This is a genomic window from Metapseudomonas otitidis (assembly GCF_900111835.1).
Classification (GTDB): domain Bacteria; phylum Pseudomonadota; class Gammaproteobacteria; order Pseudomonadales; family Pseudomonadaceae; genus Metapseudomonas; species Metapseudomonas otitidis.
Map to the genome: position 1 here is coordinate 109,428 of NZ_FOJP01000012.1, position 55,903 is coordinate 165,330.

52 protein-coding genes (2 of these 52 only partly in view) are annotated in these 55,903 nt (G+C 68.3%); 31 read left to right on the forward strand and 21 right to left on the reverse strand.

Annotated elements, in window-relative coordinates:
* On the forward strand, positions 1–1,996 hold the 3' portion of the coding sequence (egtB, locus tag BM198_RS16705; protein ID WP_074971418.1) for an ergothioneine biosynthesis protein EgtB. The gene continues 116 nt to the left of window position 1, outside the view; the window shows 1,996 of its 2,112 coding nt (coding positions 117–2,112); its start codon lies off the left edge, out of view; its stop codon occupies positions 1,994–1,996.
* A gap of 19 nt (positions 1,997–2,015) precedes the next feature.
* Here egtB and BM198_RS16710 read toward each other — a convergent pair whose 3' ends face one another.
* The 5 genes from BM198_RS16710 to BM198_RS16730 form a co-directional block, all read right to left on the reverse strand.
* Positions 2,016–2,711: a hypothetical protein gene (locus BM198_RS16710; RefSeq protein WP_074971419.1), complete on the reverse strand. Its 696-nt coding sequence runs from the start codon at positions 2,709–2,711 to the stop codon at positions 2,016–2,018.
* A 123-nt stretch (positions 2,712–2,834) separates the two neighbouring features.
* Positions 2,835–3,530, reverse strand: a complete 696-nt coding sequence (locus BM198_RS16715) for a hypothetical protein (RefSeq protein WP_074971420.1) — start codon at positions 3,528–3,530, stop codon at positions 2,835–2,837.
* A gap of 129 nt (positions 3,531–3,659) precedes the next feature.
* A complete protein-coding gene (locus tag BM198_RS16720) occupies positions 3,660–4,358 on the reverse strand; it encodes a hypothetical protein (protein WP_074971421.1) in 699 nt (232 codons plus the stop codon).
* Positions 4,359–4,481: 123 nt separating this feature from the next.
* Positions 4,482–5,180, reverse strand: coding sequence for a hypothetical protein (locus tag BM198_RS16725; protein WP_074971422.1), 699 nt, complete (start codon positions 5,178–5,180; stop codon positions 4,482–4,484).
* Between the two features lie 164 nt (positions 5,181–5,344).
* On the reverse strand, positions 5,345–5,647 hold the full coding sequence (locus BM198_RS16730; protein WP_074971423.1) for a hypothetical protein: 303 nt from the start codon (positions 5,645–5,647) through the stop codon (positions 5,345–5,347).
* A gap of 436 nt (positions 5,648–6,083) precedes the next feature.
* Here BM198_RS16730 and BM198_RS16735 point away from each other — a divergent pair, with 436 nt between their 5' ends.
* The 3 genes from BM198_RS16735 to BM198_RS16745 all read left to right on the forward strand — a co-directional run bounded on the left by BM198_RS16735 (position 6,084) and on the right by BM198_RS16745 (position 7,049).
* On the forward strand, positions 6,084–6,428 hold the full coding sequence (locus tag BM198_RS16735; RefSeq protein WP_139233643.1) for a hypothetical protein: 345 nt from the start codon (positions 6,084–6,086) through the stop codon (positions 6,426–6,428).
* A 62-nt stretch (positions 6,429–6,490) separates the two neighbouring features.
* Positions 6,491–6,715, forward strand: a complete 225-nt coding sequence (locus tag BM198_RS16740) for a hypothetical protein (RefSeq protein ID WP_044403109.1) — start codon at positions 6,491–6,493, stop codon at positions 6,713–6,715.
* Positions 6,716–6,830: 115 nt separating this feature from the next.
* Positions 6,831–7,049, forward strand: coding sequence for a DUF2188 domain-containing protein (locus tag BM198_RS16745; protein WP_044403112.1), 219 nt, complete (start codon positions 6,831–6,833; stop codon positions 7,047–7,049).
* Positions 7,050–7,109: 60 nt separating this feature from the next.
* Here the strand turns inward: BM198_RS16745 and BM198_RS16750 are convergent, their stop codons facing one another.
* Positions 7,110–7,337: a hypothetical protein gene (locus BM198_RS16750; protein ID WP_074971425.1), complete on the reverse strand. Its 228-nt coding sequence runs from the start codon at positions 7,335–7,337 to the stop codon at positions 7,110–7,112.
* Positions 7,338–7,482: 145 nt separating this feature from the next.
* On the opposite strand from BM198_RS16750, the gene BM198_RS16755 reads away from it, so the two are divergent.
* Genes BM198_RS16755 through BM198_RS16770 form a run of 4 tightly spaced genes read left to right on the forward strand, consistent with a single transcriptional unit; the run spans position 7,483 to position 11,088 of the window.
* The gene (locus tag BM198_RS16755) at positions 7,483–8,121 is read left to right on the forward strand and encodes a TetR/AcrR family transcriptional regulator (RefSeq protein ID WP_074971426.1); all 639 of its coding nucleotides are present in this window, start codon (positions 7,483–7,485) and stop codon (positions 8,119–8,121) included.
* Positions 8,118–9,068 carry an HlyD family secretion protein gene (locus BM198_RS16760; protein ID WP_074971427.1) on the forward strand — a complete coding sequence of 317 codons (951 nt, stop codon included), beginning with the start codon at positions 8,118–8,120 and terminating at the stop codon, positions 9,066–9,068. The genes BM198_RS16755 and BM198_RS16760 overlap by 4 nt, the downstream gene beginning before the upstream one ends.
* Entirely contained in the window at positions 9,065–10,012 is a 948-nt protein-coding gene (locus BM198_RS16765; RefSeq protein WP_197939518.1) for an ABC transporter ATP-binding protein, read from the forward strand. Before BM198_RS16760 ends, BM198_RS16765 begins: the two co-directional genes overlap by 4 nt.
* On the forward strand, positions 10,009–11,088 hold the full coding sequence (locus BM198_RS16770) for an ABC transporter permease (protein WP_074971428.1): 1,080 nt from the start codon (positions 10,009–10,011) through the stop codon (positions 11,086–11,088). Before BM198_RS16765 ends, BM198_RS16770 begins: the two co-directional genes overlap by 4 nt.
* 211 nt (positions 11,089–11,299) lie before the next feature.
* On the opposite strand, the gene BM198_RS16775 is transcribed toward BM198_RS16770, so the two are convergent.
* The 8 genes from BM198_RS16775 to bamI (BM198_RS16810) all read right to left on the reverse strand — a co-directional run bounded on the left by BM198_RS16775 (position 11,300) and on the right by bamI (BM198_RS16810) (position 20,941).
* Complete coding sequence (locus BM198_RS16775) at positions 11,300–12,430, reverse strand: TIGR03364 family FAD-dependent oxidoreductase (protein WP_074971429.1); 1,131 nt, start codon at positions 12,428–12,430, stop codon at positions 11,300–11,302.
* A 104-nt stretch (positions 12,431–12,534) separates the two neighbouring features.
* Positions 12,535–12,990, reverse strand: coding sequence for a lysozyme inhibitor LprI family protein (locus BM198_RS16780; protein ID WP_083422405.1), 456 nt, complete (start codon positions 12,988–12,990; stop codon positions 12,535–12,537).
* 30 nt (positions 12,991–13,020) lie between these two features.
* On the reverse strand, positions 13,021–14,040 hold the full coding sequence (locus BM198_RS16785; protein WP_074971430.1) for a putative 2-aminoethylphosphonate ABC transporter substrate-binding protein: 1,020 nt from the start codon (positions 14,038–14,040) through the stop codon (positions 13,021–13,023).
* Positions 14,041–14,088: 48 nt separating this feature from the next.
* Positions 14,089–14,916, reverse strand: a complete 828-nt coding sequence (gene phnX, locus BM198_RS16790) for a phosphonoacetaldehyde hydrolase (protein ID WP_074971431.1) — start codon at positions 14,914–14,916, stop codon at positions 14,089–14,091.
* Between the two features lie 15 nt (positions 14,917–14,931).
* On the reverse strand, positions 14,932–16,644 hold the full coding sequence (locus BM198_RS16795) for a putative 2-aminoethylphosphonate ABC transporter permease subunit (protein WP_074971432.1): 1,713 nt from the start codon (positions 16,642–16,644) through the stop codon (positions 14,932–14,934).
* On the reverse strand, positions 16,644–17,693 hold the full coding sequence (locus BM198_RS16800; protein WP_074971433.1) for a putative 2-aminoethylphosphonate ABC transporter ATP-binding protein: 1,050 nt from the start codon (positions 17,691–17,693) through the stop codon (positions 16,644–16,646). The genes BM198_RS16795 and BM198_RS16800 overlap by 1 nt, the downstream gene beginning before the upstream one ends.
* A gap of 693 nt (positions 17,694–18,386) precedes the next feature.
* The gene (mep72, locus tag BM198_RS16805) at positions 18,387–20,243 is read right to left on the reverse strand and encodes a biofilm-associated metzincin protease Mep72 (protein ID WP_244165707.1); all 1,857 of its coding nucleotides are present in this window, start codon (positions 20,241–20,243) and stop codon (positions 18,387–18,389) included.
* A 20-nt stretch (positions 20,244–20,263) separates the two neighbouring features.
* The gene (gene bamI / locus BM198_RS16810) at positions 20,264–20,941 is read right to left on the reverse strand and encodes a biofilm-associated metzincin protease inhibitor BamI (protein ID WP_139233644.1); all 678 of its coding nucleotides are present in this window, start codon (positions 20,939–20,941) and stop codon (positions 20,264–20,266) included.
* Between the two features lie 800 nt (positions 20,942–21,741).
* On the opposite strand from bamI (BM198_RS16810), the gene bamI (BM198_RS16815) reads away from it, so the two are divergent.
* Together bamI (BM198_RS16815) and mep72 (BM198_RS16820) are read left to right on the forward strand one after the other, a co-directional pair.
* Positions 21,742–22,413: a biofilm-associated metzincin protease inhibitor BamI gene (gene bamI, locus BM198_RS16815; protein ID WP_074971436.1), complete on the forward strand. Its 672-nt coding sequence runs from the start codon at positions 21,742–21,744 to the stop codon at positions 22,411–22,413.
* Between the two features lie 20 nt (positions 22,414–22,433).
* Positions 22,434–24,275 carry a biofilm-associated metzincin protease Mep72 gene (gene mep72 / locus BM198_RS16820; RefSeq protein ID WP_074971437.1) on the forward strand — a complete coding sequence of 614 codons (1,842 nt, stop codon included), beginning with the start codon at positions 22,434–22,436 and terminating at the stop codon, positions 24,273–24,275.
* Positions 24,276–24,321: 46 nt separating this feature from the next.
* Here the strand turns inward: mep72 (BM198_RS16820) and BM198_RS16825 are convergent, their stop codons facing one another.
* Positions 24,322–25,191 (reverse strand): LysR substrate-binding domain-containing protein, encoded by an 870-nt coding sequence (locus BM198_RS16825; protein ID WP_074971438.1) that lies wholly within the window; start codon positions 25,189–25,191, stop codon positions 24,322–24,324.
* A 331-nt stretch (positions 25,192–25,522) separates the two neighbouring features.
* Between BM198_RS16825 and BM198_RS16830 the strand changes: the two genes are divergently transcribed.
* Entirely contained in the window at positions 25,523–25,888 is a 366-nt protein-coding gene (locus tag BM198_RS16830; protein WP_044410320.1) for a hypothetical protein, read from the forward strand.
* A 116-nt stretch (positions 25,889–26,004) separates the two neighbouring features.
* Here the strand turns inward: BM198_RS16830 and BM198_RS29685 are convergent, their stop codons facing one another.
* Complete coding sequence (locus tag BM198_RS29685) at positions 26,005–26,226, reverse strand: hypothetical protein (protein WP_139233645.1); 222 nt, start codon at positions 26,224–26,226, stop codon at positions 26,005–26,007.
* A gap of 224 nt (positions 26,227–26,450) precedes the next feature.
* Between BM198_RS29685 and BM198_RS16835 the strand changes: the two genes are divergently transcribed.
* Both BM198_RS16835 and BM198_RS16840 read left to right on the forward strand, forming a co-directional pair.
* Entirely contained in the window at positions 26,451–27,029 is a 579-nt protein-coding gene (locus BM198_RS16835; RefSeq protein ID WP_044410314.1) for a GNAT family N-acetyltransferase, read from the forward strand.
* A 324-nt stretch (positions 27,030–27,353) separates the two neighbouring features.
* The gene (locus tag BM198_RS16840; RefSeq protein WP_074971439.1) at positions 27,354–27,740 is read left to right on the forward strand and encodes a hypothetical protein; all 387 of its coding nucleotides are present in this window, start codon (positions 27,354–27,356) and stop codon (positions 27,738–27,740) included.
* A 75-nt stretch (positions 27,741–27,815) separates the two neighbouring features.
* Here BM198_RS16840 and BM198_RS16845 read toward each other — a convergent pair whose 3' ends face one another.
* Genes BM198_RS16845 through BM198_RS16860 form a run of 4 tightly spaced genes read right to left on the reverse strand, consistent with a single transcriptional unit; the run spans position 27,816 to position 32,548 of the window.
* Positions 27,816–28,943: an acyl-CoA dehydrogenase family protein gene (locus BM198_RS16845; protein WP_044410309.1), complete on the reverse strand. Its 1,128-nt coding sequence runs from the start codon at positions 28,941–28,943 to the stop codon at positions 27,816–27,818.
* A gap of 11 nt (positions 28,944–28,954) precedes the next feature.
* Complete coding sequence (locus BM198_RS16850; protein WP_074971440.1) at positions 28,955–30,142, reverse strand: acetyl-CoA C-acyltransferase; 1,188 nt, start codon at positions 30,140–30,142, stop codon at positions 28,955–28,957.
* A gap of 10 nt (positions 30,143–30,152) precedes the next feature.
* A complete protein-coding gene (locus BM198_RS16855) occupies positions 30,153–30,920 on the reverse strand; it encodes a 3-hydroxyacyl-CoA dehydrogenase (protein WP_074971441.1) in 768 nt (255 codons plus the stop codon).
* 17 nt (positions 30,921–30,937) lie between these two features.
* Positions 30,938–32,548 (reverse strand): acyl-CoA synthetase, encoded by a 1,611-nt coding sequence (locus tag BM198_RS16860; RefSeq protein ID WP_074971442.1) that lies wholly within the window; start codon positions 32,546–32,548, stop codon positions 30,938–30,940.
* 229 nt (positions 32,549–32,777) lie between these two features.
* Here BM198_RS16860 and BM198_RS16865 point away from each other — a divergent pair, with 229 nt between their 5' ends.
* The 18 genes from BM198_RS16865 to BM198_RS16950 all read left to right on the forward strand — a co-directional run bounded on the left by BM198_RS16865 (position 32,778) and on the right by BM198_RS16950 (position 54,758).
* Positions 32,778–34,583: a monovalent cation:proton antiporter-2 (CPA2) family protein gene (locus tag BM198_RS16865; RefSeq protein ID WP_074971443.1), complete on the forward strand. Its 1,806-nt coding sequence runs from the start codon at positions 32,778–32,780 to the stop codon at positions 34,581–34,583.
* 234 nt (positions 34,584–34,817) lie between these two features.
* On the forward strand, positions 34,818–36,362 hold the full coding sequence (gene gbpA / locus BM198_RS16870; RefSeq protein ID WP_074971444.1) for an N-acetylglucosamine-binding protein GbpA: 1,545 nt from the start codon (positions 34,818–34,820) through the stop codon (positions 36,360–36,362).
* A 459-nt stretch (positions 36,363–36,821) separates the two neighbouring features.
* The gene (gene gbpA, locus BM198_RS16875; protein WP_074971445.1) at positions 36,822–38,366 is read left to right on the forward strand and encodes an N-acetylglucosamine-binding protein GbpA; all 1,545 of its coding nucleotides are present in this window, start codon (positions 36,822–36,824) and stop codon (positions 38,364–38,366) included.
* Between the two features lie 71 nt (positions 38,367–38,437).
* A complete protein-coding gene (locus BM198_RS16880; protein ID WP_044411827.1) occupies positions 38,438–38,953 on the forward strand; it encodes a cytochrome b in 516 nt (171 codons plus the stop codon).
* Between the two features lie 3 nt (positions 38,954–38,956).
* A complete protein-coding gene (locus BM198_RS16885; protein WP_074971446.1) occupies positions 38,957–39,517 on the forward strand; it encodes a type II secretion system protein N in 561 nt (186 codons plus the stop codon).
* Positions 39,514–41,412, forward strand: coding sequence for a type II secretion system secretin GspD (gspD, locus tag BM198_RS16890; protein WP_074971447.1), 1,899 nt, complete (start codon positions 39,514–39,516; stop codon positions 41,410–41,412). Before BM198_RS16885 ends, gspD begins: the two co-directional genes overlap by 4 nt.
* Positions 41,409–42,878: a type II secretion system ATPase GspE gene (gene gspE / locus BM198_RS16895; RefSeq protein ID WP_074971448.1), complete on the forward strand. Its 1,470-nt coding sequence runs from the start codon at positions 41,409–41,411 to the stop codon at positions 42,876–42,878. The genes gspD and gspE overlap by 4 nt, the downstream gene beginning before the upstream one ends.
* A gap of 1 nt (position 42,879) precedes the next feature.
* Entirely contained in the window at positions 42,880–44,094 is a 1,215-nt protein-coding gene (gene gspF / locus BM198_RS16900; protein ID WP_044411834.1) for a type II secretion system inner membrane protein GspF, read from the forward strand.
* Positions 44,095–44,108: 14 nt separating this feature from the next.
* Complete coding sequence (gspG, locus tag BM198_RS16905) at positions 44,109–44,543, forward strand: type II secretion system major pseudopilin GspG (RefSeq protein WP_044411837.1); 435 nt, start codon at positions 44,109–44,111, stop codon at positions 44,541–44,543.
* On the forward strand, positions 44,543–45,055 hold the full coding sequence (gene gspH, locus BM198_RS16910) for a type II secretion system minor pseudopilin GspH (RefSeq protein ID WP_074971449.1): 513 nt from the start codon (positions 44,543–44,545) through the stop codon (positions 45,053–45,055). Before gspG ends, gspH begins: the two co-directional genes overlap by 1 nt.
* Positions 45,042–45,410, forward strand: coding sequence for a type II secretion system minor pseudopilin GspI (gene gspI, locus BM198_RS16915; protein WP_074971450.1), 369 nt, complete (start codon positions 45,042–45,044; stop codon positions 45,408–45,410). The genes gspH and gspI overlap by 14 nt, the downstream gene beginning before the upstream one ends.
* Positions 45,407–45,991, forward strand: coding sequence for a type II secretion system minor pseudopilin GspJ (gene gspJ, locus BM198_RS16920; protein WP_044411843.1), 585 nt, complete (start codon positions 45,407–45,409; stop codon positions 45,989–45,991). The genes gspI and gspJ overlap by 4 nt, the downstream gene beginning before the upstream one ends.
* Complete coding sequence (gspK, locus tag BM198_RS16925) at positions 45,984–46,856, forward strand: type II secretion system minor pseudopilin GspK (protein ID WP_074971451.1); 873 nt, start codon at positions 45,984–45,986, stop codon at positions 46,854–46,856. Before gspJ ends, gspK begins: the two co-directional genes overlap by 8 nt.
* Before the next feature lie 5 nt (positions 46,857–46,861).
* Positions 46,862–47,944, forward strand: a complete 1,083-nt coding sequence (gspL, locus tag BM198_RS16930; RefSeq protein ID WP_074971452.1) for a type II secretion system protein GspL — start codon at positions 46,862–46,864, stop codon at positions 47,942–47,944.
* Positions 47,945–47,958: 14 nt separating this feature from the next.
* Positions 47,959–48,432, forward strand: a complete 474-nt coding sequence (gene gspM / locus BM198_RS16935; protein ID WP_044407465.1) for a type II secretion system protein GspM — start codon at positions 47,959–47,961, stop codon at positions 48,430–48,432.
* A gap of 493 nt (positions 48,433–48,925) precedes the next feature.
* Positions 48,926–50,167, forward strand: coding sequence for a multidrug efflux RND transporter periplasmic adaptor subunit MexE (gene mexE / locus BM198_RS16940; RefSeq protein ID WP_074971453.1), 1,242 nt, complete (start codon positions 48,926–48,928; stop codon positions 50,165–50,167).
* Between the two features lie 11 nt (positions 50,168–50,178).
* Entirely contained in the window at positions 50,179–53,367 is a 3,189-nt protein-coding gene (locus tag BM198_RS16945) for an efflux RND transporter permease subunit (protein WP_074971454.1), read from the forward strand.
* On the forward strand, positions 53,364–54,758 hold the full coding sequence (locus BM198_RS16950) for an efflux transporter outer membrane subunit (protein WP_044407474.1): 1,395 nt from the start codon (positions 53,364–53,366) through the stop codon (positions 54,756–54,758). Before BM198_RS16945 ends, BM198_RS16950 begins: the two co-directional genes overlap by 4 nt.
* A gap of 110 nt (positions 54,759–54,868) precedes the next feature.
* On the opposite strand, the gene BM198_RS16955 is transcribed toward BM198_RS16950, so the two are convergent.
* Positions 54,869–55,903, reverse strand: the 3' portion of a protein-coding gene (locus tag BM198_RS16955; RefSeq protein WP_074971455.1) for a DUF1444 domain-containing protein. It continues 189 nt past the right edge of the window; only the last 1,035 of its 1,224 coding nucleotides appear in the window; its start codon lies beyond the right edge, outside the window; the stop codon is at positions 54,869–54,871.

Sequence of the window (55,903 nt, forward strand, 5' to 3'; positions counted from 1 at the left end):
AAGCAAGTGGCACCTGGGCCATACCAGCTGGTTCTTCGAAACCTTTCTGCTACCGCGCCTGACGGGTTACCGGGTGTTCGACCCGGCCTTCGCCTACCTCTTCAACTCCTACTACGAGGCGGTCGGCCCCCGGCAGCCCCGCCCCGAGCGCGGCCTGCTGACCCGGCCGCCCCTGCATGAGGTGCTGGCCTACCGGGCCCACGTGGATGCGCACATGGAGCGGCTCATCCCGGACCTCACCGAGCCCGACCTGGCCCTGCTGGAGCTGGGTCTGGCCCACGAGGAGCAGCACCAGGAACTGCTGCTGATGGACGTGCTGCACCTGTTCAGCCGCTCGCCGCTGTCGCCGGCCTACGATCCGCGCTGGCAGGAGCCGGAGGGCGACCGGCCCGGGCGCTTCGTCTCGCTGCCGGGCGGACTGGTGGAGCTGGGGCACGATGGCGACGGCTTCGCGTTCGACAACGAGGGCCCACGGCACACCACCTACCTGCAGCCCTTCCAGATCTGTGATCGCCTGGTGACCAACGGCGACTGGCAGGCCTTCATCGACGACGGCGGCTACCAGCGCCCCGACCTCTGGCTGGCCGATGGCTGGGCGCGGGTCCAGGCCGAGGGCTGGCGGGCGCCGCTGTACTGGCAGCGCCAGGGCGATGGCTGGCAGGAGCTGGGCCTGGGTGGCCTGCGCCCTCTGGTGCCCGATGCGCCGGTGCGCCACATCAGCTACTACGAGGCCTGCGCCTATGCGCTGTGGGCCGAGGCGCGGCTGCCCAGCGAAGCGGAATGGGAAGTGTCCGCCCGCAGCGGCGTGCTGGGCCAGGTGGAAGACAGCGCCTGGCAATGGACGGCGAGCGCCTATGCACCCTACCCCGGCTTCCGCCCCTCCGCAGGCGCGGTGGGCGAATACAACGGCAAGTTCATGGTCAGCCAGATGGTGCTGCGCGGCGGCGCCAGCATCACCCCGGCCGGTCACGCCCGGGTGAGCTACCGCAACTTCTTCTACCCGCACCAGCGCTGGATGTTCGCCGGCCTGCGCCTGGCCCGCGATCCGGCCGGCGCACAGCGGGAAGCCGGGTCGGACACCTCCTTCGCCGAAGACGTACGCGCCGGGCTGGGCGCCCCGGACAAGAGCCTGCCGCCCAAGTACTTCTACGACGCCACCGGCTCGGAGCTGTTCGAAGCCATCTGCCGCACCCGCGAGTACTACCCGACGCGCATGGAAACGGCGCTGCTGGAAGCAATCGCCGGGGAGCTGTCGAGCGTCATCCCACGGGGTGCAGCCCTGGTGGAGTTCGGCAGCGGTGCCAGCCTGAAGACCCGCCTGCTGCTGGACGCCGCCCCGCAAGTGGGCGTCTACCTGCCCATCGACATCTCGGAATCGGCCCTGCGCAAGGCCACCGCCATGCTGGAGGCGGCCTACCCGAGTCTGCGGATCCTGCCCCAGGTCGGCGACTTCAGCCACCTGCCCCACCTGCCCGCCGCCGTGGCCTCGCGCCCTCGCGTGGCGTTCTTCCCCGGCTCCACCCTGGGCAACTTCAGCCCGCCGGAGGCCCTGCGCTTCCTGCGCTCGGTGCGCCGCTACCTGGGCCGCGACTCACGGCTGATCCTCGGGCTGGACATGCAGAAGGACGTGGCCACCCTGGAGGCGGCCTACGACGACGGGGACGGCATCACCGCCCAGTTCAACAAGAACCTGCTGACCCGCATCAACCGCGAACTGGGCGGCACCTTCGACCTCGACGCCTTCCAGCACCTGGCCCGCTGGAATCCGCAGGCGCAGTGCATGGAGATGTTCCTGGTCAGCCAGCGGGACCAGGTGGTGAACGCCGCCGGGCAGCGCTTCCACTGCGCCGCCGGCGAGCGACTGCACACCGAGTGCTCGCACAAGTACAGCCTGGAGGGCATCGCCGACATGGCCGCCCAATCCGGCTGGCGCCTCGACCGCCACTGGCTGAGCCCGGCGCCGCAGGTGGGGATGTTTGTGTTGGAGAGCGGGTGAAGAAGCGGGACGCCTCTTGCTAAGGCGTATAGAGCGTCGGCTCCGTCCAATAGCCGTAACGCACAACACCCCAGGAAAGAAGATGAAAATGAAGGCTGTTGTACTCGATGGCTGTTACGACACTCGAGAAGTTTTCCTTGTCCAAGTGATAACGACCCAAGCCATCAAAGTTCACGTTCATGTCTGACTCGATGCGCTCAATGGCCAACTCCACGTATCGGTTGGCGTACTGCAGTAACTCGGACGAAGCATTCATGCGAGCAGATAAGCGTTGCGCCACGTCATCCCTTAACAACCCGTTGTGGTTGTTCACGATGATTTTCCCGTCGCTACCTACCGTTATCCCGACCAGCCCATCGCGCATGACCGGCTCCCGTCCGGACAACTCCCGTAGCATCTTGCCGTAGATCTCCTGAAACCCTGCATGGGCCATATTGAGCTCTGCATCGATCTGCTCCAGCGGACGGGCATTCTCCTTGGGTAGGCGCTTCACCTGCTCCGATATCCAGATCTCGAAATCGCTGGCGATGTTCGGGCCTGAAGGCAATTGCCCCAGTCGGTCATAGGTCCGAGCCTCGATAAGACTGTTCAAATCCTCCTGTGGCCGCTCCTGGGGTGTAGCCACCGTGCGCGTCGACTCTGCCGCCTTGGCGACTTCAGCGAGGCGGGTGTCCGAGCGGGTGGTCCAGAGCGGCAGATTGCTTTTTATTTCCATGGCGACCTCTCCTTTTGGGTATTCCTTCAAGGTCGGCAGGAGGGAGAAGAGGCTGAATGCAAAGTAGCCGTCGAACTTCCTATTTCAACGAGGGAAAACAACTACAAGATCGGCGACAAGGCATTATTCCGGCGGGTAAATCTTGCGCTCCGTCCAATTCCCGTAACGCGCCACACCCCATGAAGCTAGATGACACTGAAGACTATTAAATTCCAAAGCCCTAACAACATAGGAAAAATTGTCTTTATCCAGGTGGTAGCGACCGAACCCATCAAGGTCAACATTCATATCCGACTCGACAAGTTCAATAGCGAGTTCTACATAACGATTGGCATACCCTAGTAAGTCTGCGGAAGCATTCATTCGCGCCGACAATTTTTGTGCCACATCGTCACTAAGTAGCTCTCTACTGTTACGCACGATGATCTTGCCGTCGCTACCTACAGAGATACCGACCACTCCGTCGCGCATGACTGGTTCTCGCCCCGATAGCTCACGCAGCATCTTGCCGTAGATCTCCTGAAACCCTGCATGCGCCATGTTGAGTTCCAGTTCGATCTGCTCCAGCGGTCGAGCATCCTCCTTGGGTGGACGCTTCGCCTGCTCCAAGGCCCAGACCTCGTAGCCGCCGATTCCGCTCGGACCCGACGACAACTTCCCTAGCCGGTCATAGGTCCGCGCCTCGATAAAACTGTCCAGATCTTCCTGCGGCCGTTCCAGTGGTGTGGCCACCGTGCGCGTCGACTCTGCCGCCTTGGCGACTTCAGCGAGGCGGGTGTCCGAGCGCGTGGTCCAGAGCGGCAGGCTGCTGATCTCCATGACGTTCTCTCCATTTAAGTACTAAAAGGAGTTCGGCCAGAGCAGGCTAAAACTGAGAGAGTACATCGCCACTTGATTGCTCATTTATAAGTAGGACCCAGCCGACAAGGCTGGGCTTCCGGAAGCCCCTCACTCCGGCCTATAGAGCTTTGGCTCCGTCCAATACCCGTAGCGGATAACACCCCATGAAAGCAGATGACCTTGAAGGCTGTTGAACTCCATAGCCGTTACGACACTCGAGAAATTTTCCTTGTCCAAGTGGTAACGACCCAAGCCATCAAAGTTCACGTTCATGTCTGACTCAACGCGCTCGATGGCCAGCTCCACATATCGATTGGCGTACCGCAGCAACTCCTCAGAAGCATTCATCCGTGCCGACAGGCGTTGCGCCACATCATCTCTAAGCAGTCCATTGTGGTTACGCACAATGATCTTCCCCTGACCATCCACCGATATCCCCACCATCCCGTCAGGCATGACCGGCTCCCGTCCTGACAGCTCCCGCAGCATCTTGCCGTAGAGTTCTTGAAAACCCGCATGGGCCGCATTGAGTTCTGCATTTATCTGCTCCAGCGGACGGGCATTCTCCTTGGGTGGGCGCTTTACTTGCTCTGTTATCAATATCTCGAAATCACTGGCAACGTTCGGGCCTGAAGGCAATTTCCCCAGCCGGTCATATGTCCACGCCTCGATAAAACTTTCCAGGTCCTCCTGCGGCCGTTCCAGTGGTGTGGCCACTGTACGCGTCGACTCTGCGGCCTTGACTACCTCGGCGAGGCGCGCATCGGTGCGGGAGGTCCAGAGCGGCAGGTTGCTTTTTATTTCCATGGCGACATCTCTTGTTGTGTATCCCCTTCAAGGTCAGCCGGAGCGGGTTGAAGCTGAGTGCAAACAGGCCTCGAATAATCTGTTTCAAGGAAGGGAATGGGCTATATGACCGGTGACAAGGCATCACTCTGGTAGATAAACCTTGCGCTCGGTCCAATGCCCATAGCGAACAACCCCAAAGTGAGAGAGGTGACCAAGCAAGCTGTTGAACTCCATGGCCTTGAACGCATCCGCGAAATTACTTTTGTCCAGGTGATAACGCCCAAGCCCGTCAGGCTCCACGTTCATATCTGATTCAACGCGCTCAATTGCCAGTTCCACATAGCGGTTGGCATATCGCAGCAACTCCTCAGAAGCATTCATCCGTAACGACAGGCGTTGCGCCACATCATCCCGCAGCAGACCGTTGTGGTTACGTACGATGATCTTCCCCTCGCCATCCACCGATATTCCCACCATGCCGTCAGGCATGACTGGCTCCCGCCCTGACAACTCCCGCAGCATCTTGCCGTAGATCTCCTGAAACCCTGCATGGGCCATATTGAGTTCTGCGTCGATCTGCTCCAGCGGACGGGCATTCTCCTTGGGTGGACGCTTCACCTGCTCCGATATCCAGATCTCGAAATCGCTGGCGATGTTCGGGCCTGAAGGCAATTGCCCCAGCCGGTCATAGGTCCGCGCCTCGATAAAGCTGTCCAGATCCTCCTGCGGCCGCTCCTGAGGTGTGGCCACCGTGCGCGTCGACTCTGCCGCCTTGGCGACTTCAGCGAGGCGGGTGTCCGAGCGGGTGGTCCAGAGCGGCAGGCTGCTGTTGATTTCCATGGCGACCTCTCCTTTTGGGTATTCCCATCAAGGTCGGCCGGGGCAGGTTGAAGATGAGGGACGATGTTCTGGATGGCGTCCTATTACCGCGTAGGAACGGGACGCCGCCGGCCAGGGCAGTAAGTGCCGGGGCACGAACGGCCCCGGCGGATGCGCAACGACGGTCAGACCGCCTGGCGGATCTCGGCCTGTTGTGCGTTGGCGAGCCGGGTGAGACGGCGGCCGCCGCAGCCGGCCTGCAGCAGCACCATGTCCTCGAACACCTGCTTGCCCAGGCGACGCAGCGCGCGGGAGTCGGGGTAGTCCTGCGGTTTCAGGGCGCTGACCTTGAAGGATTCCTGGGTGGCCGAGTTGTACATGAACAGGCTGAAGGTGCCATCGCCGTCGGCACGGCTTTCAACCCGGCACCCCGGAATGGACTGGGCCAGCCAGTGGTCGATCTGCTTGTGGGACAGGGTCTGGGTCATCGGGCATCTCCTTGTGCTCGGCCTGCCTGGGAGCAGGCATGGGGAATCATTCACGGCATGCGCAGGGCCGGTCCTGGGCGCCGGCCATCGGTGTACGTAACCGGGCGCGCACCCCGTGCGTGGAGCAGGCCATAGCCAGTTCCATGCCAGTCCAGCTTTCCATGGCGTTAATCGATGCGAGCCCGGTGCCAGTAGAAGGCCTGTCCACCTAATCAGTGGCACCTTGATGCCAAATCAATCATCCGGCGCCGCCGAACACGCTCGCGCCCCCTGCAAATTGCACGGGCAATGTGCACGGTCCGGGCATTCTGCATGGCCGCCAGGCATCGCCTCGCTTCGCCAATCCACTTGACGTCCCGACGGCATCCTTCTGATGCCAAAGGATTTTGCCGGCAAAAAAAGCTGAACTCCCGTGCCCCGTCCAGGCTCTCAAGCCATGACTCACACGACTCCCTTCGAGCCCGGTCGCTGGCGGCATGCGCCGGGCTTCTTTCTGGAACAGGCGCCGATGAGCTACCAACCCACGGAAGAAGAACTCCAGCGACGCCTGGATGAACACCTGGACCACCACCTGTGCGTGGTCCGCATCCGCGACGACGACGTGGTGGTCTCGGCCCGGGACCTGCGCACCGGCCAGGTGTCCATCGTCGCCGGGCTGATTCCCCGGCGCTGGGCCGACCGGGCGCAGTTCGAAACCCTGGGCGCGCAGCTCATCGGCGAACTGGAGCGGATGCTGGAAGCCCCGCTGGACGATGGCAGCGGCGGGCCCGAAGAGTTCTGAACACCGGTGGATGCCGCGCCCACCCGCAGCGTGCGCGGCCACGACGAGCAGGAGCACACCCGATGGCGCTCAACCGGACCAACGAGCGGCTGCGCTGCGTCCTGAAGGACGCCTCGCTGAACAACCGAATGGCCTGCATCACCCTGGAAAGCGCCGCCCGGCAGCTGGAGGACCCGCAATTGGCCGAAGTGCTGGTGAAGACTGCCCGCACGCTATCGGCGGATGCACACCACCTGCACCGCCACGCCCGCGAAGTGGAACGCGGACGCATTCGCCGCAAGCGCTGAGTCGCATTGCGCATGGAACCCGGGAACTTCCGGCGACTCTTATGAGCGCCGGTAGTCAATGCCCAAGGAGGGGCGCGTAGTCCGGAAACACTAATACGAGCACCAGGAGAGTTGCATGGGCTGCTACCACATCACCCCAACGGACAAGGGCTGGGAGCTGCGCAAGGAAGGCGCGACCCGCCCGTCGAAGACCGCTGCCGAACGGGAGCGGCTGCTGGAGGCCATCGAGGCCTTCATGGAAAAGCGCGCCGGCACGGTGCTGATCCACAGCGAGGACGGCACCGTCGAGCAGGAACTGAGCTACCCCCCGCCCCGTCGTCCGTCCCGCGCCTGAACCCGCTCCTTGCCCCGGCATGCCGGGGCAAGGGGCGTCCGTGTGGCCCGCCGCCACCTGCTAGCGAGCCGCGATCCCCGTGATGGTCACGCCATAGCGCTTGAGCAGGCGCATCGCCGGCTCCCGGCTCGGCGCCTCGCTGCCGGCGTATTCCCCTGCCGGCAGATGATCCTCCGCCCAATCCAGCACCGCCGCGCACGCCTGCTCCGGCGTCGGCCGCTCGGGCGCCTCCAGCTCAAGCGTCGAGGTGTTGTTGTCCTTGTGGTAGCTGATGATCCAGAGCGTCATGGCCGGTTCTCCCCTCTCGATGGGTCTCCCCAGAGCTGACTGACCCAGCCCGTCCCGAGTTCCCCCTCGAATACGCGCATCAACCGGCTTGCGAATTATTTAAATCAGGATTTAATTAAGCCCATTCGCCCCCGGAGCCTGCCCCATGACCCGCAACCGTACCCCCGGACGCCCCAGCGGAGATGCCCCCGACCTGCGCGAGCGCCTGCTCGACAGCGCCATCCAGTGCTTCGCCCAGGCGGGCGTGCAGGCCACCCGCCTGCGGGACATTGCCGAGCACGCGGGCGTGACCCCGGCGCTGCTCAACTACCACTTCGGCAATCGCGAACGCCTGCTGGACGCGGTGGTGGAGGAACGCCTGCAGCCCCTGCTGATGGGCATGGTGCAACGCCTGGCGACGCCCGGGAACGAACCCCGCGAACTGGTCCGGGCCTTCGTTCGCGGGCTCAGCGCGACCCTCTCGCAGCATCCCTGGCTGCCGCCGTTGTGGGTGCGCGAGGTGCTCTGCGAAGGCGGCGCCCTGCGCGGGGTGGTGCTGACCCGCTTCGCCCCGCTGCTGCCGGTTCAACTGGCCCGGCGCTTCGCCGAAGCCCGCAGCGAAGGCCACCTCAACCCGGACCTGGACCCGCGCCTGCTGGTGGTCTCGCTGCTCGGCCTGGTGATGCTGCCCTACGCCGCCGGCTCGCTCTGGCGCGGCATCTTCGCCAGTGACGACCTCGACGACGAGGCCCTGGTCAACCACGTACTGGCCCTGCTGGAACGGGGCCTGGAGATGCGCCCATGAACACCCGCCCGCTCCTCCTGCTCGGTCTGGCCCTGCTGGCCGCCTGCAAGCCCGCACCGCCGCAGCTGCTCGGCACCCTGGAATGGGACCGCATCGCCGTACCTGCCGAGGCCTCCGAGCCGATCCTGGCCTGGCACGTGGCCGAAGGCGAACAGGTCAGCGCCGGCCAGGTGCTGCTGGAACTCGACCCGCGCCGCACCGATGCCCGCCTGGCCGAAGCGGAGGGCGACCTGGCCGCCGCCCGTGCCCGCCTCGACGAGCTGCGCAACGGCTCCCGGGACGAAACCATCGACGCGGCCCGTGCCAGCCTGGCCCGCTACCAGGCCGAGCTGACCGACGCCGAGCGCAGCTTCACCCGCATCGCCGCCCTCTACGAACGCCGCCAGGTGGCCATCGCCGACCTCGACCGCGCCCGCGCCGCCCGCGACCAGGCCCGCGCCAGTGTGAACAGCGCCAACGCCCAGTTGCGCGAGCTGCTCAACGGCACCCGCCCGGAACAGCTGCACCAGGCCGAAGCCCAGGTGCAGGCGGCGGAGGGCCGCGTCGCCCAGCTGCGCATCACCCGCGAGCGCCTGACCCTGCGCGCCCCGCGCGATGCCCGTGTGGACGCCCTGCCCTACAAGCCCGGCGACCAGCCCCCGGCCGGTGCCGAACTGGCCAGCCTGCTGGTGGGCGAGGCGCCCTACGCGCGGGTCTACGTGCCCGCCTCCCAACGCCCGCGCCTGGCCATCGGCGACCACTTGCAGGTGCAGGTGGAGGGTATCGCCACCCCCTTCGACGCCCAGGTCCGCCGCATCGTCAGCGAAGCCGCCTTCACGCCCTACTACGCCCTCACCGGCGACGACGCCAGCCGCCTCGCCTACCGTGCCGAGCTGCTGCTGCAGGGCGATGACGCCCGCCGCCTGCCGGCCGGCCTGCCCCTGCAGGCCCACTGGAGCGCGCCATGAACGGCAGCGAAGCGGTCATCCACGCCCAGGGCCTGACCAAGCGCTTCGGCGAGCTGACCGCCGTGGACAACCTCGACCTGCAGGTAAACCGCGCCGAAGTGTTCGGCTTCCTCGGCCCCAACGGCTGCGGCAAGTCAACCACCATCCGCATGCTCTGCGGGCTGCTGCTGCCCAGCGCCGGGGAGATCGAGGTACTCGGCTGCCGCATCCCCGAGGACGCCGAGGCCCTCAAGCGGCGCATCGGCTACATGACGCAGAAGTTCTCCCTCTACGAAGACCTGACCGTCGCCGAGAACCTGGACTTCCTCGCCGCCGTCCAGGGGCTGGACCGCGCCCACGCACGCCGGCGCATCGACGAACTGCTGGAGCGCTACTGGCTCGGCGACCGCCGCCGGCAACTGGCCGGCACCCTCAGCGGCGGCCAGAAGCAGCGCCTGGCCCTGGCCGGGGCGGTGCTGCACAAGCCCGACCTGCTGTTGCTGGACGAGCCCACCAGCGCCGTCGACCCGCAATCGCGCCGGGAATTCTGGGATTCGCTGTTCGAACTGGCCGAGGCCGGCACCACCCTGCTGGTGTCGACTCACTACATGGACGAAGCCGAGCGTTGCACCCGCCTGGGCATCCTCGACGCCGGTCGTCTGGTGGCCGACGGCAGCCCCGCCGAGCTGATGGATGCCCTGCCCGGCCGGCCGCTGCTGGTGGAGTGCGCCCAGCCCCGCCAGGCCCAGCGCGCGCTGCAAGGGCAGCCGGAGGTGCTGGCCCTGGCACAGATCGGCGCCAGCCTGCGGGTGCTCAGCGCTGCGGCTGATGCCCGTGACTGCGTCGTCCGGCTGCTGGAAAAGGCCGGCATCGAGGCCGACGTGCGCGACACCGACGCCAACCTGGAGGACGTGTTCGTCACCGTCACCCAGCGTCCCACCACCCATGCCGAGGCCCGCCCATGAACCTGCGCCGGCTCGGGGCCATCGTGCTCAAGGAGCTGCGCCAGCTGCGCCGCGACCGGCTGACCTTCGCCATGATCGTCGGCATCCCCATCCTGCAGCTGGTGTTGTTCGGCTACGCCATCAACATGGACGTGCGCAACCTCCACGCCGCCGTGCTGGACCAGGCCGACAGCGCCCGCTCACGGGAAGTGATCGCCGAGCTGGGCGCCAGCCAGGTGCTGGACTTCCGCTACCACCTGGCCACGGCGCAGCAGCTCGACCAGCTGTTCGCCGAAGGCGTGATCAGCGCGGCCCTGGTGATCCCCCGGGACTTCGAGGCACGCCTGCAACGGCGCGACCGCCCGCCCCTGCAACTGGTGGTGGACGGTTCTGACCAGGTGGTACAGGCCTCCGCCCGCCAACTGGCCGCCTACCCGCTGCCCGGCTGGCCCCGCGCCACCGGTGTGGAGGTGGTGAACCTCTACAACCCCGAACGTCTGGCGCCGCTGAACACGGTGCCGGGGCTGATCGGGGTGATCCTCACCATGACCATGGTGCTGTTCACCGCCATCGCCCTGGTCCGCGAGCGGGAACGGGGCAACATGGAACTGCTGATCACCACCCCGGTTTCACCCTGGGAGCTGACCCTGGGCAAGGTACTGCCCTTCGTCGGCATCGGCCTGCTGCAGGTGACGGTGATCCTGCTGGTGGGGCGCTGGCTGTTCGAGGTGCCGGTGCGCGGCTCGCTGCTGGCGCTCTATGGCGCCTCGCTGGTGTTCGTGTTCGCCAGCCTGAGCCTTGGGGTGTTCATCTCCACCCTCGCCCGCAGCCAGTTCCAGGCCATGCAGATGGCCTTCTTCATCTTCCTGCCGCAGATCCTGCTTTCCGGCTTCATGTTCCCCTTCGCCGGCATGCCGCGCCTCGCCCAGTGGATCGCCGAGCTGATGCCCCTCACCCACTTCCTGCGCCTGGCGCGCGGCATCATGCTGCGCAGCGCCAGCCTGATGGACCTGTGGCCGGAGATCGTCGCACTGCTGGTGTTCAACCTGGTGGTGTTGGGGGTGGCGGTGAAACGGGTGAGCAAGCGCCTGGACTAGGGCAGCTGGCGTGGCCCCGTAAACAAGCATCACCCCGCAGGGTGGGCTTCAGCCCATCGGCACCGCTCCGATGCAGACGTAGCCCGGGCTTCAGCCCGGGAATGAGGTGGGGACCGCTCCCGGGCTTCAGCCCGGGCTACGGGGTTGCCGTAGGGTGGGCTTCAGCCCACCAGCGCAAACGCTTCGCGAGCAAAGCTCGCTCCTACAGGGCTCACCCCAACAACGACGCCACGGTGCGCTCACCCAGCGCCGGACCGATGCTCATGCCCAGGCCGGTATGCATCAGCACCGCCGTGATGCCCGGCTCGGGCTGGATGACGCTGAACGGCGCCGGGCCACGGGCGCCGTACACGCCCTGCCAACGCTCCACCACCTGCAGGCGCTCGCCGAGGGTGTGCTCGGCCAGACCCAGCATGAGGTTGTCCACCGCTTCGGCGTTGAATGGCGAGGCATCGCGGCCGTAGTCGTGGGAGTCGCCGACGATCAGGTCGCCGTGGGGCGTGGGGCTGACCAGCAGGTGGATGCCGTGTTCGATCAGTTCCGGCCGGCGGGCCTGGACCTGTTCGCGCAGGGCGATGGCTTCGGGCAGGTCGGCGAAGGCGCCGTAGTGGGTGCAGCTCAGGCCGGTCAGCACGGCATGGTCGAGGCCGATGGCGCGGGCCGGGCGCACCCGTAGCATCTGCAGGCGACACACCTGGGGCTGCAGGGCGGCCATGGGCTCGGCCAGCAGGGTCAGGTAGTCATGGCCGGAGCAGACGATGATCTGCTCGGCGCGGCAGCTGCCAGCGCTGGTGTGCACACGCTGGGGCTCGACGTCGCGCACCAGGGTGGAGAAGTGGAAGGTCACGCCCATCTGGTCACGCAGGTAGGCCACCAGGGCCGGCAGCGCCTCGCGGGAGTACAGCTGCTGGTCATCGGCACCGTGCAACGCAGCGCGGTGGTGGGCGAAGCGGCCGTCGTACAGCGCTGCCAGGCGTTTGCCGCGCAGCAGCTCGACGGTGTAGCCGTGCTCCCGCGCGCGGCCGGCACAGAAGGCGTCGAGCACCTGTTCTTCGGCTTCGTCGCGGGCGAACAGCAGCGAGCCCTGACGGCGGATGTGGAAGCCGGCCGACTCGGCCAGGTGCGCCCAGATCGGGCGGGCCTCGCGGGCCAGTTCCAGCATCGGGCCTGGCGCCTGGCCGGTGATCAGCGCCTGGCCGAAGTTGCGCACCGAGGCGCCCAGGGGCTGCTCGCTGCGTTCGAAAACCGTCACCCGCAGGCCGCGCCGGGCAGCGGCATAGGCGTGGGACAGGCCGAGGATGCCGGCGCCGACGATGGCGATATCGGTGTCGTGGATGGGCATTGCGGGAATCCTATGGGTCAGGTGTGACCGTCATGTGCCGGCCCCATGAGTGGGACAGGCACATGACGACACGGGATCATCGGGTCCGTTCGGGCATAACCCCGTCAGGAAGACGGCCTCGCCCGCAGCTCCAGGGCCAGCGCTTCCAGTTGCTGCGCGCGCTGGTAGTTCAGTTCGGCAGTACAGGCCAGGCGTCGGGTCTCCAGCGCATGGCCGACGGCACCGCCGCCGACCGACGTGGCCAGGGCACATTGCCGCTCCCGGTACTCGATGAATGATTGGCGGGCGGCACGTGCGCGGCCTTGACCGGTGCGGACCTGTTCAGCGGATTCGTCCCACTGCTCGAACGCCGCGAACAGGGCCGACTCGGCTCGTTCGACGGCATGCTGGCTGTGGCCCAGCTTCTCGCGCAGGCAGGCGTTCAGGTCCGCTTGCGAACCGCTCATGCTGCAGGCTTCGCGCAGCTGGCGCTGGCTGGGCACAGCGCCCTCCTCAGCCGCCCCGCAGGGCAGCGCAAGGACCAGCAGTGAGGTGAAGCCGAACAGCATGACCGGGCGCATCACATGAACCTCCCTGGAGTGGACGGGCGCTTATTGCGGCAGCTTCTCCGACTTGCCGTCGTAGCGCTTGCGCCATTCGGCGAGGATCGAGTCGCGGTTCTTCGAGGCCCACGCGAAGTCGTTCTTGATCAGGCGCTGCTCGTAGTCGGCAGGCAGTTCGGTCTGCGGCTTGGCGATGCCGGGCTGGGCGAGGACGGCGAAGTTCTCCTTGTACAGCTCCATGGCGGCGGGGCTGGCGGAGAAGTCGGCGAGCTTCTTGGCGGCGTCGAGCTTGTCGGTGCCCTTGATCACGCCGGTGGCTTCGATTTCCCAGCCCAGGCCTTCCTTCGGCAGGACGATGTCCAGCGGCGCGCCCTGACGCTTCAGTTGCACGGCCGGGTATTCGAAGGAGATGCCGATGGGGAATTCGCCGGCGGCGGCCAGCTTGCACGGCTTGGAGCCGGAGTGGACGTACTGGCCGATGTTCTGGTGCAGCGCATCCATGTAGGCCCAGCCTTGTTTCTCGCCGAAGGTCTGCAGCCATGCGCTGACGTCGAGGAAGCCGGTGCCGGAGGACGCCGGGTTGGGCATGACGATCTTGCCCTTGTACTCGGGCTTGGTCAGGTCTTCCCAGCTGCCGGGCTTGGTCAGGCCCTGCTTCTCGGCTTCGACGGTGTTGAAGCAGATGGTGGCGGCCCACACGTCCATGCCCACCCAGGCCGGCGGGTTGGCGGCGTCGCGGTAGTTGGCGCCGATGGCATCCAGGTGCTTGGGCGCGTAGTGCTCGAGCATGCCCTGTTGGTCGAGGATGGCCAGGCTGGAGGCCGCCAGGCCCCACACGGCGTCAGCCTGGGGGCGCTCCTTCTCGGCCAGCAGCTTGGCGGTGATGATGCCGGTGGAGTCGCGCACCCACTTGATCTCGATGTCCGGGTTTTCCTTCTCGAAGGCCTTCTTGTAGGCCGCCAGCTGCTCGGCCTCCAGGGCGGTGTAGACGGTCAGCTCGGTGGCGGCCTGGGCCTGCAGGGCGAAGCCTGCGACAACGGCGGCAGCGAAGGCGAGACGCTTGAACATGTGAAGCTCCTTGGTTGGTGTGCTGGGGTCAGGTTTGGCTTGCTGTGGTTATGCGTTGGCAGGGGTTTCGCCGCGCGCCAGGCGGGCGTTGATCAGGTCGATCACCGCCGGCAGGTCGGCGATCGTGTCGATCAGGTAATGCGGGCGGCTTGGCGCGAACAGCGCATCGATACGGGCACGCTCCTCGGCCAGGCGCGCGGCCGGCAGGGCCTGGTAGGCGGCGAAGTCGAGGCCGAGGAAGTTGCCGGAGAAGCGCAGCGCCACGGTCCACATGCCGGCGCTGCGGCCTTCGAGGATGCCGGGCTCGGTGTCGTCCACCTTCACGCAGGCGGCCACGTCGTCGAGGCCGAGGGCGATGACGTTGGCCAGCGCCTGGGCCGGGCTCGGGCGGCCCCTGGGCACCTCGTCGGTGGCGACCACGTGGTCCGGGCGGTAGCCGGCCTGGGCGGCCAGCTCCACCACCTTGTCCATCACCACCCTGGGGTAGCCGGAGCAGGTGCCGATCTTCAGGCCGCGCTGGCGCAGGGCGGCGATGGCATCCAGGGCGCCGGGGATCAGCGCCGAGTGCTCGCCGACCTTGGCGATCTGCAGCGGCATGAAGCGCTCGTAGATCGCGGTGACGTCCGCGTCCGTGGGCAGCCGGCCGAAGCGGCGCTCGAAGCGCGCGGCGATGGCCGGCACGTCGCACAGGGTGCGGATGTGGTCCCACTTGCCCATGCCCATGGGGCCGCGCGCTTCCTCAAGGCTGATCTCGACGTCGAAGCTGGCGAAGGCCTCAACGAAGATCCGCGTGGGGGCGAAGGAGCCGAAGTCGACCACGGTGCCGGCCCAGTCGAGGATGGCGGCCTGCAGGTGCGTGGGGGTCTGGTAATGCATGGGGATCTCCGTGGATCAGTGGCCGGGCGCGGTCTGGCGCCAGGCCTGGGAGCGGCGCAGCAGGCCGCGCGAGGCCCCGGCCAGCAGCAGCGAGACGGCGGCCGAGGTGAGCAGGATCAGGGTGGACATGGCGGCCGCGCCGCCGACGTTGCCGGCGTCGTCCATGTTCAGCACGGCGACGGCGGCGAGCACGCTGTCCGGGCTGTAGAGGAAGATCGCGGCGGACACGGTGGTCATGGCCGAGACGAACAGGTAGCGGACGATGTCCAGCAGCGCCGGCAGGCAGATGGGCACCGTTACCTTCAGGTAGTGGCGGTACAGCGGCATCTTCAGCGACAGCGCGGCGGCCTCGAACTCGCCGTCGAGCTGGCGCAGCGCGGTGCTGGCGGTCATCTGCGCGGTGGTGAGGAAGTGCGCGATGGAGCACACCACCAGCAGCGTCATGCTGCCGTAGAGGCCGTGCAGCGGGTTGGCCGGCAGGTTGAAGAAGAAGACGTAGCCCAGGCCCAGCACCAGCCCGGGCACCGCCATGGGCACGAAGCTGAGCAGGCGCAGCACCTGGTTCAGGGCGCGCTGGCCGTGGGTCTTCTCCATCAGCCAGGCGCCGGTGAAGATCAGCGCGCCGCCGAACAGCGCGGTGCAGGTCGCCAGGGTCAGGCTGTTGCGGTACGCCAGCCAGCCGCCGCCGGCGGTTTCCTCGAAGGCGTAGTGACGCAGGGACAGCGACAGGTTGTAGGGCCAGAACTTCACCAGCGAGGAGTACACCGCCATGCCCAGCACCCCCAGCAGCACGGCGCAGACCAGCAGCACCAGGGCGAGGAAGCCGGCATCCCGCAGGCGCGAGGGCTTGGGCTGGTGGACCTGGGCGCGGCCGCTCATGGCATCGTTCTGGCGCCGGCGCAGCCAGGCATCGACGCCGAAGCTGAGCAGCGCCGGCAGCAGCAGCACCATGCCGATCAGCGCACCACGACCGAACTGCTGCTGCCCCACCACCGCCTTGTAGGCCTCCAGGGCCAGCACCTGGTAGTCGCCGCCCACCACCACCGGCACGCCGAAGTCGGTGATGGTCAGGGTGAACACCAGGCAGAAGGCGGCGAACACGGCCTGGCGCGTGGCCGGCCAGGTGATGCTACGGAAGGCCTTCCAGGGCCCGGCGCCCATGCTGGAGGCGGCGTCGAACAGGCGGCCGTCGGCCAGGGACAGCGCCGAGATGAGGATCATCAGCGCATGGGGGAAGGTGTAGATGGCCTCGCCCAGGACGATGCCCCAGAAGCCGTAGATGTTGTCCGGCAGCCAGCCACGCAACAGGCCCTGGTTGCCGAACAGGTAGATCAGCGCGATGCCCGGCAGCATCGATGGCGCCAGCAGCGGCAACAGGGAGATGCCGCGCCACAGCCCCTTGGCCGGGATCAGCGTGCGGGTCAGGGCGTAGGCGAACAGGTAGGCCACCGGCACCACCAGGGCGGCGACGCTGAGGGAGACCTTGAGGCTGTTGCCCAGCAGCCAGTGGAAGTTGGCGCTGGCCAGCAGCTCGCGGGCGGCCACCAGGCCACCGCCCTGCCCGGCTTCACCGCTGAAGCCGCGCCAGAAGATGGCCGCCAGGGGCAACACCACGGCGACGGCGAGGAAGGCCAGGAACAGGCACTTGCCGCCCTGGATGAACAGGCGGTCCCCCAAGTCGCCCGGGCGACGTCGGGCGCTCTGCGGCAGGGCCAGGGTGCGCTCCATCAGGCGAACACCTGCAGGCTGCGGGACGGCAGCGCCACCCAGATGTCCGGCCCGCCGAGGCGCGGCATCTGCGCCGGGTCCAGCTCGGCCAGCAGCGGGTGCCCGGGCAAGGCGTCCAGCTCGAAGCTGACCCGGCAGCGGTTGCCGAGGAAGGTGATCTCGCGCACCTGGGCGCGGAAGCGGTTGTCGTCGTCCTGGCCGGGCTCCACGGCGATGGCCTCGGGGCGGCAGAACAGCTGGCCACTGGCGCCCTCGCCCGCCTGCTCGGGCAGGCACAGGCGCAGGTCGCCGACCCGCGCGTGGCGCCCGTCGCGGCCCTCGAACGGCAGCCAGTTACCCTGGCCGACGAAGCTGGCGACGAAAGGCGTGGCCGGGCGCCGGTAGATGGCCTCGGGGGTGTCGTACTGCTCGACCCGGCCGTGGTTCATCACCGCGATGCGGTCGGCCATGAGCATGGCCTCGTCCTGGTTGTGGGTGACCATCAGGGTGGTGATGCCCAGGCGCTTCTGCAGCTGGCGCAGCTCGGTGCACAGGTGCTCGCGGACGCGGGCGTCCAGCGCCGACATGGGCTCGTCCAGCAACAGCAGCGACGGCGACGGCGCCAGGGCACGGGCCAGGGCCACGCGCTGCTGCTGGCCGCCGGACAGCTGGCCGGGGTACTTCTTCTCGCTGCCGGTCAGGCCCACCAGTTCGAGCATCTGCGCCACGCGCTGGCGGGCTTCTTCACGGCTGGCACCGGTGAGGCCGTAGGCGATGTTCTGCTCGACGCTGAGGTTGGGGAACAGCGCATAGGACTGGAACAGGATGCCGTAGTCACGGGCCTGGGGCGGCAGGTGGGAGATGTCCCGCCCGCCCATGTGCAGCACGCCGGCATCCTGCCGCTCCAGCCCGGCGATGCAGCGCAGCAGCGTGGTCTTGCCACAGCCGGAGGGGCCCAGCAGGCACACCAGCTCGCCTTCGGCGATGTCCAGGGACACCCCGTCCAGGGCGGTGAAGCTGCCGAAGCGCTTGCGCACTTCGCAAGCCTGCAAATAGGGGGTGGCGGACATGACAGGACCTCGCAGAACACTGGCGCACCGCAGGAAGCGCGGTACGGCTCGACGAGGCTGATGCTAGGGAGCAAATGCGAAATCCATGTGGCGATAACCCCAAGCCCACCGATAGTGGCATTGGCGGATTTGGTATAGGCCAGCGCTCGGGTAGTGTGCGCAGCGGCCGGCGCAGCCGCGCCGGGACAGGCTTCAGGGCCTATCGATCCATGGAGAAGGAGACTCAGCATGCCGAACGAACACCGCCCCCGCCCCCATCGCACCGTTGCCCTGGCGCTGGCCGTCATGGCTCTCGGACTGGGTGGCTGCAGCACCCACCCGCCCAGATCCTGGCCGAGGCCCTGACAGACCAGTTGGCAATCGCCTCCGGCGACGGTGCCAACGCCACTCAGCTGGCGGCGCTGCTGAGCCAGGTGGCGCGCTCGTCCACCCCGCGCGCTCCTATCATCGGGGGTGCGCCGGCACTGGACGCCGCGGTCTTGCAGGGGCGCTGAAGGGCCAGCGACTCGAAGGCCTGCAGGTGATCTTTGCGGGGCTGCCGGAACAGGAGGCGGACATCACCACGCTCGTCCGCCTGCCGGCGCGCGTTTTGATTTCGTTTCGAGGCAGTAAGAGGCAAGACGGGGCTGGCATGCGATTGCCAGCCCCTGGTTGAAAAGCCCGGCCCCTGCAACAGGGACCGGGCGTGCGGGCTTAAAGCCGGTTGAGGCTGACGTTGTCCAGGTACAGCGACTGGTCGGCACGGGTGCTGAGCACCAACAGCTCCATGCGCCGGTAGGTTCCGGCCGGCACCTGGAAGCTCTGCTGCAGCTTGCCCCAGGCGCCGCCCTTGGTATTGACCACACCCAGGGACAGTAACCGGCCGTTGCCGGCGGTGTCTTCCAGGTAGAGGTAGGCATAGGCCAGCGCAGCCACGCTGGCGGTGCGGCTCACCATCACGTCGGCGGCGAAGCGGTAGGACAGCCCCGGCTGCACCTTGCCGGCCAGGAGCAGGCTGGCGCCTGTGCCGTCGGCACGGCGGGCATGGACTTCCAGGGACTTGCCGGTGGCTGCCAGGGCGGTCAGCCGGGTGCTGCCGTAAAAGCCCGTCCACTCGCCGATGGCGCTGTCGAAGTTCCAGCCGAAAGCGGCCGGGGTCGTCGGGGTTACCGGCTTGGCAGGCGTCACCTCGCGGAGTTCGACCTCATCCAGCAGCACGCCGAGGCGGTTGACGCTGACCAGGCCCAGGTAGGTGTTGCGGATGACGCTGGCCGGCGGCTGGTAGACGAAGGTGACGTCGATGGGGGTGAACTCGCTGCTGGTCACCGACTTGATCACGCCGTTGGCCGTGCTGTAGCTGATGCCGGCGTTTTCTTCGTGAAGCATGCCCAGGTAGACGTTGCCGCGCACATTGGTGCCCTTGAGCATCACCTTGGCCTTGAGCCGGTAGCTGGCGCCGACCTTCAGTGCGCCCACCGAGGTGGCCAGCACGTCGTCGCGGCCGGCCGGCAGTTCGAACTGCAGGGCGTCGTCACGGCAGGTCTTGCCAACGTTGAGCGTGCTGAGCTTGGCCAGGTTGAGCAGTGCCCTCCAGCCGTCCAGGGTGCGGAACTCGCCGTTGGCCACCAGGCTGCTCAGCACCGGCTTGCTGCACCAGGCCGGGGTTACCGGGGGCGCCGGGGTTGTCGGCGTGACGGGTTTGGTCGGCGTGGCAGGTGTGGCCGGGGTCGTGGGCGTCGAGGTCGGGTTGACCGTCTCCGGCACCTTGGTCGGCCGCAAAGTGGCGATCTGAGCCGCCATGTCGTTCAGTGCCCGGGCCGCGTCGGCGAAGCCGGCTCGCCCGCAGGCCTGGTTGGCGCAGGTGCTGTCCACCACTGCGGGCGTGGAGAACAGCGGCGCCTGCGCGGTGGCGTTGAACACCTGGGGGTAGGCCATGATGGTGGAGTAGCGCCCCTGCACGCCGTAGCCCCGGCCCCATTCGTAGGTGCCCTGGTGGATGCCCCGGGCCAAGTAGGCGTAGTAGCCCTCGGTCTGGTCCTGCTCGTAGGAGTGGCGCAACCCCAGGTTGTGGCCGATCTCGTGGGCCATGGTACTCAGGCTGCAGTCCACTCCGGTGATGCCGTAGGCGCTGGCCCAGGAGCCGTTCTGGAAGGTGCCGCTGTTCTTCGGCCCGGAGAGCACGTAGCCGATGCCGCACACGCCGTAGCCCTGCCCCACCTGGGTGCGGCTGATCAGCTGCACCACGTCGGCGCCGTAGGTTTCGCGCAGCTGCTGCACGCGCGGGTCGGCGGCGAAGGCGGCCAGGTCCTTGGAGGAGATGGTCGGGTAGCTGGCCCAGGTGAGCGGCTGGGCGTTGACCAGGCGCAGGCGCAGGTTGACGTTGCTCTTCTTGAACGCGTTGTTGGCGTATTCGATGTAGCTGGCGATGCGGGCGTTCATGTCCCGCCCGTTGGGCAGGGCCTGAGCGTCCTTGGTGTAGAGCACCAGCAGATCGACGGTGCGCGGTTCGGTGGCGGCCTGGGCGAACGGGGCCAGCAGGATCACGGCCAGGCAGGCAAGCAGTTTCTTCATGGTCATCGTTCCTGTAGCGCTCAGCCGCGGGTCGGCGGCGGGAGGGGCTGCAATGGCGTGGAGTCGGGTGAGATGAGCACGTCCGGGGTGGCGCGCATCAGCAACTGGTTCTGGTCGGTCACCAGGGTGCTGCCGGTGGCGTTGTCCACCACCATGGAGAGGGTCTGTTCGCGGGTGGCGAGGGTGATGTGGGTTTCCAGTTGGCCCTGTACCACGGTGAGGGTGTCTTCCGGCTGGCCACCTTCCACCGGGCCGCTCCAGACGGCAGCGCCGCCGGTGTTGTGGGTTTCGTCCAGCGTGGCGCGCAGCGGCTCCCGACGGCCGGGCACGCCCAGCTGCAGGGTCTTGCCGACGGACAGCTCGCCCAGGGAGGTGGTCGCCACCTGGGTGCGGTAAAGGGTCATTTCCTGCTGTTGCTCGGGCACCAGGGAGTGGCTGTCCCAGAGTTCGATCAGGGTGTCGGCGGGGGCGTCCGCCACGGGCACCGTGGCGACGTGGGGTGCCGGCACCACGTTCACCGCAACCGGCATCGGGCTGGCCGCCACGACCGGGGCGACGGGCAACGGAGTCGTCGGTGGTGCTGGCAATGGGGTGAGCTGGGTAACGGCCGGAGCCGATGGGGCATCACGGAGGAGGACGGCAAGGGTGACACCTGATGTGACCAGGGCAACCGCCAGGTAAAGGAGCGTACGGGGCATGACCACCTTCCCATGTTTCACCCGGCACAGCCGGGTGGCAGCGAAACCACGGAAGAGCATCCCTGACGAACCGTGGAACAGGTTCGACCGTTGCGAGGGGTAACGGCCAGTTGTTCGATTTATTGACGCCGGAAAATTGATATCACAGTGCCTGCATGTGACTTAAATACGCTTTCGCTATTAGCAAAGCGCTGGATCACACCATTGCGCTGCTACCCGTCTGCTGCCGATCCCTGGCTTCCTGAAGGACGTTATACGGCTCGCAGAAAGTTGAACGCGTTCAACTTCCGCAAGTGAACCAACCACCACCTTAAACAGTTCCCCAATGGCCATCGGGATAATTGGGATTTCTCGCACATTGCTGGTTTGACAGCCTCGCCGCCAATCGTGGGTAATTACGAAATCCGGCGGCATTCAACAGCGAACAACTGATAACACGTCGCCATCATCGACGTAATCGTTAGACAAAATCCTTTGATTACAAACGGTTGTGAAGCACTCCAGTGCGTGCCGCTTCACTTCTGCGCTATTCCCTTAGTTGGCTTCATGCAACTTAAGACACTGGCAATCTGATAGTAGAAACAAACTGTTCAATTCAAACCGACACCGCACGTTTGAATAAGTAGTACCCACTTCATTCGGAATTAATTCACCGGCTCAACCGAACAGCCCCTTGCGTCGTCATTGAATTCAATGGCTGGCCTTTGCCTGCCCGTTGATCGAACCCGCCTGCGCATCACGGACGTGCTCCGGCGGATCACGAGAGACCCGGCCCAGACCGGGTGAAAAAGGAGAACCCCATGCGGAAAACCTGGCTCTACTCGGCCGTCGCCCTGGTGACGGCCGGCACGACCCTCGCCGTCCTGCTCAAGGACGCGCCAGCACAAGGCGATCAGGCCCCGGTGGCCTCGGCACCGTCCGACACCCGCCCGACCCCGTCGCCATCCCTGGCAGACGCCGGCAGCCTGCCGCAGGCCGCTGCCCCGGTCGCCGCCAAGGCCTCGCCAGCTGCTGCGCAGGATGCGCCCCCGGCCACTACCCTGGCCCTGTGGGCGCCTGACACCCTGCAGGCCGAGGATCAGGACGGGATGACCGTCTACCACACCCGGACTTCCCCCGACCTGCTGGGCGCACTCGCCGTGGGCCGCACCCTGCAACTGGGCGTACCGGGCCGCCAGGAACCCCTGCGTGCCAAGTTGGACGAGACCCACAACACCGGCAGCACCGCCGTGTGGAGCGGCCCGGTGGAAGGTGGCAGCGATGCCGACACCCTGACCGTGGTGAAGGGCCAGCTGGAAACCCACATCACCCTCGCTACCACCGAGAAGACCCTGTCCTTCGTGGTGGACAACGCCACCGGCGCCACCCAGGTGACCGACCAGAACGAACTGCTGATGCGCGCCACGCCAGACCCGATCGTCACCCCCGACGCCAAGCAACTGCCTCCCCTGCCGCCGCCCGCCCAGGGCTGATCCAACAAGGAACGTCCCCCATGAAAAGACTCTTCATCGGCACCCTGCTGGCCGTCGCCGTCCAGGCCGCCCATGCGGCCGAGCCGCGCACCGTCGACATCCTGGTGCTCTACACCAAGGACGCCCAGGCGCTGCCCAACGGCCGCGACATGGACGCCCGCATCGCCAGCTACATCGAGTACGCCAACAACGCCTACAAGAAAAGCAACGTCGACCTGCGCCTGCGCCTGGTGCATCGCCAGCTGCTGGACTGGGCCAGCTACCCCACCGTCTCCAGCCGTGACCTGGCCGCCTTCGCCGCCGACAGCCGCGTGCAGCAGCTGCGCGAGACCTACGGCGCCGACATGGTCCACCTGATCGGTCGCACCCAGGAAGGCCAGGGCTACGGCGTGTGCGGCATCGGCTATGTGCTCTCCGGGCAGAAGAACAGCGGCACCTTCAACTCCGGCTCCGCCAACAGCGCCTACGCCATCACAGGCGTCGACTGCAGCCTGAGCACCATGGCCCACGAGATCGGCCACAACATGGGCCTGCGCCACTCCTACGAGCAGGACCAGACCGAGGGCTACTACCAGTCCGACTGGCACCAGGGCACCTTCGAATGGAGCCGTGGCTACGGCGTGCAGGGTCAGTTCTCCACCATCATGGGCTACCCCCATGTGTTCAACGCCCGCGTCCAGGCCCCGCTGTTCTCCTCGCCGCGCGTGGTGGACAGCACCTGTGCCAACCAGGCCTGCGGCCAGGAGAACCACGCCGACGCAGCCCGTGCGCTGAACGCCATGGCGGCACAGATCGCCGCCCTGCGCGCCACCAAGGTGCCGGAGACGCAGAACCCCACCAACCCGGGCACCCCCACCACCCCGCCGACCACACCCCCGACCACACCGCCCACCACGCCGACCCCGGCCTGGTGCAACAAGCCGGCGCTCAAGGGTCTGGTGGCCAATGGTGAGTTCCGCACCGAGGAGGGCTGGCAGGCCCTGCTGGGCTACGCCACCACGAGCCTGGTGAACGTCGGCAAGACCTGCCGCGACAACGCCCTGCTGCTGGAACTGCCCAACGGCGGCAGCGACATCCTCGCCACCCCGGTCACGGCCCTGCGCGAGGGCGCCCGCTACCGCCTGCGTGCCAAGGTCATGCTCAAGGGCGCCAATGCACGCGGCAACCTCTACCTGGGCATCCTCCACGAGGCCAACGACCGCATCAGCTACAGCAGCGCCTCGGGCGTGACCCAGTCGGTGACCAGCAGCGAGTTCACCACCCTGGAACGCACCTTCACCTACACCCGCGCCCAGACCCCGCCGCGCACCACCTACGTCGGCCTGATCAGCCGCGACGGCCTGAGCGTGCTGGTGGATGAGGTGGAACTGACCGAGGTGACCGAGCCGAAGCCCACCACCCCGACCACCCCCACCGTCCCCTCGACGCTGGCGTGGAACTTCGAGAACGGCGTGGCCGGCTGGGCCGGTTTCCACGGCCGCACTCGCCTCGTCAGCCTGGGTGGCAACACCGGCACCTCGCTGGAAAGCTACGCCCGCCTGTACGAAGGCAGCGGCGCCAGCATCCCGCTGCAGGGCAAGGTGCAGGGAGGCTTCGGCTACCGCCTGGCCGCCGACGTGATGATCGGCCGCAACGCCGCCATCAAGGGCCTCACCTACGGCTACCTGTACCTGGAGGACACCAGCGGCCAGGGCCGCTACCTGCCCCTGGGCATGAGCGGCACCGTGGGCGGCGCCTGGAGCCGTCTGCAGCAGGACGTGCAGATCCCCGCCGGCACCTACCGCCGCGTGGAGCTGCTGGTACTGGGCACCCGCAAGGACCAGTCCCTGTACCTGGACAACGTCAGCTTCAACCGGCTCTGAGCCACAGCCCCCGGCCTTGCCGGGGGCTTTCCCTTCTGCGGGCCCGTCAGCGGCCCTCTTCGCAAGCCTCGCGCGCCAGGGCCATGAACGCGGCCGGCAGACGCGCCTGGCGGCGGTCCTTCAGGCAGTACAGGTACTCGTCGATCACCGGCGCGCCTTCCAGCTCCACCACCCGCAGCTCCGGGTTATCCGGCACTTCATGCCGCGCGATGATGCTGATGCCGATGTTGCGGATCACCGCCTCGCGGATGGATTCGCGGCTGCCGATCTCCAGCAGCGGCCCCGCATCGATGCCCGCCTCCGCCAGCAGGCGCTCGGTGATCTGCCGGGTGATGGAACCACGCTCACGCATTAGCAGGTCATGGCCTCGCAGCGCCGCCACCTGCACCTGCCCGGCAGCGGCCAGGGGATGGCTGCGGTGCACCGCCAACACCAGCGGATCACGGCCGAGCAGCAGGCGCGTGAGGCGCGCATCCTCCACTGGCTGCGACGAGGCCGCCAGGTCCACCCGGTACTCGTCCAGCGCCTCCAGCACCTGCTGGGAGTTGCCGATCTCCACCGACACCTCGATCTGCGGGAAGCGCTCGCGGAAGCGCCGCACCAACCCCAGCACGTAGTACGGCGAGGTGGCGCCGATGCGCAGGGTGCCCTGCATCTGCCCGCTGTTGCGCAGGAAGAACTCGATGTCCGCCTCCTGTTGCAGCAGCTCGCGCACCATCGGCAACAGCCGCACGCCCTCCTCGCTCAGGGTCAGCCGCCGTCCGCCGCGGTGGAACAGCTCCACGGCGTAGCGGCTCTCCAGGTTGCGGATCTGGGTGGTGACGGTGGGCTGGCTCAGCCCCAGCTTCTTGGCGGCCTGGGTGATGCTGCCCAGGCGGGCGACCATGTGGAAGGCCTTGAGCTCGGCACAGAGCATGGGGAAAGGTTCCGGACTGCGGGAAGGCGCCGATTATAGGCACGAAGATGACGGGATTCACCGCCGTTCAGGCCCGGCAGCCGCCCCCTGCCCCCGAGGCGGAGAGGCATGGATGGGCCGGGAATGCCAGCCCGGTCACACCGGCTAGCACACCCGTACTATTCAAGGCCGCCAAGTGCCTCCCTAGACTTCCGTCCACGGCGTCCAGGCCTGCCCTCGGCACCTTTGAAAACGCAGCTCGTTTTCAAAGGTGCCTCTGCGGGTCGATCGCCCACCACCCGGCCCTGCTCCCCTCCAGGGCCACTCCGCCCGCCCAACAAAGGAATGCCCGATGAACCTCCAAGGAATCGCCGCCGGCTTCGCGCTCGTTTCGGTCATTTTCACCACGTCCGGCTGCCTGCCGCAGAACACCCAGTCCCAGGGTCTGATGAACCAGGGGCGGCAGCCCACCCAGGTCGCCTCGGCGAACTCACCCTGCACCCCCAACGCCGCAGCCGACCTGGTCTCCACCGGGCGCAGCCTGCTGGAACTGGGGACCACCCTGATGCAGACCAAGGCGAACATGGACAGCTCGCGCACCGGCTACTCGAACTACACCATGCAGGACGTGGAGAACGCCCAGAAGATCAAGCAAGGCCAGGACGTGCTGAACAACGTCGAAGCCATCACCGGCGGCCCGCAGGCGCCCTGCAGCTAAACGGCCTGCCAACCGCTTTCCCGTGGTTCGCGTACAGGGACGTACGTGACGCGGGGCTTTCCCCCTCCCCGAGCCGGGAGCCGGTGCGCACAGGCACCGGCCCTTCCCGCCCTTCGTCAGTGACGCTTGCCCAGCCCGGCCCGCGAGGCCAGCAGCCCAGGGCGATGCCCCGGCATCGAGCCGTCTCCGGACACGCCATTCACGCCCCCAGCCACCGGCCGGCGAGCTGACGGGCTGGAATGGAAGAGGTTGGATTCCGGCAGTTCGGGCCCGTCGCAGCCCAGCAGGAAGAGGTCCAGCAGGGCCAGTGCGGAAGAGCAGTCACGAGGCGTAGCCATGGTCGTTCTCCATGAGTCATTCAATCCGATGGAGCCATGCTGAACCTCCCATCGGCCCTTCCCTTGATCTGGATCATTTCCGCCGTTGCCACACCTGCGACAACCCGGCGCAGCCCGCTTCCCGCCAGGATTGATCCCGATCAATCGCGCACGCGACCAGGGGCGTAAACAGGAGCCATACGCCGCGCTCAACGCGCGCACCGGTTTCGAACCTGTATGGAGACATGCCCATGTCCGCGCTCAACACCGCGATTGCCCAGCCCGCCCAACCCCTGCCGCTGCACGCCGCGCCCCGTGGCGAGTACTGGATCGAACCCCTGGAGGACGGCACCCACGTCCTGATCCGCCCGCTGCGCGAGGATGACCGCGAGCGCGAGCGCGCCTTCATCAACCGCCTGTCGCCCGAGGCACGCCACAACCGCTTCCTCGGCGAATTCCGCGAAGTGGCGCCTTCGCTGCTGGAGCAATTGATGGACGTGGACGACCACGACCGCGTGGCCCTGGTCGCCCTGGCCCACGTGGACGGTGAACTGCTGGAAGTCGGCATCAGCCGGTATGCACGGGTCAGCGATGAGAAAGGCGAGTTCGCCGTCACCGTGGCGGATGAGTGGCTGCGCCGTGGCCTGGGCAGCGTCCTGCTGCGCCACCTGATCGAAGCCGCCAAGCGCAATGGCATTCGCGGCCTCTACTCCATCGACTCGGCCAGCAACGCCGGCATGCGCGGGCTGGCCCGCCGCTTCGGCATGCAACGCCGCCGTGACGAAGACGACCCCACCCAGGTGGTGCACAAACTCGCCCTCTGACACCCCCTGCCTACCTGCAAACCCCGGCCCCGTGCCGGGGCTTTGCTTTTCCGGGCGACGCACTCGGCGCCCTGGCGATCAGATAAATCTGAAAACGCCGCATCTTCCTTGAGTGCGCCTACGGGCCCTCGCTAGAGTCGCCCGCCACGACGGTCAACCTGTGAACGGGTTCACACATGAACGTGCAGCGCCCCCGTTCCGGCTGACCTCCCGGACCCTTCCGACCAGCCAGAGGCCTGACAAAAGGCCCAGACAGGACACCCGCCATGCGTACCCAATGGACCTCCCCGGCTGCCGCAGCCGACCGCCACCCGGAGCCCGCCGATGCCTGACGCCACCTTGCTTCCCCGGCCCCACCAGGACCTGCTGCTGCGGGATATACGCGCGCCTGAGCAGACCCTGTTCGACGCCGCGCCCCTGAACGACCCGCTGCGTTTCCCCACCCTGGAGGACTTCTCCGACGAGGTGCTGGACGTGCGCCGGGACTCCCCGCCGGAAGCCTGCCGTGATCTCGGCAACTACCGCCTGGTGCAGGCCACCCACCTGGTGCAGCGCATCCGCGACGAGCTGGAGGCCGACGGCAACCCCCACGCGGCCCACCAACGTGAGCGCCTGCTCTCAGGGCTGGAAGCCCTGCTGATGGACGCCTACCTGATGTTCGCCCGCAGCCAGCCCGGCATCGCCCCGCCACCGCGCAAGCCGGTGGCCTGAGGCCCAACGCGGAGCCGCGAGGCTCCGCGCGCACGAACGCAGCATCACCGAGCGCAGGCATTTTTCGTAGAGAGCCTAGAGACTCCGCGCAATCACCATCCGCTGCACATCCGACGTCCCCTCGTAGATCTGGCACACCCGCACATCGCGGTAGATGCGCTCCACCGGGAAGTCCTTCAGGTAGCCGTAGCCCCCCAGGGTCTGGATGGCCGCCGAGCACACCTCTTCCGCCATTTCCGAGGCGAACAGCTTGGCCATGGAGGCTTCCGTCAGGCAGGGCATGCCCGCTTCGCGCAGGCTGGCGGCGTGGTGGACCATCTGCCGCGCCACGGCGATGCGGGTGGCCATGTCCGCCAGGCGGAAGGCCACCGCCTGGTGCTCGATGATCGGTTTGCCGAAGGTCTTGCGCTCGTGGGCGTAGTCCCGCGCCGCCTCGAACGCGGCCCGTGCCATGCCCACCGACTGCGCGGCAATGCCGATGCGCCCGCCCTCCAGGTTCGAGAGCGCGATGCGGTAGCCCTCGCCCTCCTCGCCCAGGCGCAGGGCGGCAGGGATGCGCACGTCATCCAGCTGGATCTGGCAGGTGTCCGAGGCGTGCTGGCCGAGCTTCTCCTCCACCCGCACCACCTGGTAGCCAGGGGTGTCGGTGGGAACGATGAAGGCACTGATGCCCTTCTTGCCGGCCTGGGGGTCGGTCACGGCAAAGACGATCACCACCCCCGCATGGCTGCCGGAGGTGATGAACTGCTTGGCGCCGTTCAGCACGTAGTGGTCGCCGTCGCGGCGGGCACGGGTGCGCAGGTCGCTGGCATCGGAGCCGGCCTGGGGCTCGGTGAGGGCGAAGGCGCCGATCATCCGTCCTTCCGCCAGTGGCCGCAGGAAGCGGGCCTTCTGCTCCTCGCTGCCGAACTTGAGGATGGGCATGCAGCCCACCGAGTTGTGCACGCTCATGATGGTGGAGCAGGCGCCATCACCGGCGGCGATCTCCTCCAGGGCCATGGCATAGGCCAGGTGGCCGGTGGCCGCCCCGCCCCATTCTTCCGGCACCAGCATGCCGAGGAAGCCCAGCTCGGCCATCTCGCGGATGGCCTCGGCGGGGAAGCGGTGCTCACGGTCCCAGTCGGCCGCGAAGGGCTTCAGCCGCTCCTGGGCGAACTGGCGGGCCACGTCGCGGATCTGGATGTCGTCTTCGGAGGGAATCATGACGGGCTCCTTCAGCCGATGAGTTCGAGGGCCACGGCGGTGGCTTCGCCGCCACCGATGCACACCGAGGCCACGCCGCGCTTCAGGCCGTACTGGCCCAGCGCATTGAGCAGGGTCACCAGCACCCGCGCGCCGGACGCCCCGATGGGGTGCCCCAGGGCGCAAGCGCCGCCGTGGACGTTGATGCGGTCGTGGGCGATGTCCAGGTCACGCATGGCCACCATGGGCACCACGGCGAAGGCCTCGTTGACCTCGAACAGGTCCACCTCCGACAGGCTCCAGCCGGTGCGCACCAGCAAGCGCTGGATGGCGCCCACCGGTGCGGTGGTGAACAGGTTGGGCGCATGGGCGAAGGACGCATGGCCGGCAATCCGGGCCAGGGGCGTGAGGCCGCGCTTCTCCGCTTCGGACTGGCGCATCAGCAGCAGCGCGGCGGCACCGTCGGAGATGGAGCTGGCATTGGCCGCCGTCACCGTGCCGCCGTCGCGGAAGGCCGGCTTCAGGGTCGGGATCTTCTCCAGGCGCGCCTTGGGCGGCTGCTCGTCCTGGTCGACAGTGCGGGTCTCGCGGCCGGCCCTGGCCTCCACGGCGACGATCTCGGCGGCGAAGCGCCCCTCGTTCATGGCCTTCTGCGCACGGGTCAGGGAGGCGATGGCGAAGGCGTCCTGCTGCTCGCGGGTGAAACCGTAGGCCTGGGCGCAATCCTCGGCGAAGGTGCCCATCAGGCGGCCCTTGTCGTAGGCGTCCTCCAGGCCGTCGAGGAACATGTGGTCGAGCACCTTGCCGTGGCCCATGCGGTAGCCGGAGCGGGCGCGCTCCAGCAGGTACGGCGCGTTGGACATGCTCTCCATGCCGCCGGCCAGCACCACGTCGGCGCTGCCGGCGGCCAGCAGGTCGTGGCCCAGCATCACCGCCTTCATGCCCGAGCCGCACATCTTGTTGACCGTGGAGCAGACCACGCCGGCCGGCAGCCCGGCACCGAGCGCGGCCTGGCGTGCCGGCGCCTGGCCCTGGCCGGCCTGCAGCACGCATCCGGTGATGACTTCGTCCACGGCGTCGGCGGCCACCCCGGCGCGCGCCAGGGCCGCGCGGTTGGCGGCGGCGCCGAGCTGGGCAGCGGTCATGTCCTTGAAGTCACCGAGGAAGCCGCCCATGGGGGTGCGGGCGGCGCTGACGATCACGATGGGGTCATGGTTCATGGGGTTCTCCTTACTTGGCTGCCATGCGGATGGCGCCGTCGAGGCGGATCACCTCGCCGTTGAGCATCACGTTCTCGATGATGTGGCGCACCAGCGCCGCGTACTCCGCCGGGCGCCCCAGGCGCGGCGGGAACGGCACCGAAGCACCCAGGGAATCGCGCACCTCCTGGGGCATGGCGGCCATCATCGGCGTCTCGAAGATGCCGGGGGCGATGCACATCACGCGGATGCCCGAGCGCGCCAGGTCACGGGCGATGGGCAGGGTCATGGCGGCCACACCGCCCTTGGAGGCGGAATAGGCCGCCTGGCCCATCTGCCCGTCGAAGGCCGCCACCGAGGCGGTGTTGATGATCACCCCGCGCTCGCCCTCGGCATTGGGTTCGGCGGCGGCCATGGCCTCGGCGGCCAGGCGCAGCATGTTGAAGCTGCCGATCAGGTTCACCTCGATCACCCGGCGGAAGCTCTCCAGGCCGTGGGCGCCGTTGCGGCCCACCACCTTCTCCGCCGGGGCGATGCCGGCACAGTTGACCAGCCCGTGCAGGGCGCCGAAGGCCTCCAGGGCCGCAGCCACGGCCTGGCGGGCGTCGTCCTCGCGGGTGATGTCGGCACGAACGAAGCGCGCGCTCGCGCCCAGCTCCTCGGCAGCGGCGGCCCCGGCATCGGCATTGATGTCCACCAGCACCACACGGCCGCCCTGCCCCACCAGCTCGCGGGCGGTGGCCAGGCCGAGGCCGGAGCTGCCGCCGGTCACCAGGAATACGGATTGTTCGATACGCACGTTGTGTTCTCCTCAGATCAGTGGGCAGCGGCCTGGGCCTTGGCGATCTCCTGGTTGCGCAGGAGGAAGCGCTGGATCTTGCCGCTGGGGGTCTTGGGCAGTTCCGCGACGAATTCGATCTCGCGGGGGTAGGCATGGGCCGAGAGGCGCTTGCGCACGTACTGCTGCAGCGCCTCGGCCAGGGGTTCGTCCGGCACGTGGCCGGCGTGCAGCACCACGAAGGCCTTCACCACCTCGGTGCGCTCCGGGTCGGGCTTGCCGATCACCGCCGCTTCGATCACCGCCGGGTGCTCGATCAGCGCGCTCTCCACATCGAACGGGCCGACCCGGTAGCCGGAGGTGGTGATCACGTCGTCGGCACGCCCGACGAAGCTGATGCTGCCGTCCTCGTTCAGCTCCACGGTGTCGCCGCTCAGGTAGTAGTCGCCGACGAAGGCGCGGGTCTGCATGGCGCGGTAGCCGGAGAACCAGAACAGCGGCGAGCGCGCCCGGTCCAGCGCGAGGATGCCCGGCTGGCCGGCCGGCAGCTCGCGGTGCTGCTCGTCCAGCACCACCACGCGGTGGCCGGGCATGGCGAAGCCGGCGGCCCCCAGGCGCACCGGGTGCTCCAGGGCGTGGTGGTTGCACAGCACCATGCCCAGCTCGGTCTGCCCGTAGTGGTCATGGATGGTGCAGCCCAGGCCCTCGGCGAACCAGCGGATCACCTCCGGCGTCAGCGGCTCGCCGGCGCTGCTCACCGCCCGCAGCCGGCCCTTCAGGGCGCCTTCCACCTCGTCGCGGGCGGCCAGCAACAGGCGGAAGGCCGTGGGCGAACCCGCCAGGTTGGTGATGCCGTACTCGCGGATCACCCGGCAGGTGCTCTCCACCGTGAAGCCGCCCTCGAAGAAGGTGGTGGCGTGCCCCATGGCCAGCGGACCGGTCACGGCGTAATACAGGCCGTAGGCCCAGCCGGGATCGGCAAGGTTCCAGAAGCGGTCCTCGGGGCGCAGGTCCACCGCGTCACGCATGTAGCTGACGAACGCGGGAATCGCCTTCAGCGGCACCTCCAGCGGCTTGGCCAGGCCGGTGGTGCCGGAGGTGAACATCAGCAGGAAGGGGTCCTCGGCCCGGCGCAGCACCGGCTCGAAGGCAGTGGCCTGGCGTTCCAGCTCCGGCCAGAAGTCATCGCCCACCGTCAGCACCGGCGGCGCGTTCTCCACCTCGTCCAGCTTGCTGCGGTTGCCTAGGTCGGTGACCACCAGCTTCGACCCGGCGCTGTGCACCCGGTGCTCGATGGCCTTGGGACCGAAGGCGGTGAACAGCGGCTGGTAGACCGCCCCCGCGCGCCAGGTGCCGAGGATGGTGATGAGCAGCTCCGGCGTGCGCGGCAGCATGCCCGACACGCAGTCACCCGCGCCGATGCCCCGGCTGGCCAGCAGGTTGGCGAAGCGGGCGGAGGCCGCGCGCAGCTCACCGAAGGTCCAGCGCGCCCGCTGGCCATCACGGCCCTCCCACACCAGCGCCAGGGCCTCCGGCGGGTGGCGGTCGCAGCATTCGATGCAGGCGTTGAGCGCCGCCGGATCACCGGCCAGCCCGGCCCAGGCGGCGTCGAGGTCGAAGGAATGGGCAGCCGAGAAGTAGTCGCGCATGGGTAACTCCGTCTTGTTCTTGTGGGGGGAGCGTGGGCGGATGATCCGGCGCACCTGCAGCACGGGCAATGTCGAAAGCCACCGATCAGGGCGAGCGTTTTTGACACTCGCCCCTGCGATCCAGAGCCCCGCGCAGGGTCCAAAAACGGTGACAGCGGCCAGTAGCAGCCCCTATCCTTGCCCTCCACCCGCCTGTAGGCACCGTTCCCGCTTTACCAAGGATTCCGCTATGCCCCATGAAGGCAGCTCGTTGCAGGTCGCCGTCGTCTTCCTGCTCGCCGCCGTCCTCGCCGTTCCGCTCGCCCGTCGCCTGCACCTGGGCGCGGTGCTCGGTTATCTGTTTGCCGGTCTGCTCATCGGCCCGTCCGTGCTCGGGCTGGTGAATGACCCGCAGAGCGTCGCCACGCTGTCCGAGCTGGGGGTGGTGCTGTTGCTGTTCATCATCGGCCTGGAGCTGTCGCCCAAACGTCTGTGGGTGATGCGCCGCTCGGTATTCGGCGTCGGCTTGGCCCAGGTGCTGTTTACCGGGGCCTTGATCGGCAGCGTGGCTGGGTTCGGCTTCGCCCAGAGCTGGCAGGCCTCGGTGGTGCTGGGCCTGGGCCTGGCGCTGTCGTCCACGGCGTTCGGCCTGCAGATCCTCGCCGAGCGCAAGGAGCTGACCAGCCCCCACGGGCGCCTGGCCTTCGCCATCCTGCTGTTCCAGGACATCGCGGCGATCCCGCTGATCGCCCTGGTGCCACTGCTCAGCGGCTCGGCCACCCCGGAGCAGGACGGCGGCGGCCTGCGCCACCTCGCCGAGGTGGTGGGCAGCATCGGCCTGGTGATCATCGGTGGCCGCTATCTGCTGCGCCCGGTGTTCCGCGTGGTGGCACGCACCGGCCTGCAGGAAGTGTCCACCGCCACCGCGCTGCTGGTGGTGATCGGCACCGCCTGGTTGATGGAAGAGGCCGGCGTGTCCATGGCCCTGGGCGCCTTCCTCGCCGGCTTGCTGCTGGCCGATTCGGAATACCGCCACGAACTGGAAGCGCAGATCGAACCCTTCAAGGGCCTGCTGCTCGGCCTGTTCTTCATCAGCGTGGGCATGAGCACCGACCTCGGGCTGCTATTGCGCCAGCCGCTGCTGGTGCTGGGCCTCACCCTGCTGCTGCTGGCCTGCAAGTTCCCGGTGCTGTACCTGGTGGCACGCATGGCGGGCCAACTGGTGCGACAGAGCGCCCTGCGCCTGGCCGTGGTGCTGGCGGCTGGCGGCGAGTTCGCCTTCGTGGTGTTCAAGATGGCCCGCGAGCACCGCCTGGTGGATGCCGACCTGCACGGCTATCTGGTGCTGGCCATCACCCTGTCCATGGCCATGACGCCCCTGCTGATCCTGCTGGTGAGCCGCTTCGCCAAGACGGCGCCGGCCCCCGTGGAGGTGCCCGAGGAGTACCAGCGCATCGAAGGCGATACCCCGCGCGTGGTGATCGCCGGCACCGGGCGCATGGGCCAGATCATCGCCCGTGTGCTGCACGCCCAGCGCGTGCCCTTCCTGGCGCTGGATACCTCGGTGGAAACCATCGAGCTGTCCCGCAGCCTGGGCCGCATCCCGATCTTCTACGGCGACCCGCTGCGCCCGGAGATCCTCCGCGCCGCCAAGGTGGACAAGGCCGAGTTCTTCGTCATCGCCACCGACGACCCGGTCACCAACCTGCGCACCACCGAACTGGTGCACCGGCTCTACCCGCACCTGAAGATCATCTCCCGCGCCCGTGACCGCCAGCACGTGCACCAGTTGCTCGACCTGGGCGCCATGCCGGTGCGCGAGACCTTCTATTCCAGCCTGGAGATGGCCCGGCAGATCCTCCTCGCCATGGGCCTGCCGCCCGAGCAGGCGGAGGCGCGCATCCGCCGCTTCCAGCGCCACGACGAGGAAGTCCTGGCGGCCCAGTACAAGGTCCACGGCGACACGGCTGCCATGCTGCAGACCGCCCGCGAGGCCCGTGCCGAGCTGGAGACCCTGTTCGACGCCGACCGCATCGAGGACCAGGCGGTCAAGTAGCTGCCCGCGTCCCGCCCTCCCCGCGCCGCCGGTCCACCCAGCGGCGCTGCCTTCCCGCCCCCATACCCGCAACCCTGAGCGGCCGAACGGCTTTCGGACTCGTCCCATGTGAGCGCTCCGACCCCAACGGCATTCTGGCCCCAGTCCCGAGATGCAGGGGCTGGAGAAGACCCCATCGACCCCACGCCTGCATCGAGGGCTCCTTTAAGACCTATCCACAAGGACCTTCAACGCATGCGCAAGCAGAGCCTTCGCAAACTCCCCCTGGCCCTGGCCGTCGGCCTCGCCACCCTGGCTTCCCAGCAGGCCATCGCCCACGGCTACATCGAAATCCCGAAATCCCGCTCCTTCATGTGCGCCTCCACCGGCGGCAACCTGAACGCCAGCTGCGGCGACATCCAGTACGAACCCCAGAGCGTTGAATACGCCCCGCCAGTTGACCATCACCTGAATGGCAAGTGGTGCGGCGGTACCTTCCAGGAATGTGGACCGGCAGAAGGCACCATTGCTGCAGGTGGCATCAAGCGCTTCAGCGAGCTGAACGAGCAGACCGCCACCCGCTGGAACAAGACCACCATCAAGCCCGGCCTGCAGGACTTCACCTGGTACTACACCCAGGGTCACGCCACGGCCTACTGGCAGTTCTACATCACCAAGAAGGACTGGAACCCCAACCAGCCGCTGACCCGCGACGCCTTCGAAGCCACGCCGATCGCCCACGAGCAGTTCATCCCGGGTGTACATGAGCGTCCCCAGGCCAACGGCAGATCCGTTCACAAGGTGAATGTGCCGGCTGACCGCAGCGGCTACCACGTGATTCTCGCCACCTGGCGCGTTGGCGACACCGACGCCACCTTCTACCAGGCCATCGACGTGAACATCGACAACGATCAGGCCGGTGGTGGCGAAACCCCGCCGCCCGCTCCGGAGTGGAACCTGATCGGTGCCGTGCAGCCGGAGCCACTGAGCGTCGGCGATACCGTGATCCTGCGCGCCTTCGACAAGAGCACCCAGCTGAACACCGTCGAGCTGAAGATCGCCACCGCTGAACAGGCCCAGGCCAACACCTGGCCCTTCCTGCTGGCCCAGAAGGTCAACGCCGGTGACTACGGCTACAAGCTCGGCGAACTGAACACCGCTGGTGAGATCGTCCCGAACTACGGCCGCAACGGCATCCACGTGAAGGCCGACAGCAAGGTCACCAACGTCGAAGTCCAGAAGGACAAGCCCTCCGTACCGGGTTCCCTGAACCTGACCGGCCTGGCCTCCAGCTACCAGATCAAGGACGGCAAGGCTGACCTGCACTTCAACGCCATCGCACAGGGCGGCGAGTACCAGATCAAGGCCACCGTGCTCAACACCAAGGGCGAGACCATCGCTCACAAGGAAGCCGCGCCGGGCAATACCCCGCACATCCACATGGCGCTGAACAACGTGGAAGCCGGCGAACATGACCTGGTGGTCGTGGCCACTCCGAAGAAAGGCGAGCTGCTGCAGCAGACTCACCGCTTCACCCTGATTGCCGAGCCGGGTAACGGCGGCGGCGAGAACCCGGGCGAAGGCGGTGGCGAGAACCCCGGCACCGGTGACTACGACTTCGTCTTCCCGGATGGTCTGCAGAGCTACAAGGCCGGCACCACCGTACTGGCGAAGGATGGCAACACCTACGAGTGCCTGCCGTTCCCGGCCAGCGGCTACTGCAAGCAGTGGACCAGCGGTTCCACCCAGTTCGAGCCCGGCAAGGGCACCCACTGGAACATGGCCTGGAAACGCAAGTAACCCGAGCCTGCAATAAAAGGAGCGTGGCGCCTAGCGCCACGCTCCTTTTCGTTTCAATGGGAACAGCGCCCCTGTCCACGACGCCTGGCTCGTGTGCAGCACCCACGTCCCGTCCACCGCACTGCTGATTCCGTCCTTCGCCCTGCGCATCGGCCATGCCCAGGCCGCATCCCGACCTTCTGACGGCCTGCTGCGCCCGGAAACCCTCCTTGGCGACGCGGCCAGCTTGCTGCAGCCCCGCACTCCTCGCCCTGTCCGGCCCTCCCGGCGGTACAGCTTCCTTCCCCATGCCTGCCGTCCCGAGCGGCCGAACGGCTTTCGGACTCGTCCAATGTGAGCGGTCCAGGCCCGACGGCATTCTGACCCCAGTCCCGAGATGCGGGGGCTGGAGAAGACATGATCGACCCCACGCCTGCATCGAGGGCTCCTTTGAAACCTACCCACAAGGACCTTCAACACATGCGCAAGCAGAGCCTTCGCAAACTCCCCCTGGCCCTGGCCATCGGCTTCGCCACCCTGGCCTCCCAGCAGGCCTTCGCCCACGGCTACATCGAAAGCCCGAAAGCCCGTTCCTACATGTGCGCCTCCTCCGGCGGCAGCTTGAACGCAGACTGCGGCAACATCCAATGGGAACCCCAGAGTGTCGAATACCGCCCGGGTTCCGACTTCCACCACGGTGGCAAGTGGTGCGGCGGTTCCTTCATGGAGTGCGGTCCGGCTGACGGCACCATCGCTGCTGGCGGCCACGACGCCTACGGCAAGCTGAACGAGCAGACCGCCACCCGCTGGGCCAAGACCACCATCAAGCCCGGCCCGCAGGACATCACCTGGTTCTACACCGCTGGCCACGCCACGGCCTACTGGCAGTTCTACATCACCAAGAAGGACTGGAACCCCAACCAGCCGCTGACCCGTGACAGCTTCGAAGCCACCCCGCTGCTGCACGAGCCCTACGTCGAAGGTGTGAGCGTGCGTCCCCAGGGCCAGGGCAGAACCACCCACCGCGTGAACGTCCCGGCTGACCGCAGCGGCTACCACGTGATTCTCGCCACCTGGCGCGTAGGCGACACCGACGCCACCTTCTACTCCGTCGTCGACGTCAATATCGACGGCGACCAGGCCGGTGGTGGCGAAACCCCGCCGCCCGCTCCGGAGTGGAACCAGATCGGCGCCGTGCAGCCGGAAGCCCTGAGCGTCGGCGACACCGTGACCCTGCGCGCCTTCAGCAAGACCGGCCCGCTGAACACCGTCGAGATGAAGATCGCCACCGCCGAACAGGCCCAGGCCAACACCTGGCCCTTCCTGCTGGCCCAGAAGGTCAACGCCGGTGACTACGGCTACAAGCTCGGTGAACTGAACGCCAACGGCGAGATCGTCCCGAACCACGGCCGCAACGGCATCCACGTCAAGGCCGACAGCAAGGTCACCAACGTCGAAGTCCAGAAGGACAAGCCCTCCGTTCCGGGTTCCCTGAGCCTGACTGGCCTTTCCTCCAGCTACCAGATCAAGGACGGCAAGGCTGACCTGCACTTCAACGCCATCGCACAAGGCGGCGAGTTCCAGATCAAGGCCACCGTGCTGAACGCCAAGGGCGAGACCATCGCTCACAAGGAAGCCGCGCCGGGCAACACCCCGCACTTCCACATGACCCTGGACAAGGCTGAAGCCGGTGCACACGACCTGGTCGTGGTCGCCACGCCGAAGAAAGGCTCCCTGCTGCAGCAGACCCACAGCTTCACCCTGATTGCCGAGCCGGGTAACGGCGGCGGCGAGAACCCGGGCGAAGGCGGTGGCGAGAACCCCGGCAGCGGTGACTACGACTTCGTCTTCCCGGATGGCCTGCAGAGCTACAAGGCCGGCACCACCGTACTGGCGAAGGATGGCAACACCTACGAGTGCCTGCCGTTCCCGGCCAGCGGCTACTGCAAGCAGTGGAACACCGGTTCCACCCAGTTCGAACCCGGCAAGGGCTCCCACTGGAACATGGCCTGGAAACGCAAGTAACCCGAGCCTGCAACAAACGGAGCGTGGCGCCTGGCGCCACGCTCCTCTTCATTTCCCTGGGAACACTGTTCATGTCCACTGCTCGTTACTCGCGTCCCCGCGCCCTGCTGCACTGGGGTTCGGCGCTGGTCATCCTCTGGGCCACCGTCACCGGCTTCGCCAATGCCCTGCTGGATGTCCCGGCGGCCCTGTCCGAGGCCATCGGTTTCATCAACGTCTCGCTCACTGCGCTGCTGATCCCGTTCTTCGTGCTGCGCATCGGCTACGCCCTGGCCCAGCCCGGCCCTGACGACATCGCCCACGGCAACGGCCTCGGCCAGTTCCTCGCCAAGGCGGGCCACCTGGCGCTGTACATCGCCACCGCCCTGGTGCTCGCCACCGGCGTGCTGATGATGGACCGCCCCATCGACCTGTTCGGCCTGGCCACCCTGCCGCAGCCGTTCGCCGAGCCGGTACTCATCGAATTCTTCAACAGCAGCCATCGCCTGTTCTGCGTGGTGCTGGCCCTGCTGGTCGCCGGCCATATCGGCGCCGTGGTGTTCCATCAACTGCGCGGCCACGCCGTGCTCGACCGGATGAAGCCCTGAGCCATGCTGCCGTCGCTGCGTCCCGACCTCCGCCTGCCGCTGCGCCGGGCCCTGCTGGCCCTGGCCGTGCTCGCCCTCGCCGGCTGGCTGGCCTGGCTCGCCCGGGATGCCTGGCACGCCCGCCAGGCCCTGGCCGCCGAGCTGGCCCAGCCGGCCCCCAGCGCCGCCGCCCCGGTGGCTGCCGAGGCCGCGCCGCTGGACAGCACCCTGGTGGCCCTGCTCTTCGGCGTGCTGCCCGCCAGCATTAGCCCCGAGGAGGCCGCCGAAGACGCCAGCACCAGCCTCTCGCTGGTGCTGATGGCGAGCCTGGCCGAACGCGGCGAGGCCGACTCCCGCGCGCTGATCGCCGGCCCGTCGGGCAGCGCCTTCTACCGCATCGGCGACCGTTTGCCCGGCGGCGCCGTACTGCGTGCCGTCGCCCCCGACCACGTGCTGCTGCAGCACGGCGGTCGCGACTACCGCCTGGGTTTCCCGCGCCCTGAAACCCGCCTTTTCGTACCCCGTCCGCCTGCGGCCGAAATCGCAAACGGGGCCCCCACCCACACGCCGGAGACCCGACCATGAAACTGCCCCGCGTGACCGGCGCGCTGCTGGTGCTTGGCACCCTGCTCGCCCCCCTTCCCGCGTTCGCCGAACGCAACGAATCCCGCCAATGGACGCTGAACATGAAGGACGCCGAACTGCGCGACCTGGTCAGCGAAGTCGGCGAAATCACCGGCAAGACCATGGTCCTCGACCCGCGCATGAGCGGTAAGGTCACCGTGCAGTCCAGCAGCGCGCTGGACCAGGCCGGCATCTACTCGCTGTTCCTCACCGTGCTGCGCAGCCAGGGCTACGCCGCCCTCGACCAGGGCGACCGCGTGCTGATCGTCCCCGTGGCCGACGCCAAGACCAAGGCCAGCGGCAGCGAGCAGGCGGCAGACGACGAGTTCGTCACCGAGGTCATCCCGCTGCGCAACGCCACCTCCGCCGAAGTGGCCGCCGTGCTGCGCCCGCTGGTGGCGGTGGACGCCTACGTCGCCCCCTCCAGCAGCTCCAACGCCCTGGTAGTGACCGACAGCGCCAGCAACGTCGGCCGCATCCGTTCCCTGGTGCGCGAGCTGGACAGCGCCGGCGAGCGCGCCTTCTCCACCCTCGGCCTCAAGCACGCCTGGGCCACCGACCTGGCCGCCACCCTCACCGAGAGCGTCAACCAGGGCAGCGGTGCCCCGGCCGGCGCCCGCGCCATCGCCGATGCCCGCAGCAACCGGCTGATCCTGGTCGGCCCGAGCCAGGCCCGCGAGCAGATGGCCACCCTCGCCCGCCAGCTGGACGTGCCCGGCAACGCCAACGACGGCACCCGCGTGGTGCGCCTGCACCACACCGACGCCAAGCAACTGGCCGACCTGCTCTCCGGCATCGGCAAGCGCATGGAAGTGGGCAACGGCGGCAAGGAAGGCCGTGCCGGCTCCATCCTCATCAGCGCCGACGAAAGCCAGAACGCCCTGGTGCTGATGGCCGAACCGGCCCAGCTGGCGACCCTCGACGCCGTGATTGCCCAGCTCGACCGCCCCCGCGCCCAGGTGCTGGTGGAAGCGGCCATCGTCGAAGTCAGCGGCGACATCAACGACGCCCTCGGCGTGCAGTGGGCCGGCCGTGGCGGCGACGCAGCCGGTTCCATCCAGTTCGGCGGCAGCGGCCTGACCATCGGCTCCCTGCTGGGCACCCTGCAGGACGGCAAGCGCCCCACCCTGCCCGACGGCGGTGTGATCGGCGTCGGCAGCGGCCACTTCGCCGCCCTGGTCACCGCCCTGTCCAGCGACTCCAACAACAACCTGCTCTCCACCCCCAGCCTGCTGACCCTGGACAACGAACCGGCGGAGATCCTCGTCGGTCAGAACGTGCCCTTCCAGACCGGCTCCTACACCACCGACGCGGCCGGTGCCAACAACCCCTTCACCACCGTCGAGCGCCGCGACATCGGCGTGACCCTCAAGGTCACCCCGCACATCAACGAGGGCAACAGCCTGCGCCTCAAGGTCGAGCAGGAGAGCTCCGAGCTGGCCGCCGCCCCGCCGGGCATCACCACCAGCGACGCCATCACCAACAAGCGCGCGATCAAGAGCACCATCCTCGCCGACAACGGGCAGATCATCGTCATCGGCGGCCTGATCAAGGACAACGTCAAGACCCAGGTCAGCAAGGTGCCGCTGCTGGGCGACATCCCCCTGATCGGCGGGCTGTTCCGCTCCACCAAGGAGGTCACCGAGAAGACCAACCTCATGGTCTTCCTGCGCCCCACCCTGCTGCGCACCAGCGAGGAGAGCGGCGAACTCGGCCAGCGCAAGTACAACGACCTGCGCAACCTGCGCAGCAACGACCGTGGCCCCAGCGGGCTGCTGCTGCCCAGCGACCCGCGCCAGCTGTTCGACAACGACGGCGGCCAGGTGCTGGACATGCGCGGAGCCAAGGGGCGATGAGCAGCGCGCGTCTGCCCTTCAGCTACGCCCGGCGCCACGGCGTGCTGCTGCACGGCGGCGAGCTGCTGTGCCGGGCCGGCGCCGAGCTGGCGATCCTCGCCGAGGTACGCCGCCAGCACGGCAGCGCCCTGCGCCCCCGGGTGCTGGACGCCGAGGCCTTCGCCCAGGCCCTGGCCAGCCACTACCAGGACGGCCAGAACGACGCCCGCGAAGTGGCTGACGGCCTGGGCGACGCCATGGCCGGCCAGGACGACCTGGCCAGCCTCGCCGAGCAACTGCCGCAGACCACCGACCTGCTGGAGCAGGAAGACGACGCGCCGATCATCCGCCTGATCAACGCCATCCTCGCCGAGGCGGTGAAGGCCAAGGCCTCCGACATCCACCTGGAGACCTTCGAGCGCCACCTCTCCGTGCGCCTGCGGGTGGACGGCCTGCTGCGCGAGATCCTCCAGCCCCGCCGTGAACTGGCCGGGCTGCTGGTGTCGCGGATCAAGGTCATGGCGCGGCTGGACATCGCCGAAAAGCGCATCCCCCAGGACGGTCGCATCGCCCTGCGCATCGCCGGCCACGAAGTGGACGTGCGCGTCTCCACCCTGCCCTCCACCCACGGCGAACGGGTGGTGATGCGCCTGCTGGACAAGCAGGCCGGCCGCCTCGACCTCAGCCGCCTGGGCATGGACCCCGGCACCCGCAGCCGCCTGGAAGGCGCCCTGGCGCGCCCCCACGGCATCCTGCTGGTCACCGGCCCCACCGGCTCGGGCAAGACCACCACCCTCTACGCCGGCCTGGCCAGCCTCAACAGCCAGACCCGCAACATCCTCACCATCGAGGACCCGGTGGAGTACCACCTGCCCGGCATCGGGCAGACCCAGGTCAACACCAAGGTGGACATGACCTTCGCCCGGGGCCTGCGGGCCATCCTCCGCCAGGACCCGGACGTGGTGATGGTGGGTGAGATCCGCGACCACGAAACCGCCGAGATCGCCGTGCAGGCCTCCCTCACCGGCCACCTGGTGCTCTCCACCCTGCACACCAACAGCGCCGTGGGCGCCGTCACCCGCCTGGTGGACATGGGCGTCGAGCCCTTCCTGCTGTGCAGCTCCCTGGTGGGCGTGCTGGCCCAGCGCCTGGTGCGGGTGCTCTGCCCCCACTGCAAGCAACCCGGCCCCGCCGACGACGCCGCCTGCGAGCACCTCGGCCTCGACCCGCAGGCACGCCCCACGCTCTGGCACCCGGTGGGCTGCGACGCCTGCCAGCACAGCGGCTATCGCGGCCGCCAGGGCCTCTACGAACTGGTGCTGCTGGACGAAGCCCTGCGCCAGCTGATCCACCAGGGCGCCGGCGAGGCCGAACTGACCCGCCACGCCCGCCGCCACGGCCCCAGCCTGTTCATGGACGGCCGCGACAAGGTGCTGGCCGGCGTGACCAGCCTCGAAGAACTGCTGCGCGTCACCCGGGAGGACTGAGATGGCCGCCTACGAATACCTCGCCATGGACCCGGGCGGCCGCAAGCTGCGCGGCGTGCAGGAAGCCGACAGCGAGCGCCAGGCGCGCCAGTTGCTGCGCGAGCGCAACCTGGTGCCGCTCAAGCTCAGGAACCACCGGGGCAGCACCCCGCGCGAGGGCGCCCCGGGGCGCAACCGCCAGGGGCTGTCCACCGCCGACCTGGCCCTGCTGACCCGCCAGTTGGCCACCCTGGTGCAGGCCGCCCTGCCCCTGGAAGAGGTGCTCGCGGCGGTCGCCGCCCAGTGCGAGAAGCGCGCCCACCAGGCCATGGTCCTGGCCATCCGCGCGCGGGTGCTGGAAGGCCACGGCCTGGCCCGCGCCATGGCCGAGTTCCCCCGCGCCTTCCCGGCGCTGTACCGCGCCACCGTGGCCGCCGGGGAGCGCGCCGGCCACCTGGCCCAGGTGCTGATGCAACTGGCCGACTACACCGAGGCCCGCCAGGCGGCGCGCCAGCAACTGCAGCTGGCCATGCTCTACCCCAGCATCCTGCTGGTGGCGGCCTTCGGCATCGTCGGCTTCCTGCTCGGTTTCGTGGTGCCGGACGTGGTCAAGGTGTTCATCGACAGCGGCCAGGAATTGCCCGCCCTGACCCGTGGCCTGATCGCCGCCAGCGCCGGCCTGCAGGCCCACGGCCTGCTGATGCTGCTGCTCGTCGCCGGCGCAGCGGTGGGCGTGCACCTGGCCCTGCGCCGCCCCGCCACGCGCCTGGCCTGGCACGGCCTGCAGCTGCGCCTGCCGGTGGTGGGCAAGGTGCTGCGGGCGAGCAACTGCACCCGTTTCACCAGCACCCTGGCCATCCTCGGGCGCAGCGGCGTACCGCTGGTGGACGCCCTGGAAATCGCCGCCGAAGTGGTGGCCAACCAACGGATTCGGACGAGTCTCAAAGACGTGGCGCGCTCGGTGCGAGAAGGTGGCGGCCTGACCCGGGCACTGGAGCGCAGCGGCCACTTCCCGCCGATGATGCTCTACCTGATCGCCAGCGGTGAGCGCTCCGGCGAGCTGGACGCCATGCTCGACCGCGCCGCCACCCAGCAGGAAACCCAGCTGGCCAACCGCATCGCCATGCTCGTCGGACTGTTCGAGCCGGCGATGCTGGTGTTCATGGGCGCCAGCGTGCTGCTCATCGTCCTGGCGATCCTGATGCCCATCCTCAGCCTCAACCAACTCATCACCTGAAGGCAGGCACACCCATGCACACCCGCAACCGGCAACGGGGTTTCACCCTGATCGAAATCATGGTCGTCGTGGTCATCCTCGGCGTCCTCGCCGCACTCGTGGTCCCGCAGATCATGAACCGCCCGGACCAGGCCAAGGTCACCGCCGCCCGCAGCGACATCAAGGCCATTGCCATGGCGCTGGACATCTACAAGCTCGACAACCACGGCTACCCCAGCACCCAGCAGGGCCTCGAAGCGCTGGTCAGCAAGCCCAGCGGCACCCCGGCCGCACGCAACTGGAACCCCGACGGCTACCTCAAGCGCCTGCCCGTCGACCCCTGGGGCAACCCCTACCAGTACGTGGTGCCCGGCAGCCGGGGCACCGCCTACGACCTGTTCTCCTTCGGTGCCGACGGCCGTGCCGGCGGCGAAGGCCTGAATGCCGAGATCGGCAACTGGGACCTCTGATGCAGCGCTGGCGCCACCGCACCCCGCCGGCTCGCCAGGGCCGAGGCTTCACCCTGCTGGAAGTGCTGGTGGTGATCCTCATGGTCGGCCTGCTGGCCAGCACCCTGACCCTCGCCCAGAGCGACCACGGCCCGCAGCACGCCAAGCGCGAAGCCGAGCGCCTGCGCAGCCTGCTCGGCCTGCTGCGCGAGGACGCCATGCTGGAGCGCCAGGAACTGGGCGTGCGCATCGAACCCGACGGCTACTCCGTGCACCGACTGGACACCGACGGCCGCTGGATCCCGGCCAGCGACTACCGCCCGCAGCAGCTGCCCGACAGCCTGCGCCTGCACCTGGAACTGGGCGAGCAGGCCCCCGGCCTGGGCGCCCCCGTGCCCGGCCCCGGCCCCCAGCTGCTGGTGCTCTCCAGCGACGAGCTGACGCCCTTCAGCCTGCAGATCGAGGTGCGCGGCCGGCCGGTGCTGGAACTGTCCAGCGACGGTCTGGAGGAGGTGCGCGTTGAAACGCTCTGACGGCTTCACCCTGCTGGAAGTGATGGTTGCCCTGGCGATCTTCGCCACCCTCTCCGTCGCGCTCTACAGCGCCGCCACCCACGTCGCCCGCAACAGCGCCGGGCTGGTGGAACGCAGCCTCGCCAGCTGGCTGGCGGACAACCGTCTCAACGAACTGCGCGTCGGCCTGCTGGCGCCGCAGATGGGCCACCGGGAAGAGCGCATTGCCTTCGCCGGCCGCGAATGGCTGCTGGCCGTGGAAGTGGGCAACGCCCCCGACCCGCGCCTGCTGGAAGTGGACGTGGCCGTCGCCGTGCCCGGCCGCCCCCCGGTGACCCGCGCGCGCCTGAACGGCTTCATCGAGGCCCGCCCATGACCCAGCGCGGCTTCACCCTGCTGGAAGTGCTGATCGCCATCGCCCTGTTCAGCCTGCTCGGCCTGGCCAGCTACCAGCTGCTGCAGCGGGTGCTGCACAGCGAACAGCGCATCGAATTGCACGAACAGCAACTGCGCAGCCTGCAGCGGGCCCTGGACATCCTCCAGCGCGACCTCTGGCAGGCCGTACCCCGCCCCCTGCCCGACGACCCCAGCCGGCGCCAGGCGCTGATCGGCCGAGACGACCGCCTGCGCCTGCTGCGCGGTGGCGCGGCCAACCCCCTCGGCCAGCCCCGCAGCGACCTGCTGCTGGTGAGCCACCAGTGGGAAGACGGCGAATGGTGGCGCGAATTCCGTAACCCCGACGACGGCGCCACCCGCCGCCAGCGCCTGCTGCAGGGCGTCACCCTGCTGCGCCTGGGCTACATCGACGCCCAGGGCGCGCGCCACGACAGCTGGCCTGCCAGCGGCGGCGCCCTGGCCTTGCCGGCCGCCGTGGACCTGGTGCTCGACGCACCGGGCTACCCGGAGCTGCGCCGGGTGATCCTCCTGCCCGGTAGCGAGGGCCAGCGTGATGACTGAACACCGCCAACGCGGCGTCGCCCTGCTCAGCGTGCTGCTGGTCACCGCCCTGGTGACCCTGGTGGTGGCCGACATGCTCGCCCGCCAGCGCCTGAGCCTGGCCGCCACCGCCCGCCAGCTGGACCAGCAGCACCTCTGGCAGATGGCCCTGAGCGGCGAGACCTGGGCCCGCCAGCAACTGCGGGACGACCTGGCCAACCGCGAAGACCCGCCCCAGGTCCACCTGGGCCAGGGCTGGGCACGTACGCCACAGCGCTGGGACCTGGGCGGCGGCCAGGTGCAGGTGCGCATCGAAGACCTGGCCGGCCGCTTCGACCTCGACCACCTGCGGGTCGGCCGCAGCGACCTGCAGCGCGCCCGCTACCAGCGCCTGCTGGCCCAGCTCGACGTGCCCGCCCACGACCCCGCGCGCCTGCCCACCCGGCCCGGCCCCGGCGGCAAGGCCCAGGGCCTGCTGGACGCCAGCGAGCTGCTGCGCCTGGGCGACCTCGCCCCCCAGGACTTCGCCCGCCTGGCGCCCCACGTGGCCACCCTCGGCGGCGCGTCCCTCAACCTCAACACCGCCTCGGCTGTGCAGCTGGCGAGCCTGGAAGGCCTCGACCCGTCCCTCGCCCGCACCCTGGTGCAGGCACGCCCCGCCGACGGCTGGGCCACGGTGCAGGACTTCCTCGAACTGCCCCTGCTGCAGGGCCGCGAAGTGCGCGCCCCGGGCCTGGCCGTGGACAGCCGCTTCTTCCGCATCCACCTGCTGGCCGAGCTGGGCGACCGCCGCCTGCACCTGGCCAGCGACCTGCACCTGGAACAGGACGGGCACCTGCGGGTGCTGCGTCGCCAGGTGCTCCCATCCCCTTCAACGACGGAGTGACCCCCGTGCACGCCTGGCTCCACCTGTCCACCCCCGCCGCCGACAGTCCTGCCACCTGGTGGACGGCCACCGGCGCCCCCGCCCAGGGCAACCTGGAGCAGGCCGCCAAGGCACTGGCCGGCCACGCCCTGACCCTGCTGCTGCCCGCCGAGGCTGCCAGCCTGCACAGCGTCGAGGTCCCGGCGCGCAGCGGCCGCTGGCTGCGCCAGGCGGTGCGCTCCGCCCTGGAAGAACGCCTGCTGGACGACCTGGACCGCCTGCACCTGGCCCAGGGGCCGCTGCAACAGGGTCGCCAGTGCCGGGTGATCGCCCTCGACCGCGCCTGGCTCAGTGCCTGCCTGGAGCGCCTGTCCGCCGTGGGGCTGACGCCCCGGCGCATCCACCTCGACGCCGACTGCCTGCCCCCCGGCCAACCCCTGGCCCTGCGCTGTGCCGGTCGCTGGCTGGTGGGCGGCGCACCCGGCCTCTGCGATGCCCTGGACGACGAAACCCTGGCCGCCAGCGCCGTGCTGCTGCCCAGCGACCTGCAACAGCGGGAAGACGAACCCTGGGCGCTGCTGGCCGAAGGCAGCCGCCAGGCCATCGACCTGCGCCAGGGCGAGTTCGCCGGTGGCGACCGCCGCGCCATGCCCTGGGGCACCCTGGCCCTGCTGCTGGTGCTCGCCGGCAGCGGCCAATGGCTGCACGACCGCATGCAGCGCCAGACCCTGGAGCAGGCCACCGCCACCCTGGAGGCCGAGAACCTCGCCCAGTGGCAGGCCCGCGTGCCCGACGAGCCCCGCGTGGTGGACCTGGAGCGCCAGGTGCGCGCCCGCCTGGCCAAGGCCGATCAGCCCGACACCGACCTGGCCCGCAGCCTGGAGCACCTGGCGCGCACCTGGAGTGCCGGCGGCGGCGCCCTGGCCAAGGTCCAGCGGCTCGACTACCAGGCCGGCGAAGGCTGGACCCTGCGGGTCGGCAGCGCCTCCTTCGCCGACCTCGAACGCCTGCGCGAAGGGCTCACCGGCCAAGGCCTGGCGGTGCAGTCCGACGCCGGCGCCCGTGACGCCCAGGGCGTCAGCGCGCGCCTGCAGATCGCCACCCCCTGACCCCAGGAGCCCCCATGTCGCCCGCCACCCTCACCGCCCCCTTGCGCCAGCGCTGGGACCAGTTGCCACCCCGTGAGCGCCGCGCCCTGCTGCTGCTCGTGCTGTTCCTCACCCCGGTGCTGGCCTGGACCCTGCTCCTGCAACCGGAGCGCGCCGCCCTGCAGCACGCTCAGCAGCAGTACCAGCAGGCTCAGATGCTGCGCTTCGACCTCACCCGCCTGCCCGCCAGCGCCCCCCGCGCCAGCCTGGACGCCAAGGCCCTGCCCGGCCTGCTGGCCCGCTCCGGCGCAGAGGCGCAACTGAACATCGAGCGCATGGACAACGAAGCCGGCGGCGCCATCCACCTCACCCTGGAAGGCAGCCTCGACGCCCTGCTGGGCTGGCTGCAGAGCGTGGAACGGGCCGGCGCCCGGGTCACCCGCCTGGGCCTTGAAGTGAACCCCGACGCCCTCGCCCGCGCCCGCCTGCTGGTGGAACCGGGGCACTGACTCCGGGCGGGCATATTCAGACCTTCTTCCTGTCTTCTTTCCCTGAGTAGTGAGCGCACTCGGTGCTGATGCCAGTCTTGGAATGGTGGGGCGGGGATAACCGCCCCTTCAGGAGGCCGAGCGCAGTCGTCGTGTAGGGGGTTGAGCGACATGGATGTCGCGAGAGCGCTGCTGGGCCAGGGATGGCCCGTCAGCGCGTGCCCCTGGAACGACGATGGAGTGAGGGAAGTCCCGCGCAGCGGGACCCGTATGCAGGGGCAAGCCCTTTTGGCTCCTTTTGGGGCGACTGCCAAAAGGGGCTCGCCCGGGAGGGCGAAACATGTGCCATCAGCAGAACTCCGATAACCAGCCGGGCCTGAATAAACACTTCCCGCACCCTCCCAGACCCATTCATCACCCACAGTGATAGTCACCTTCGCAGCGTTCGATTCGTTCCGCTCAGCCCCGCGACGCAGACTCCGCCCACTCACAAGTCCAACTGGCGGAGCTACACATGGAACAGACCCCCCACAAACCCTGGCGCACCGGCCTTACCCTCGCCGCAATGCTGGTGCTCGCGGCCTGCGGCAAGACGCCCGAGGCCCCGATGAACCAGGCCGCCGCCAAGGTCAGCGTTGCCGAAGTGCTGCAGCAGCCGATCAACGAATGGGATGAATTCACCGGGCGCCTGGAAGCCCCCGAATCCGTCGAGATCCGTCCCCGCGTCTCCGGCTACATCGACAAGGTGGCCTTCCACGAAGGCGGCCTGGTGAAGAAGGGCGACCTGCTCTTCCAGATCGACCCGCGCCCCTTCCAGGCTGAAGTGAAACGCCTGGAAGCCCAGCTGCAGCAGGCCCGCGCCGGCCTCAACCGTGCCCAGAACGAAGCCCGCCGTGGTGACCGCCTGCGCCAGAGCAACGCCATCTCCGCCGAGCTGGCCGACGCCCGCACCAGCGCCGCCGCCGAGGCCCAGGCCAATGTCGCGGCGATCCAGGCGCAACTGGACAACGCCCGCCTCAACCTCGGCTTCACCCGCGTCACAGCGCCCATCGAGGGCCGCGTCAGCCGTGCCGAGATCACCGAAGGCAACCTGGTCAACGCCGGCGAATCGCTGCTGACCTCGGTGGTCTCCACCGACAAGGTCTACGCCTACTTCGACGCCGACGAGCGCGTGTTCCTCAAGTACGTGGAGCTGGCCCGCAAGACCGGTGCCGACGCCCGTGGCGCCAGCCCGGTGTACCTGGGCCTGTCCAGCGAGACCGGCAACCCGCACCAGGGCCAGCTGGACTTCCTCGACAACCAGGTCAACCCGCGCACCGGCACCATCCGTGGCCGCGCCGTGTTCGACAACGCCGACGGCCAGTTCACCCCCGGCCTCTACGCCCGGGTCAAGCTGGTGGGCAGCGACACCTACCCCGCCGCTCTGGTGAAGGACGAAGCCATCGGCACCGACCTCGGCAAGAAGTACGTGCTGGTGCTGGGCGACAACAACACCGTGAGCTACCGCCCGGTGGAGCTGGGCCCGAAGGTGGAAGGCCTGCGCATCATCCGCACTGGCCTGGCCAAGGGCGAGAAGATCGTCGTCAACGGCCTGCAGCGCGCCATGCCCGGCGCCACCGTGGACCCGCAGGCAGTGCCCATGGCCGACGACAAGACCCTCGCCCGCCTGGACGACCTGCGCCGCTCGGTGGAGGGCCGCGATGCCCCGCGCGTGGCCGAACAGAACGCAAAACCCTCCGTCAGCCCGCGCGGCTGAGGTAGTACGCCATGAATTTTTCCCAGTTCTTCATCAAGCGGCCGATCTTCGCCGCCGTGCTGTCGCTGCTGATCCTGATCGGCGGCGCCATCTCGCTGTTCCAGCTGCCCATCAGCGAATACCCCGAAGTGGTGCCGCCCACGGTGGTGGTGCGCGCCAACTTCCCCGGCGCCAACCCCAAGGTGATCGGTGAAACCGTGGCCTCGCCGCTGGAGCAGGCCATCGTCGGCGTGGAAGGCATGCTCTACATGTCCTCCCAGTCCACCAACGACGGCAAGCTCACCCTCACCGTGACCTTCGCCCTGGGCACCGACCTGGACAACGCCCAGGTGCAGGTGCAGAACCGCGTCACCCGCACCATGCCCACCCTGCCAACCGAAGTGCAGCGGCTCGGCGTGACCGTGGACAAGGCCTCCCCGGACCTGACCATGGTGGTGCACCTGACCTCGCCGGATCAGCGCTACGACATGCTCTACCTGTCCAACTACGCCGCGCTCAACGTCAAGGACGAGCTGGCGCGCCTGGACGGCGTGGGCGATGTGCAGCTGTTCGGCATGGGCAACTACTCCCTGCGCGTGTGGCTGGACCCGAACAAGGTGGCTTCGCGCAACCTGACCGCCACCGACGTGGTCAACGCCATCCGCGAACAGAACCGCCAGGTCGCCGCGGGTGCCCTCGGCGCGCCGCCGTCGGATGCCGGCAACAGCTTCCAGCTCTCCATCAACACCCAGGGCCGCCTGGTCACCGAGGAAGAGTTCGAGAACATCATCATCCGCGCCGGCGACGACGGCGAGATCACCCGCCTGCGGGACATTGCCCGGGTCGAGCTGGGTTCCAACCAGTACGCCCTGCGCTCGCTGCTGAACAACCAGCCGGCGGTGGCCATCCCGGTGTTCCAGCGCCCCGGCTCCAACGCCATCGCCATCTCCGATGCGGTGCGCCAGCGCATGGCCGAGCTGAAGCAGGGCTTCCCCCAGGGCATGGACTACGAAATCGTCTATGACCCGACCATCTTCGTGCGCGGCTCCATCGAGGCAGTGGTGCACACCCTGCTCGAAGCCATCGTGCTGGTGGTGCTGGTGGTGATCCTGTTCCTGCAGACCTGGCGCGCCTCGATCATCCCGCTGGCCGCCGTGCCGGTGTCGCTGATCGGCACCTTCGCGGTGATGCACCTGTTCGGCTTCTCCCTCAACGCCCTGTCGCTGTTCGGCCTGGTGCTGGCCATCGGCATCGTGGTGGACGACGCCATCGTCGTGGTGGAGAACGTCGAGCGGAACATCGGCCTCGGCAAGTCGCCGGTGGAGGCCACCCGCCAGGCCATGAAGGAAGTGACCGGCCCCATCGTCGCCACCGCCCTGGTGCTGTGCGCGGTGTTCGTGCCCACCGCCTTCATCTCCGGCCTCACCGGGCAGTTCTACCAGCAGTTCGCGCTGACCATCGCCATCTCCACGGTGATCTCGGCGTTCAACTCCCTGACCCTGTCGCCGGCACTGGCCGCCGTGCTGCTGAAGGACCACCACGCGCCCAAGGACCGCTTCTCGCGCCTGCTGGACCGGCTCTTCGGAGGCTGGCTGTTCGGCCCGTTCAACCGCTTCTTCGACCGCGCCGGCAAGGGCTACGTCGGCACCGTGCGCCGTGTGCTGCGCGGCAGCAGCATCGCCATGCTGGTCTACGGCGGCCTGCTGCTGGGCGGCTACCTGGGCTTCTCCAGCACCCCCACCGGCTTCGTGCCGCAGCAGGACAAGCAGTACCTGGTGGCCTTCGCCCAGCTGCCGGACGCCGCCACCCTCGACCGTACCGAGGCCGTGATCAAGCGCATGTCCGAGATCGCCGCCAAGCACCCGGGCGTGGAGAACACCGTGGCCTTCCCCGGCCTGTCCATCAACGGCTTCACCAACAGCCCCAACAGCGGCATCGTGTTCACCCCGCTCAAGCCCTTCGATGAGCGCAAGGACCCGTCCATGTCCGCCGGGGCCATCGCCGCCGCCTTGAACCAGGAGTTCGCCGGCATCCAGGACGCCTACATCGCCATCTTCCCGCCGCCGCCCGTGCAGGGCCTCGGCACCATCGGCGGCTTCCGCTTGCAGGTGGAGGACCGTGGCGGGCTGGGCTACGAGGAGCTGTACAAGCAGACCCAGAACATCATCGCCAAGGCGCGCCAGCTGCCGGAGCTGAACCCCATGTCGGTGTTCACCAGCTACCAGGTCAACGTGCCCCAGGTGGATGCCGCCATCGACCGCGAGAAGGCCAAGACCCACGGCGTGGCCATCAGCGACATCTTCGACACCATGCAGGTGTACCTGGGTTCGCTGTACGCCAACGACTTCAACCGCTTCGGCCGCACCTACCAGGTCAACGTCCAGGCTGACCAACCGTTCCGCCTGGAGCCCGAGCAGATCGGCCAGCTGAAGGTGCGCAACAACCGGGGCGAGATGATCCCGCTGTCCACCTTCGTCAAGGTCGACAACAGCTCGGGCCCGGACCGCGTCATGCACTACAACGGCTTCATCACCGCCGAGATCAACGGCGCCGCCGCCCCCGGCTACAGCTCCGGCCAGGCCGAGGACGCCATCGCCAAGCTGCTCAAGGAAGAGCTGCCCAACGGCATGACCTACGAGTGGACGGACCTGACCTACCAGCAGATCCTCGCCGGCAACACCGCGATCTTCATCTTCCCGCTCTGCGTGCTGCTGGCCTTCCTGGTGCTGGCCGCCCAGTACGAAAGCTGGAGCCTGCCGCTGGCGGTGATCCTGATCGTGCCGACCGTGCTGTTCTCCGCCATCGTCGGGGTGATCCTCGCCGGCAGCGACAACAACATCTTCACCCAGATCGGCCTGATCGTACTGGTGGGCCTGGCGTGCAAGAACGCCATCCTCATCGTCGAGTTCGCCAAGGAGAAACAGGAAGAAGGCCTCGACCGCCTGGCCGCGGTACTGGAAGCCTGCCGCCTGCGTCTGCGCCCGATCCTGATGACCTCCATCGCCTTCATCATGGGCGTGGTGCCCCTGGTGCTGTCCTCCGGTGCCGGTGCCGAAATGCGCCATGCCATGGGTGTAGCGGTGTTCAGCGGGATGATCGGCGTGACCTTCTTCGGCCTGCTGCTGACCCCGGTGTTCTATGTGTTGATCCGCGGCTTCGTCGAGAAAGGCGAAGCGCGCAAGGCGGCCAAGGCCCAGAAACTCAAGGAACTGCACGCATGATCAACAAGGCATTCGCCCCTGCCCTGCTGGCCCTCGCCTTGAGCGCCTGCGCCGTGGGCCCGGACTACAAGGCCCCCGAGAGCGAGCCCGCGCGGCTCGCCTCGGCCGAGGCCACCCCGGTCGACCGTTCGCATTTCGAGAGCCTCTGGTGGCAGCAGTTCGACGACCCGACCCTGAACCAGCTGGTGCAGCAGTCCCTCGAACAGAACCGCGAGCTGCGCGTGGCCTTCGCCCGCCTGCGCGCCGCCCGTGCCATCCGTGACGACGTCGGCAACGACCAGTTGCCGGTGATCACCAGCCGCGCCGCTGCCCAGGGCGGCAAGGCCCAGCAGCCCGGCCAGACCGAGGACCGGGTGACCACCGAGCGCTACGACCTGGGCCTGGACATGGCCTGGGAACTGGACCTGTTCGGCCGCATCCAGCGCCAGATCGAAGCCAGCGACGCCGAGGCCGGCGCCGCCCAGGCCGACCTGCAGCAGTTGCAGGTCAGCCTCATCGCCGAACTGGTGGACGCCTACGGCACCCTGCGCGGCGCCCAGCTGCGCGAGGGCATCGCCCGCGAGAACCTGAAGAACCAGCAGGAATCCCGTGGCCTCACCGAGCAACTGCGCGACGCCGGCGTCGGCAGCGAGCTGGACGTGCTGCGCGCCGACGGCCGCCTGGCCGCCACCGAAGCCACCCTGCCGCAACTGCAGGCCATCGCCAGCCGCGCGCGCAACCGCATCGCCACCCTCCTCGGCCAGCGCCCGGACCAGCTCAGCGTGGACCTGTCGCCCAAGCCGCTGCCGGTGATCGCCAAGCAACTGCCCATCGGCGACCCCGCCGAGCTGCTGCGCCGCCGCCCGGATGTCGCCGCCGCCGAACGGCGCCTGGCCGCTGCCACCGCCAACGTCGGCGTGGCCACGGCGGACCTGTTCCCCCGGGTCAGCCTCTCCGGCTTCCTCGGCTTCACTGCCGGACGCGGCTCGCAGATCGGCTCCTCCGCCGCCCGCGCCTGGGGCGTGGCGCCCACCATCAGCTGGGCCGCCTTCGACCTCGGCAGCGTGCGGGCCCGCCTGCGCGGCGCCGAGGCCGAAGCCGACGGCGCCCTGGCCAGCTATGAACAGCAGGTGCTGCTGGCGCTGGAAGAGTCCGAGAACGCCTTCAGCGACTACGGCAAGCGCCAGCAACGCCTGGTCGCCCTGGTGCGCCAGTCGGAAGCCACCCGCGCCGCCGCCGAGCAGGCCGCCGTGCGCTACCGCGAAGGCACCGTGGACTTCCTCGTGCTGCTGGACGCCGAACGCGAACGCCTGGCCGCCGAAGACGCCCAGGCCCAGGCCGAAGTGGAGCTCTACAGCGGCATCGTCGCCATCTACAAGGCCCTCGGCGGCGGCTGGCAGCCCCAGGCCTGAGTGTTGCCCTTGCCCGACCGCCCCCCGGTCGGCATTTCATCCCGCCCCGAGCCCCTCGGGTGCGGGATTTTTTTTGAGTGGCCGATTGGACGTGGCCTGGGGGTTGCGCGTCAGCTCAGCTCGTCCAGCAGCTCGGCGCGGCTCGGCTCGGGGAAGCCCAGGGTGCGGTAACGCGGCGGGTAGTGGCCGGGCACGGGCTCTAGGTACTCGCCCAGCAGTTCCAGGGCCTGGTCCCAGGCGACCATGCGGGTCTGGGCGTTGCCGGTGTCGCCTTCGGGGCGGACCAGCATGAGGCGCTCGGTGACCGGGAGCAGCGTGTCGACGCCATGGGTCCAGGTGCTGAGGGAGAACAGTTGCTCCGGGTCCTGCTGGCTGGCGAACAGCAGGTAGCTGGCGACGAAGATGTCCACGGCGTTGTCTTCGTTGATCAGGTCCAGTGACTGCTTCTGGGCGTCGTACTCGCTCTTGGTGTAGAGCTTGCGCAGCCGCTCCAGGCTGGCCTGGAGCAATGGGTTGTGCACGCTGTAGGGCACTACCTTGGCGTTTTCGTAGCAGTACAGGCCCGCCGAGAGGATGCGGCCCTTCTCCATCGCCTCCAGGCTCAGCGCCACCAGGCTGGCCAGACCATGCCCGTCGCGGTCGCCGGTGACCAGCAGCACGTCGCGGGTGGGGATCATGAACACCGGGCGGCCCTTGAGCGGCAGCCGCTCGAGCACGTCGGGCAGGAGGATGCGGCTGGTGTCGTAGCCGTCGCCCCAGGCGCCCTGGAAGACCCCCGGTGCCGGCTGGATGAAGCTGTCGGCGGTGGTGTCGCGCAGGTTGGTGAGGGCGATGGCGATGCCCTCCTCCAGGCGGATGTCCCAGCTGCGGTCCGGCCCTTTCACCAGGGTGGCGGTGGACTCGGGGTGGTCGATGGCCAGCAGCACGGCCGCGTCCATGCCCAGGGGCAGGTAGGCCGGGTGGAAGTCATTGTCGTGGCCGTCGGTGCGCACGTGGTGCAGGCGCACCTCTTCCAGGGTGCCGAGGCTGCGCACCACCGGCAGCAGCAGCGGGCGTGCCTCGTCCAGCGGCATGACCTGGGAACGCTGGTTGTCGCACAAGGCGGCGATGTAGCCCTGCAGCGCCTTGCGCCGGCCCGGTCCCCG

What these genes read in the sequence shown, in the direction of transcription:
- BM198_RS16885 (WP_074971446.1), top strand. Translation starts at nt 38,957, where the DNA reads ATGCTGCCGTCGCTGCGTCCCGACCTCCGCCTGCCGCTGCGCCGGGCC.
- mep72 (WP_074971437.1), top strand. Translation starts at nt 22,434, where the DNA reads ATGAAAAGACTCTTCATCGGCACCCTGCTGGCCGTCGCCGTCCAGGCC.
- gbpA (WP_074971445.1), top strand. Translation starts at nt 36,822, where the DNA reads ATGCGCAAGCAGAGCCTTCGCAAACTCCCCCTGGCCCTGGCCATCGGC.
- BM198_RS16860 (WP_074971442.1), bottom strand. Translation starts at nt 32,548, where the DNA reads ATGCGCGACTACTTCTCGGCTGCCCATTCCTTCGACCTCGACGCCGCC.
- BM198_RS16715 (WP_074971420.1), bottom strand. Translation starts at nt 3,530, where the DNA reads ATGGAGATCAGCAGCCTGCCGCTCTGGACCACGCGCTCGGACACCCGC.
- gspD (WP_074971447.1), top strand. Translation starts at nt 39,514, where the DNA reads ATGAAACTGCCCCGCGTGACCGGCGCGCTGCTGGTGCTTGGCACCCTG.
- BM198_RS16865 (WP_074971443.1), top strand. Translation starts at nt 32,778, where the DNA reads ATGCCCCATGAAGGCAGCTCGTTGCAGGTCGCCGTCGTCTTCCTGCTC.
- BM198_RS29685 (WP_139233645.1), bottom strand. Translation starts at nt 26,226, where the DNA reads ATGGCTACGCCTCGTGACTGCTCTTCCGCACTGGCCCTGCTGGACCTC.
- BM198_RS16760 (WP_074971427.1), top strand. Translation starts at nt 8,118, where the DNA reads ATGAACACCCGCCCGCTCCTCCTGCTCGGTCTGGCCCTGCTGGCCGCC.
- BM198_RS16780 (WP_083422405.1), bottom strand. Translation starts at nt 12,990, where the DNA reads ATGCGCCCGGTCATGCTGTTCGGCTTCACCTCACTGCTGGTCCTTGCG.
- BM198_RS16795 (WP_074971432.1), bottom strand. Translation starts at nt 16,644, where the DNA reads ATGGAGCGCACCCTGGCCCTGCCGCAGAGCGCCCGACGTCGCCCGGGC.
- gspK (WP_074971451.1), top strand. Translation starts at nt 45,984, where the DNA reads ATGACTGAACACCGCCAACGCGGCGTCGCCCTGCTCAGCGTGCTGCTG.
- BM198_RS16800 (WP_074971433.1), bottom strand. Translation starts at nt 17,693, where the DNA reads ATGTCCGCCACCCCCTATTTGCAGGCTTGCGAAGTGCGCAAGCGCTTC.
- gspM (WP_044407465.1), top strand. Translation starts at nt 47,959, where the DNA reads ATGTCGCCCGCCACCCTCACCGCCCCCTTGCGCCAGCGCTGGGACCAG.
- BM198_RS16750 (WP_074971425.1), bottom strand. Translation starts at nt 7,337, where the DNA reads ATGACGCTCTGGATCATCAGCTACCACAAGGACAACAACACCTCGACG.
- BM198_RS16785 (WP_074971430.1), bottom strand. Translation starts at nt 14,040, where the DNA reads ATGTTCAAGCGTCTCGCCTTCGCTGCCGCCGTTGTCGCAGGCTTCGCC.
- BM198_RS16735 (WP_139233643.1), top strand. Translation starts at nt 6,084, where the DNA reads ATGACTCACACGACTCCCTTCGAGCCCGGTCGCTGGCGGCATGCGCCG.
- gspF (WP_044411834.1), top strand. Translation starts at nt 42,880, where the DNA reads ATGGCCGCCTACGAATACCTCGCCATGGACCCGGGCGGCCGCAAGCTG.
- gbpA (WP_074971444.1), top strand. Translation starts at nt 34,818, where the DNA reads ATGCGCAAGCAGAGCCTTCGCAAACTCCCCCTGGCCCTGGCCGTCGGC.
- BM198_RS16840 (WP_074971439.1), top strand. Translation starts at nt 27,354, where the DNA reads ATGCCTGACGCCACCTTGCTTCCCCGGCCCCACCAGGACCTGCTGCTG.
- BM198_RS16725 (WP_074971422.1), bottom strand. Translation starts at nt 5,180, where the DNA reads ATGGAAATCAACAGCAGCCTGCCGCTCTGGACCACCCGCTCGGACACC.
- BM198_RS16880 (WP_044411827.1), top strand. Translation starts at nt 38,438, where the DNA reads ATGTCCACTGCTCGTTACTCGCGTCCCCGCGCCCTGCTGCACTGGGGT.
- BM198_RS16765 (WP_197939518.1), top strand. Translation starts at nt 9,065, where the DNA reads ATGAACGGCAGCGAAGCGGTCATCCACGCCCAGGGCCTGACCAAGCGC.
- BM198_RS16740 (WP_044403109.1), top strand. Translation starts at nt 6,491, where the DNA reads ATGGCGCTCAACCGGACCAACGAGCGGCTGCGCTGCGTCCTGAAGGAC.
- BM198_RS16845 (WP_044410309.1), bottom strand. Translation starts at nt 28,943, where the DNA reads ATGATTCCCTCCGAAGACGACATCCAGATCCGCGACGTGGCCCGCCAG.
- BM198_RS16850 (WP_074971440.1), bottom strand. Translation starts at nt 30,142, where the DNA reads ATGAACCATGACCCCATCGTGATCGTCAGCGCCGCCCGCACCCCCATG.
- BM198_RS16730 (WP_074971423.1), bottom strand. Translation starts at nt 5,647, where the DNA reads ATGACCCAGACCCTGTCCCACAAGCAGATCGACCACTGGCTGGCCCAG.
- BM198_RS16945 (WP_074971454.1), top strand. Translation starts at nt 50,179, where the DNA reads ATGAATTTTTCCCAGTTCTTCATCAAGCGGCCGATCTTCGCCGCCGTG.
- bamI (WP_074971436.1), top strand. Translation starts at nt 21,742, where the DNA reads ATGCGGAAAACCTGGCTCTACTCGGCCGTCGCCCTGGTGACGGCCGGC.
- gspE (WP_074971448.1), top strand. Translation starts at nt 41,409, where the DNA reads ATGAGCAGCGCGCGTCTGCCCTTCAGCTACGCCCGGCGCCACGGCGTG.
- mep72 (WP_244165707.1), bottom strand. Translation starts at nt 20,243, where the DNA reads ATGAAGAAACTGCTTGCCTGCCTGGCCGTGATCCTGCTGGCCCCGTTC.
- mexE (WP_074971453.1), top strand. Translation starts at nt 48,926, where the DNA reads ATGGAACAGACCCCCCACAAACCCTGGCGCACCGGCCTTACCCTCGCC.
- BM198_RS16745 (WP_044403112.1), top strand. Translation starts at nt 6,831, where the DNA reads ATGGGCTGCTACCACATCACCCCAACGGACAAGGGCTGGGAGCTGCGC.
- bamI (WP_139233644.1), bottom strand. Translation starts at nt 20,941, where the DNA reads ATGCCCCGTACGCTCCTTTACCTGGCGGTTGCCCTGGTCACATCAGGT.
- BM198_RS16710 (WP_074971419.1), bottom strand. Translation starts at nt 2,711, where the DNA reads ATGGAAATAAAAAGCAATCTGCCGCTCTGGACCACCCGCTCGGACACC.
- gspH (WP_074971449.1), top strand. Translation starts at nt 44,543, where the DNA reads ATGCAGCGCTGGCGCCACCGCACCCCGCCGGCTCGCCAGGGCCGAGGC.
- BM198_RS16775 (WP_074971429.1), bottom strand. Translation starts at nt 12,430, where the DNA reads ATGCCCATCCACGACACCGATATCGCCATCGTCGGCGCCGGCATCCTC.
- BM198_RS16755 (WP_074971426.1), top strand. Translation starts at nt 7,483, where the DNA reads ATGACCCGCAACCGTACCCCCGGACGCCCCAGCGGAGATGCCCCCGAC.
- BM198_RS16950 (WP_044407474.1), top strand. Translation starts at nt 53,364, where the DNA reads ATGATCAACAAGGCATTCGCCCCTGCCCTGCTGGCCCTCGCCTTGAGC.
- BM198_RS16830 (WP_044410320.1), top strand. Translation starts at nt 25,523, where the DNA reads ATGAACCTCCAAGGAATCGCCGCCGGCTTCGCGCTCGTTTCGGTCATT.
- gspJ (WP_044411843.1), top strand. Translation starts at nt 45,407, where the DNA reads ATGACCCAGCGCGGCTTCACCCTGCTGGAAGTGCTGATCGCCATCGCC.
- BM198_RS16720 (WP_074971421.1), bottom strand. Translation starts at nt 4,358, where the DNA reads ATGGAAATAAAAAGCAACCTGCCGCTCTGGACCTCCCGCACCGATGCG.
- phnX (WP_074971431.1), bottom strand. Translation starts at nt 14,916, where the DNA reads ATGCATTACCAGACCCCCACGCACCTGCAGGCCGCCATCCTCGACTGG.
- BM198_RS16825 (WP_074971438.1), bottom strand. Translation starts at nt 25,191, where the DNA reads ATGCTCTGTGCCGAGCTCAAGGCCTTCCACATGGTCGCCCGCCTGGGC.
- BM198_RS16835 (WP_044410314.1), top strand. Translation starts at nt 26,451, where the DNA reads ATGCCCATGTCCGCGCTCAACACCGCGATTGCCCAGCCCGCCCAACCC.
- BM198_RS16770 (WP_074971428.1), top strand. Translation starts at nt 10,009, where the DNA reads ATGAACCTGCGCCGGCTCGGGGCCATCGTGCTCAAGGAGCTGCGCCAG.
- gspG (WP_044411837.1), top strand. Translation starts at nt 44,109, where the DNA reads ATGCACACCCGCAACCGGCAACGGGGTTTCACCCTGATCGAAATCATG.